Here is a 55,837-nt window from a genome sequence, read left to right as displayed (position 1 = left end):
CAATAGACTTGATAATTCCAGCAGCCGTAAAATTGGGGGTACTGGATTAGGTCTTGCAATTTGCAAAGAAATCGTTGAAGCTCATGATGGAAAAATCATGGTCAGATCAGCGGAAGGTGAGGGCAGTGTCTTTTCAATTGTTTTGCCATTGGTTGAGGCAGATAAGCATTTCCAGTCAGAAGTCGAATGCGGCCGCCAAATAATTCTGCTTGAGGATGATCGCAGTTTAGCGCTTCTTCTGGAGGATGAGTTGAAGGATGCTGGCTTTGATGTGAGTCGATTTATAACTGGAGAGGCACTGATCAAACAGCTGCCGTATTTAAAACCAGCAGCATTCGTAATTGATTTGATGCTTGGTGAAGGTTTGGATGGCTGGGATGTCATTCATGAAATCAAACAGCATCGAGAGCTAAAGCAAATTCCGATTTTTATTTCTAGTGCTATTCAGGAAATGGACAAGGCGAAGCACTATCAAATCAATCATTATTTGATCAAACCATACCCGCCGAATAAGCTGTCGACTGTTATTTTGCAATCAATCCTGCAGCATGGAAACAAAGGATTCATTGCATTTAAAAAGGAATAATATTAAAAAAGGCAGATCCGAAAAACGGATCTGCCTTTTTTGTTACTGGTCGAACTTCTGCTCGAATTCCTGCAATTGCTGCTTTTCTTCTGCAGATGCATCGTTGTATGCAGATTGGATAGCCTCTTGCGCTGTTGCAGAGTCATCCTGGCTTGGTTTATTAGTCAAGCCCTGCACTTTTTTCTTGGCTCTCTCGAAGAAGTTTTCCATCCTAAAACCCTCCATTATGGCTTTCTGATTGATGCTTCTTCACACTATCGCTGAAACGTTCGCGGTAGACGAAAACATCGTCATGCTGCCTCACCGATTGCGCTCCTTGACTTGTGAACCGTTTAGATTTACTTCTCTTACTCATTCGTTACCCCTCCGAACGTCTAAAGAAGTAAAAGCATAACCGGCTTTACCCGATTACGCTTTTATTTTGCTCCTTGCACGCAGGAATTATGATTTGTAAAAATTGTTAATTTGCCGGAACTTCGAGCTTTAGATAAGAATGAAGGAAGGATGCAATGCCATCCTCCATATTCGATCCTGTTGTATAGTTTGCAATCTCCTTCAATGGTCCGATTGCATTGCCCATTGCAACTCCTGCACCAGCATACTCAATCATTTCTAAATCATTGTCTTCGTCACCGAAGGCGATGATGTTTTTCTGCGGTATATCATAGTAATGGGAAATTTTCTGCAGTCCGACTGCTTTACTCAGGCCTTTGCGAATGATTTCGATGATGTGGTATGGTGCACCCCATCGTCGATGCTCAATTACTTCAGCATGCTCTTTTTCAAGCGACTCCCGGATGGAAGCAACTTGGTTTTCGTGCGGATAAATGAGCAAGGAAGTTGGATCATCTTGCAATGCCTGCTTCAAGCTGCCGACTTTAATCGGATCATCTTCTTCCTCCAAGTGGAACAAATCCAGTAAGTATTGGTCGAAGCGATCGATATATACATCATCCATCACTTCTGCAATTATATTTTTCACATCAAGTTTATTGCATGTGTCCACGATTTTACGTGCAGTACGGACCGGCATAGGGGAGTGGACAGCGTCCCATTTTTTATCATCCGGATGATGGATGAGCGCTCCGTTGAAATTCACCATCGGGGTAGTGAGCCCGAGTTCACGATAATATGCCAAGGAAGCACGGTGTGGTCTTCCTGTTGCGATAACGACAACATGACCAGCATGTATTGCTGCCGCTATGGCTTTCTTATTCTTTTCTGAGATGTGTTTATCATCAGTTAAAAGTGTTCCATCTAAATCAAGTGCTATCAAATGTTTTTCCATTTATTATCACCTCTATATTGTACATTATAGTGTATCCTTCTCTTACGTATCTGTAAAGAAATCGTCAAGACGAAGGAGTTTCGATTTACAAAAGCTGCCTGGACATACTAAGATGAAGCAGTAGGTATTGGAAAACGTTGAAGAGGATGAAGTAAATGATCGTCATTAAAGAAGAAGTTTGGAACGAGGTGCCATTGCTTCGCATAGAGCAAGCAGGTGCTGAAGATCAAGAACTTCCTGTGTTTACATATTTCCATGGTTTCACTAGTGCCAGGGAACATAATCTTCCAATTGCGTACATGCTCGCTGAAAAAGGCTACCGTGTACTTTTGCCGGATGCTCTTCACCATGGTATACGAGAAGACGGTGTTAGCAGCAACAAACGCCAGATGGAATTTTTCGCAATCGTAAAGGAAAATTTATATGATTTACAGCAGATTCATCAGTATGCATCTGAAAAAAGCTTAATACAGAATAATCGCTTTGCAATTGGCGGTACAAGTATGGGTGGTATCACGGCTTGTGCTGCGCTGACACAATTTGAGTGGATCCAGGCTGGTATGGTAATGATGGGATCTCCAAAGATTGCAGCATTTGCCCGCGGTATGGTGGATGCGGTAAAGAAATCCGGTGTTGAAATGAATATACCGGAGGAAGAATTGGACCAGTTGTTTACCTCTCTTGAGAGTATCGATCTATCCCTGCATCCGGAGGCAATTGGAGATCGGCCAATGTTCTTCTGGCATGGTGATCAAGATCCTGTTGTTCCGTATATACATTCCCGCAGTTTCTATGAGATGCTGGAATACGAAGCCGCAGATCAGGAGCAGTTCACGTATGTTACGGAAGCGGGATCCGGACACAAGGTTTCCAGAAAAGCGATGCTTGCTGGAACGGCATGGCTGGAGAAGGTACTGTAGCAGTTTATTTCTATTTTGACGAAAATATGTTTAAATAGATGCAGACAAACAGTTTCTTGAACTGGGATAAAGGAGGAGCAGGAATGGATCAAGCGTTGGAAGAGAATATGCTCGGTGCACTGGAAAACGTAATCGACCCTGAATTAGGAATAGATATCGTTAACCTTGGCCTAGTGTACGGAGTAGATATAGATGAAGATGGTACTGGTATTGTTACGATGACTTTGACTGCGATGGGCTGTCCGCTGGCTGGCCATATCGAACAAGATGTCAAACGGGTCCTTATGGATATTCCAGAAGTGAAGGAAACGAAAGTGAATATTGTATGGAGTCCGCCGTGGTCTAAGGACCGCATGTCTCGTTATGCGAAGATAGCGCTAGGGATTCCGGATTAATAAGTAGCCCTCTTGCTCTGCAAGAGGGCTTTTTTTTTGCACACAGGACACTTTCCCGGCATAGGCTGAGGGTGTAAAGGGGGAAGGTTCATCGTGACGAATTCTTATGAACAATCACATCCGCAGTCCCATCATATGATGGATATGTGTAAGCAGCATAAAAATCAATATGTTATTGTGCAGCTTATGGATGGCTATCAGATGGATGGCATCGTTTTGGATGTGGATGATGAGTATGTCCATCTCGCAATACCAGCAGATGAGCAGTATGATTATGTGGAAGAGGACGACGACGAATATCGCAATCCATACGGATACCCAGGCTACGGATACGGATATGGATATCCCGGCGGACGTTTTCGCAGGCTGGTATTACCGCTTGTAGGATTGGCAGCACTCAGTCTTATTCCATGGTAAAAGAAAAAACCTTGCCAAGTGGCAAGGTTTTATTCGTGTTCTTCTCCTTTTGGAAGAACAGCAGATACAGTCCATACACCTAGACTGAAGATGATTGTCATGACGATAACTAGTGACATATCGTATGGATCACCTGACATGCTCGTCAGCACAAACGCTGCGACAGCACTTAGGACGAAAGCCCAAATAATTGTTGCGACAAACCGCATTAGTATCACCTCTATTATTCACACATATACTTCTATCATAGCAGGTTCCGGTCAAAAAGAAAATGATTCTTGTGCAAATCCTCACATGGATAGGAGAAGTGAAATTCATGCATTTCCTCGTTAGTCAGTGTTATTCCTGGGAAGGGTATCATTTAGTCCAGGCATTATTGGAAGATGGTCATGAAGTGTCAGGTCTGCATGGGCAATCCTTATCAGATAGAGAGACGCATTTAAGTATGTATATAGGGCGTCATGCTATGTTCCGCGAAGGAGTGCAGGACACAGAGTATAAAGCGCATGTCAGTTTCTTCGGTACGGCGGAGAGAAGTGTTGAAAGCAAACACCATATAGATATTAGTTATGCTGCAGACGATACTCCTGAACTAGAAAAACAAATTCTGTTACCAATCTTATACGGTGAATGGATGGCAAGAGATGAGGAAGCAGTTCAATGGCATGGCAAACGGATTTTGTTTGATGACGAATATTTCCATAGAAATGCACTGCCAATCAAATCTGTGATGCAAACAATTAGCAAGCTGTTATCAGGAGATGGAAGCATGAACAATTATCGTTTTTATACAAAAGAGGTATGTCCGGAGCAGGAAGATCGAGCAGTTATTGCTCTCACACGTAATATAAAGGATGATTTATCTAGTTTACACAAACACTATGCACAATTCAGATTCTTTTATGAATAAGCCTGCTCCGTCCAGTCAATTCTTCATTTTTTCTTAATGAATTTTGTCGCGTGGTTTTTTAGGTGTTTTACATATGGAGAGAGCTGCTCATAAGTCTCCATGATTGTGCCTGCTGTCTCCATTAAATTGAATTCTTTTTTCGGTTCCTCTTTTTTTAATTCCTCTCGTTCCGGCTCTGGCTCTGAATTCCTTCTCTTTCCAAAAAGGAATTCATCCATACGTTCGTCTCTTCTCATCACCGCACCTCCATACGTTACAGTATGTTCGCAGACAACGTCTTGTCTATGTCTTTACCTAATTTATTGAAAGGGAAGATAGATTGTTTTTACTTAACAGCTTACAGAACACGAAAAATACGTTACAATATATCTCAGATTATGCACTTTATCATGGTCATTATTTTAATTAGACCAGTCAGAACAGCTTCAGCATGATTCTTTGCTGAAGAAGGAGGAAACAACGTATGGAAAAGAAAAGAGTAGTTGTCACGGGACTAGGTGCGGTGACACCAGTTGGAAATGACGCCGCTACAACGTGGCAGAATCTCTTGGAAGGTAAATCGGGTGTGGATGTCTTAACCCGAGTAAATAAAGATGATTACCCTGCGAAGGTTGCAGCGGAAGTAAAAGATTTCAATCCTGAAGATTATATGGAAAAGAAAGATGCAAAACGCATGGATCTTTTCACACAATATGCTGTGGCAGCGAGTAAGATGGCTGTCGAAGATGCGAATCTTGAGATTACAGACGAAAATGCAAATCGCATAGGAGTATGGATCGGTTCTGGTATTGGCGGAATGGGAACATATGAAGAACAGTTCGAGAAGCTAATGACTAAAGGGCCTCGTCGTGTTAGTCCATTTTTTGTACCAATGATGATACCGGATATGGCTTCTGGCCAAGTATCCATCCAGCTTGGTGCAAAAGGAATCAACTCTTGCTCGGTTACAGCTTGTGCATCCGGAGCGAACTCGATCGGAGATGCTTTCAAGGTAATTGAACGCGGTGATGCAGATGCAATGATCACAGGCGGATCGGAAGCACCTTTAACAAAAATGGCTTTCGCTGGCTTTTCAGCTGCCAAAGCACTTTCCTTTAATGATGATCCGAAGACGGCTAGCCGTCCATTTGATGCAAACCGAGATGGTTTCGTAATGGGAGAAGGAGCGGGTATTTTAATCTTAGAATCACTTGATTCCGCTTTGGAACGTGGTGCAACGATTTATGCAGAAATCGTCGGCTACGGAGCATCTGGTGATGCCTATCATATCACTGCGCCAGCTCCAGAAGGTGAAGGTGCTGTACGTGCGATGCGTCAGGCAATGGAAGACGCTGGGTTGCAAGCAGATGATATCGACTATGTTAATGCACATGGGACAAGCACAGAGCTAAACGATAAATTTGAAACAGCCGCTTTAAAACAGCTTCTAGGAGATCATGCTTATCAGACAGCTATTTCTTCGACGAAATCAATGACAGGACATATGCTTGGTGCTGCTGGAGCAGTAGAAGCGATTATTTGTGTCAAAGCAATCCAAGACGGTATGATTCCACCAACAATCAATCAGATGGAGAAAGATCCGCTTTGTGATTTGGATTATGTACCAAACGTGAAACGTGAGAAGAAAGTTCGCGCCGCTTTGAGTAATTCCCTTGGTTTCGGCGGCCACAATGCTGCACTTGTATTCAAGCAATATCAGTGATTTAGAGAACCTCCTAATTCTTAGGGGGGTTTTTTATTTTTTCAATCATATAATACAAGAATAAATCTTTGCTGGTTGGTCATAATGTATCCTACTACAAGCCACACGGCACGCGCTCCCTACACCCAATGGTTTTAGCTGCATGCAAGCGCGTACCGGAGTCGGATTAGCAGAATCGAAAAGCAAAGTGAGGGTTATCTATGTTATTTATGCATGATATTTGGGTGAACTGGTTTGAAGGAGAAGAGAATGGCTATAATGTATGCTCCTTTCATGAATGGCGAAAGGAAGACGGCATCGAACTGCTCGATCAGGTACCGCTGCTCTACATAGAAGATGCGCTGTTCGCATACATCGAAAATGATTTGAGGGAGCTTCCAAAGCCAATGTTAGACATGATTCACCGGAAAGCGTTCCTTCGCAAGAATCAAGAGCGAATCGCCATCGACTATGCTTGCATTGTAACGAACGGAAAAGCAATCCTTGCAATCGATACGATGGGGTATATCACGCCTGTCAGAAAAAGCAGGCTAATTCCCCGGCAGGAGCGGCTAGTTTACCAGATGATTGAAGATGCTCATCCCGAAATCTTTAACTGGCAGGAAGAAGAGGAAAAGAAAGAGTACCACATCCTATCCCTGAAACCCGATTTAATGGTTGGACTCACAAGAAAAGAGAGACAGCTGAAGCAGCTTCTAATGATGACGATGGATCAGCTAGAGACGAGTGAGAATTTGGAACAGGTCAGATACTGGCTCACAGAATGGAAACCTGAGGAGTATCATATGAATCGTTCACTAGCATTTCAGGAAGCATGGCAGAAGCTATACGATGGAGTTTCCGTAGGATGGAGCAAGAAGCAAGAAGAGCTATGCGAAAAGATGGTAAAAGGCCAGCCTTTCTACGAAAAACTATGGGAGCTTGAACAAAATGATCAGGCAAAAACTTCATAAAAAATAACCGGCAGTTAGCTGCCGGTTATTTTTTATTTTCCGCGACCTAATCCCATCGCTTTTTTTGCTTTGCGTAATGTTTTGTTTGCAACTGCTTGTGCGCGTTCTGCGCCCTTATCAAGCACTTCATCCAAGGCATCGCTTTCCATCCATTCGTAATAACGCTGCTGGATAGGAGATAGCATGTTAACGACTGCATCCGCAACCGCTTGTTTGAATTCACCATACCCGCTGTCTGCAAATTCCTGTTCGCTTTTCTCGATTGTCTTATTTGTTGCAACCGAATAGATTGTAAGCAAGTTGCTGACACCCGGTTTGTTTTCTTTATCATAGCGAACGATGCCCTCGGAATCGGTAACCGCACTCTTGATTTTCTTCTCGATTTGCTTCGGTTCATCCAGGATGAAAATAGAAGCTTTTAAATTCGCATCGGATTTACTCATCTTCTTCGTCGGTTCTTGCAGGGACATGATCCGTGCACCGACTTTCGTGATTTGGATATCCGGTACAGTAAAGATATTATTGAAACGGTTGTTGAAACGTTCTGCTACATTGCGAGTCAGCTCCAAATGCTGCTTCTGATCATCGCCGACCGGAACGATATCCGTATTGTATAGAAGAATATCGGCAGCCATAAGCGGTGGATACGTTAGTAAAGCAGCTGAAACACCATCCTTACCATCGGATTTATCTTTGTACTGTGTCATGCGTTCCAATTCACCGATATAGCTGATCGATTGGATCATCCATCCTAGCTGCGTATGCGCAGGTACTTCGGATTGAATGAAGAGAACGGATTTCTCTGGATCGATTCCAGCAGCTAAATAGAGTGCTGCAAGAGAACGGATCTGCTGTTTCAGCTTTAATCTGTCCTGCGGTACAGTGATCGCATGTTCATCAACAATACAGAAGTAGCATTGGTTCTCTTCCTGCAGAGCAGGAAATTGGCTAAGTGCGCCGATGTAGTTGCCCAGTGTCAAGCTGCCGCTTGGCTGGATACCTGAAAAAATTGTTTTCATCTTAAATCATCCTCCTAAAAAAAGACACAAAAAAATCCATTCGCTGCCTGCATTTGCTGCAGGGACGAATAGACCGCGGTGCCACCCTAATTATCCTTCTAAATGAAGGATCACTTGATGCAGTTAACGCCTGCTTAAACGGCGGGAGACAATCCCGCAGCTCCAAAAACCCAATTTCCGCTACCCATGGTGCTTGTTCCCACCAGCCACAAGCTCTCTTAAACCAGAGGAGTACCGTACTATATTTCCTTCGTCGCTTTTATAATCCTGTTAGTTATTCATTATATGCATCTTGCGACCGGTTTGCAAGCTGGTCTCTCAGATGAGGTAGTAGATCGCAAGAAGGATGAGTAAAATTCCGATAAGTACAAATGTCTGGAATCGAATATAGGAAAGAAAAGTGCGATTCACCCATTCAGACGGAGCTCCATTCTCATCAAAATCATAAAGACCGCGACTTGTAAATTTACCAAACTTACGGAAACTGTAAACAATCCCGTCCAGGACCCGGCCTTTAATGACTACCAAGATCAACGTGACTACAAAATAGAAGAAAGCCACATAAAATACTGCATTTATAAGATGAAATAAATCTTTTGCATCTCCTGTCAGGAAGACAGTGAGAGTAATGAGCAAATTGATGACTAGTAAAATCCAATTCCATTTCCCCAAAATATTACCCGCCTTACAATATAGTTTTAAAAGCAAGTATATCATACCTAGGTAAATGATAATTTGTAAATAGATTCCCTTCCGCACCTGTGGCGTATTTAGTACTAGTTGAATTGATTCAATTGTGTAAAAAGCATAAAATTTAAGCAAATTTAATGAAAATAAACTAGTTAATAAGTCCTATTTTTTGTTATGAAAATGCAATGTTTTCGCACTTTTGTAAAATTGCTATAAATTTAGGGGTGCACAAATTGTGAGAAAACTTGTATAATTCTAATTGCGAACAAGTTGTTCGTAGAAAAGTGATAAAATTTAGAATTTTTGGGGAGGTCATGTTTTACATGAGAAAGACGAACTGGTTATTACTTGCACTTGTTTTAGTTCTTAGTTCTTTCCTTGCAGCATGTTCGGGCGGTTCTAGCAGTTCCGGCGGCAGCGGAGGAGACAGTGGCAGCGGAGACAGCGCTTCAGGCTCTGCAAACGGCGATCAAATTTTCAATATGCCTATCACTGATGAGATCCCATCCATGGATCCATCTAAAGTTGAGGATGCCCTGGGTATCCAATGGGTTTCCGAGGTTATGGAGGGTCTATACCGTTTAGATGAAAACGGAAAACCTGTTCCAGGTATGGCTGATGGCGAACCTGAAATCAGTGAAGATGGTTTGACTTATACATTCAAGATTAAAGACAATGCTGAATGGAGCAATGGTGAACCAGTAACAGCGCAAGACTTCGTATACGCTTGGCAGCGTGCTGTTGATCCAGCTACAGCTTCTGAATATGGTCCATATATGATGGGCGGCGTTGTAAAGAACGCTACACAGATCTCTTCAGGAGAAATGGATCTTGAAGAACTGGGAGTACAAGCGGAAGACGATAAGACATTGGTAGTAGAACTTGAAAAAGAAGTTCCATACTTCCAGTCCATGACTACTTTTGCTACATTCTTCCCACTTAATCAGAAATTCGTTGAAGAGCAAGGAGATCAGTTCGGTCTAGAACCAGAAAACATCCTTTCCAACGGACCTTTTGAAATGACAGAGTGGAATCACTCTCAAAGCATGAAATTCGTGAAAAACGAAACATATTGGGATGCTGAAACAGTTCAGCTTGAAGAGTTGAACCTGACAGTTGTTAAAGATACATCAACTGGTGTAAACCTTTACGAAACTGGCGAACTTGACAGAGCAGGATTGAGTGCTGACTTTGTTGATCAGTACATCAACGATGCTAACTTCATCACTGAACCAGAACCGACTGTATTCTACTTGAAAATGAACCAAAAACGCGGTGGCGAAGATGATACACCATTCGCTAACGAAAATGTACGTAAAGCAGTTGCGCAAGCAATTAATAAAGAAGACTATGTTAACGTAATCCTAAACAACGGATCTACTGTAATTGACGGCCTAATGCCTGCAGATTTCGTATCTGGCCCAGACAATAAAGATTTCCGTGAAACAAACGGGTCCCTTCTTCCTTATGACCTAGAAGCTGCACAAGCTGCTTGGGAAAAAGCGAAAGAAGAGCTTGGCACAGATGAAATTACAATTGAAATGCTAGGTGATGACGGCGACACAGCTGCCCAAACATCTGCATACTTTAAAGACCAGTTGGAGAAAAACCTTCCTGGCCTAACAGTTGAAAACAAACAAGTACCATTCAAACAGCGTCTAGAGCTTGATAATGCACAAGATTACGATCTTCAAGTAGCTGGTTGGGGTCCTGACTATGTGGATGCAAACACGTTCATGAACCTTTGGGTGACTGACGGTGCTAACAATGGTATGAGCTACTCCAGTGAAGAGTATGACGCATTGATTGAATCTGCTAACGGCGAACATGCTGGCGATCCAGAAGCTCGTTGGAACGACTTCCTTGAAGCTGAAAAATTATTGATGGAAGACGCAGCGATTGCACCACTTTATCAGCGTTCCCGCTCTGCTTTGCAAAGTCCGAAAGTCCAAAACGTATTCAAAAACGCTTCTGGTCCTGACTACGAGTACAAGTGGGCATACGCAGATAATGCGGCTGCTGAACAATAATAATTTCATAGTCTTTTAACTGAATAAGGTATAAAAGGCAAGAGAGAGTATATCCAACTTGATTGGCTTATACTCTCTTTTACCTGTTAACGCGCATTTTGTCGGATAATAACAAATTTTCAAAATTTAAGGAGGACAAGAGCTATGGGTAAATATATCGCACAGCGCATAGGCTATATGCTTATCACCCTATTCCTGATTGCTACCATTTCATTCTTCCTGATGCACTTCCTGCCAGGGACGCCAATTACGAATGAAAATAAATTATCACCAGAACAAAGAGAAATTATCTTGGAAACGTATGGATTAAATGATCCACTGCCAGTTCAATATGTAAAATATATGGGTGGACTAGTTACAGGTGATTTGGGAGTTTCTTTCCAATATGACAACCGTGGTGTAACGCAAATATTGATGGATAGAATAGGACCTTCTATGCAGTTAGGAGCACAGGCACTATTGATTGGTACAATCCTTGGAGTCCTTCTCGGACTGGTAGCAGCAATCTACCATAATGGTTTCATGGATTACACATCAACAATCGTTGCCGTTTTGGGAACATCTATCCCTTCATTCGTATTTGCGGCATTGTTGCAGTATGTACTTGCTGTACAGTTGGGCTGGTTCCCTGTAGCAACGTGGGAAGGATTCAGTTATACAATACTTCCTACGATAGCACTGGCGATATTCCCAATGGCCACCTGCGCAAGGTTTGTCAGGACAGAGATGATTGAGGTACTTGGCGAAGAGTATATTACAACTGCAAGAGCTAAAGGTTTGAAAGGCTCAGCTATCATTTTCAAGCATGGTATCCGTAATGCGCTCATTCCTTTGATTACGGTATTAGGCCCATTAGCAGTTGGCTTGCTTACCGGAACGTTGGTTATCGAAAAAGTATTTGCTGTACCAGGTATCGGTCAGCAGTTCGTAAGCTCGGTTACAACAAACGATTTCCCTATTATCATGGGAACTACACTTCTATTTGCTGTATTCTTTATTGTAATGCTTCTGATTATCGATATCCTTTACGGATTGATTGATCCTCGAATCAGACTGGCTGGAGGTAAATAACATCATGGAGAATCCTAAAAAGAACGTTGATAAGAATTTATTTCAGCTAGCCAACCGTCCCGAGGAACAAGGGGATAAGATAGCAAGACCAAGTACTACGCTATTACAGGATGCTTTCAGAAGTCTTAGAAGAAATGTGTTCGTGATGATATCTATCATCTTGCTTGTATTTATCCTTGCAATGAGTATCATCGTACCTATGGTGTCTGATCATAGCTATACTGAGCAAGATCTGAATGCTTCCCTTATGAAACCGCGTGTACCTGGCTTGGAGAAAATGGGTATCTTTGACGGTAAAGAAACAAAGAACTTCGTTGGTAATAATGTACAAGCTGCAACGCAAAAAGCAAATGTAGCTTATGACAATGCTTCCGATTATATGGATGTTGAAGTTGTAAGTGAAGGGAACGGTTCTCCTAACTCTGCGGAAGTTAAGGTAACTTACGACAAATACGGAGCAAAAGACATGGCAGACGACTATTATTACTTTGGTACAGACCGACTTGGCCGTGACCTATGGGTACGTGCTTGGCAAGGTACCCGTATTTCCTTGCTAATCGCTTTTGTTGCTGCTGCAATTGATTTGGCTATCGGTGTTGCGTATGGCGGTATCGCTGGTTACTTTGGCGGAAGAGTAGATAATTACTTGATGCGATTCTTGGAAGTAATTGTTGGTTTACCGAACTTGGTAGTCGTAATTCTAATGATTCTAATACTAGACCCTGGATTATGGGCCATTATCATTGCGCTGTCGATAACAGGATGGACGAGTATGGCCCGAATTGTACGGGGTGAGGTACTGAAACTAAGAGGGCAGGAATATGTATTGGCTGCTCGCACACTTGGTGCTTCTAACTCGAAAATAATCGGCAAACACTTAATACCGAACGTTTCTGGGTTAATCATTGTTAATACAATGTTTACAATCCCATCTGCTATATTCTTTGAGGCTTTCCTAAGCTTCATTGGTTTAGGCTTGCCAGCTCCAGATGCTTCCCTAGGTACGCTTATCAATGATGGTTTCACATCCATCCTGATTACGCCGCACGTTATTATCTGGCCGGCTATCTTGATTTCTTTGATTATGATTTCCTTCAATATCCTAGCAGACGGACTACGCGATGCGTTTGATCCGAAGATGCGTAACTAATTAAAGGCGGTGAACCGAGATGGAAAAAATTCTTGAAGTGAAAGATTTGAAAGTCTCCTTCAAAACACATGGGGGAGAGGTACAAGCGGTTCGCGGAGTTACCTTCGATCTTCACAAAGGAGAGACACTCGCAATCGTAGGTGAGTCTGGTTCAGGAAAATCTGTAACAACAAAAACACTCATGGGTCTGCTCCCAAAGCCCCATGGCTTTGTAAAAGAAGGCAGCATTACCTTCGACAATAAAGATATTACGAAACTAAAAGAATCAGAACTTCAAAAGATCCGCGGGAAAGACATCTCAATGATCTTCCAGGATCCAATGACTTCCTTGAACCCGACTATGAAAGTCGGAACGCAAATCATGGAAGGCTTGATCAAGCACCAAAATATGGGCAAAGCAGAAGCACGTGAGAAAGCAATAGAGCTGATGAATTTGGTGCAAATTCCGAATCCTGAAGCTCGGATGAAACAATATCCGCATCAATTCTCAGGTGGTATGCGTCAGCGTGTCGTAATTGCTATTGCGCTGGCATGTAATCCAAGAGTTTTGATTGCCGATGAACCGACAACTGCATTGGATGTAACTATTCAAGCTCAGATTCTAGAATTGATGAAAGACATTCAAAAGAAAGTAGATACATCTATCATCTTCATTACTCATGATCTGGGTGTCGTTGCCAACGTAGCAGACCGAGTAGCAGTAATGTATGCTGGGAAGATCGTTGAGATCGGAACAGTTGATGAAGTGTTCTACAATCCGAAACACCCGTACACATGGGGTCTGCTCGGTTCCATGCCGACACTTGAGAGTGACGAAGAGGAACTGTTTGCAATTCCGGGTACACCTCCTGATTTGATTGCACCTCCAAAAGGGGATGCCTTTGCAGCGCGTAACAAATTCGCGCTTGAAATTGACTTTGTCGAACAGCCGCCTATGTTCAAGGTGTCCGATACGCATTATGCAGCGACATGGCTTTTGCATGAAGATGCACCGAAGGTCGAGCCGCCTGAGTCAGTGAAGAAGCGGATCGAGTCAATGGACCATTCTGAGGAGGCGACGCGATAATGAGTCAGGAAAAATTACTTGAGATCAAGAATCTGAAGCAGCATTTCAAACTTGGAAGAAATAACGTCGTCAAAGCAGTCGATGGATTGACGTTTGATATTTATAAAGGGGAGACATTCGGACTTGTAGGCGAGTCAGGCTGTGGTAAATCTACAACTGGTCGCTCTATCATCCGTCTGTACAACTCCACAGATGGTGAAGTGCTTTTCAAAGGAGAAAACGTCCAAGGAAAGAAGAACAAATCTGAGTTGAAGAAATTCAACCGTCAGATGCAAATGATTTTCCAGGATCCGTATTCTTCCTTGAACCCGCGTATGACTGTTATGGATATCATTGCAGAAGGTATCGATATTCATGGCCTAGCGAAAAACGCTGAAGAACGAAAAGCAAAAGTTTACGAATTGCTGGAAACAGTTGGTTTGAATAAAGAGCATGCCAACCGCTATCCGCATGAATTCAGCGGTGGTCAGCGTCAGCGTCTTGGTATCGCCCGCGCCTTGGCAGTAGACCCAGAATTTATCATTGCTGATGAGCCGATTTCAGCGCTTGATGTATCAATTCAGGCACAGGTTGTCAACTTGATGAAGCAGCTTCAAAAGGAAAAAGGACTCACTTACCTGTTCATCGCCCATGACCTTTCAATGGTAAAATACATCAGTGATCGAATTGGTGTTATGTACTTCGGTAAACTAGTTGAGCTTGCAGATGCAGAGGAGCTTTATAAGAATCCAGTGCATCCGTATACACGCTCCCTTCTTTCCGCGATTCCGCTTCCGGATCCAATCTACGAGCGCAATCGTAAACGTATCGTATATGATCCAAGTCAGCATGATACGAGCGAAGAGCCTGAATTCCGTGAGATTAGTCCAAGACATTGGGTATTGTGCACTTCGAAGGAATTTGAGGAATACAAAAAAGAAAAACAGAACACTGTTACAAACTAATGTGCAAAACCGCAGCCATGAGCTGCGGTTTTTTTGTGTTATTTTAGGTTTGCTCCATGAAAAAATAGGTTAAGTAGGAAGAGGAGGTATAATCCGACATAAACTTGGTGATTTCGTCAAAGACTTGGGAAAACAGGTTTCATCTGCCAAATATCTCCCTTATAATGAAACTAACTACCAAATAGGAGATTGATAGAATGGGAAAATTCAAGAAGTCGATGATGAGTGCAGCACTTGTTGTTACAGCGTTAATGCCAACAGCTGCGTTTGCAGCTAATGAAGGAGAGCAATTGGAAGGAAAGCAGCTTACTGCCCGTTCCTCGACTGTCGAAACATATGAAGTGCCGCAAGTAATGAAACGATTTACATATTCATCAGATTTATCCTTTGAGTATCCCGATGCTGTCAGAGGTATATATGTGACAGGACCTAGTGCAGGGGGAGCGAAATTCGACAGCTTGGTGAAGATGGTGGACGAAACAGATCTCAATGCAATGGTCATCGATATTAAGGACGATCATGGTAACATTACATACACGCCTGATAAAAAATCTCCATACTACGACATAGCACAAAACTACATAGACGACCCGCAAAAGATGCTGAAGGAATTAGAGAAGCATAAGATATATCCGATTGCCCGTATTGTCGTGTTCAAAGATACGTTATTAGCCGAGAAGAAGCCAGAGCTATCCTTCCGCAATCCGGACGGCAGCGTGTGGAAGAATGGACGCGGGGAAGCATTCGTCAGTCCGTTTCAGCATGAAGTATGGGAATACAATGTGGAGCTGGCAAAGGAGGCTGCTATGATGGGCTTCCAGGAGATTCAGTTTGATTACGTCCGATTCCCGGAAGGATTTGAGACGAAGGACGATGAACTACAGTATGACCTTGGGGATTATACTAATGAAGATACAGACAATGTACAGAAACGCGTGAATGCCGTAACTGATTTTGTAGCATATGCAAAAGAGGAATTATCCAACTATGATGTCCAGACATCGGTTGATATATTTGGCTACGCAGCGACTCTGGAGGAAGCACCGGGGATCGGGCAGAACTTCTCTAAAATTTCATCTAATGTCGATGTCATTTCTTCGATGATTTATCCGAGCCACTGGACGTCTTACTTCGGATTGGATGTTCCGAATGATCACCCATATGAACTGACGGCTGAATATGCCAAAGTGGAGAATGACGTGTTAGGTAAGCTTGAGAACAAACCAGTATCAAGACCGTGGATTCAGGATTTCGAAGCACCATGGGTGTCCTCTAAACAGTATGGCAAGCAGGAAGTAGAAGATCAGATTCGTGCGCTAAATGAGAATGGAATCGATGAATTTCTCATTTGGAATGCAGCGAACAACTATACAGAAGGTGTCGATTTTACACCATAATTCGAAACAGCCTCTCTTTTGGGAGGCTGTTTTGTTTATGTAGAGTGTTCGCGGGTATAACTATGATATACATTCGCTGAAGGAGCTGCCTTATGAATTGGTATGAGAAACTGAGCAAGTATTTTCCGATAGAAGAAATGAAATCGAAGGAGCATATGGAATTACTGTTGAAAGAGAAGGCTGATGTATATTTCAAGGATGAGAGCGAAGAGCATGTCCTGATGTATGCAGAATTCGACCATTTTCTATTTATCGATTATGTATATGTCGCTGCTAAAACACGCGGACAAGGCATCGGAGGCAAGCTTATTGATAAGCTGAAGAAACGCGCAAAGCCAATTCTGCTAGAAGTGGAACCGCTGCAGTATGAGGATTCTGATTCCCAAAAACGTCTTCGTTTCTACGAAAAACAAGGATTCCAGCACGCCAAGATGATTGGCTATAACCGCCGTTCCCTTGCCACAGCAGAGGAGAATCCGATGGAAATCCTGTACTGGGCGCCAAATGGGGAGACAGAGGAGGAGATATTCGCTGCAATGAGGGATATGTACGAACAGATTCATACTTACAAGGATAAACAGCTGTATGGAGAGTCCTATCAGGAATCTGATGAAGTGTTGACATTTTCTAAAGATACGGAGAAGGATAGTATTTTTGATACATTGAAAGAAAATCAAAAATAACTTATTAAAATGGGTTTTAAACCTTTTAGGCAGGGTAAATAGGAACCATAACACCGTTGCATACGTATATTTGTGTAAAAACTGTGGTATCTTTCAGGAAGTCTTTTAATAACTTGACCACTGTAGTATACTTGTACATAGAGAGATTAAATTAAAATTATTTTAAATAAAATCTTTCCATGGGCAAAGAAATAGAAACATATTCTGTATTGAGGAGTGAAGTTTAATGGTAACACTTTATACCTCACCAAGTTGTACATCTTGCCGCAAAGCTAAAGCTTGGTTAGAAGAGCACGATATTCCGTTCACAGAGAGGAACATCTTCTCCGAGACATTATCACTTGATGAAATCAAGGAAATCCTGCGTATGACAGAAGATGGTACAGATGAGATCATCTCTACACGCTCAAAGGTTTTCCAAAGCCTAAATATGAACTTAGATCAATTACCATTGAAGAAGTTATATAGCTTGATTCAAGAAAACCCAGGTCTATTGCGACGTCCGATCATCCTTGATGAGAAGCGTTTGCAGGTAGGCTACAATGAGGATGAAATTCGCCGCTTCTTGCCAAGAACTGTGCGTACATTCCAGTTGCGTGAAGCACAGCGTATGGTCAACTGACCTTATACAGACAAAGGACGTGGATCCATTGGGATCTGCGTCTTTTTTCTTTCCAGCTTCCCTTGGATGACAAATTATCTGAAATGCGCTACAATGGACAGAATCCTTCTAAGGGCATTCGCCTTTTTTCGGCAATCTTAAGCCTTTCTGTTTTCCTTACGGGAGGATTTATCATAAAATAGAAATACACACAGAAAAAGTTAGATTGAGGGTAAGGGAATACGGGAAGTGTAAAGGCAAGAGGGCGTTTTTCACCTGCCACTTTACTGGAGGGAGAGAAAACCATGGAAATAGAAAGAATAAATGAAAATACAATTAAATTTTTTATATCTTATATAGATATTGAAGATCGCGGCTTTGATAAAGAAGATATTTGGTATAACCGTGAACGAAGTGAGCAATTGTTCTGGCAGATGATGGATGAAGTCAATTATAAAGAGGACTTCAATGTCGAGGGGCCGCTATGGATTCAAGTGCAGGCCATGGATAAAGGATTGGAAATTGTCGTAACAAAGGCTCAGCTATCTAAAGATGGAGAAAGTTTAGAGCTGAACGTCGATGATAAAACAATTCAATCTTCTGTAGAGGAGAAAGTCGATTCTGTCCTCGAGGAAAAATTCGGCTCACATCAGCAAGATGGGGAAGAAGAGGATGAAGAGGAATTATCCTTCGTTATTCAATTCCGTGACTTTGAGGATGTGATTCAGCTTAGCCACTACTTTGAAGAGACGTATGGCATCGAAAACAGATTATTCCATTACAAAGACAGATATATGCTGTATGTAGAATTCGATGACACTATTCTTGGAGATGATGAGCAGGAAGATGTTCTAAGTCAGATCCTTGAATTCGGCTATGATTCCCAGACAACGATTTATCGATTGGAAGAATACGGCAAGGTGATATTCGCTGAAAACGCACTTACTAACGTGAAGCAATACTTCCCTCGTAAATAGACATTCATTACAGAATGTCTATTTTTTTGTGCTTAAATTTGCTTTTTTGGTCAGTTTTTCAGCGCTGGCAATTTCTTGATATATACTAAACTCAAGGAGGTGATAGATATGTTGCAGGCACAGTTAGAGGATGGCAGACTCATCCTGCTTGCTGCACATCAAAGAGAGCAAATCCATAATTTTAGAAAGCGGCGTTTTCTCTGTCCAGCCTGCAGAAAGTCAGTCATCATACGTGCTGGCAAGAAGGTTATTCCTCATTTCGCACATGAACAAATCCACGACTGCGAGCTGGACGGAACCGGGGAGAGTTTATACCATATGCGAGGTAAGCTGCAGCTGTTTTATTGGCTGAAAAAGCAAGGCTATGCTGTCAAATTGGAGGAATGCGTAAAAGAATCGGCTAGACGTCCAGACTTGCTGCTGCATGCCCCTAGTGGAAGAGAGCTAGCTATTGAATATCAATGTGCATCCATATCGGATGAAGAGCTGCTGCGACGTAATGAAGCATATGAGCGAAATGGAATTATTCCCATATGGATTCTAGGAGGAAATCGTTTAAAACGTACATCTACTTATATGCTCGACCTGCCGAAACGAGAACAGCGCTTCCTAATGCAACACAAGCAGAGCATGCCTTTACAGCTATTATATTATTGTTCAAACACTGAGACTTTGTGTAACGTCCAGCATATTCTCCTTACAGGTAAAAAACAGACTATCGGTCAGTTCTTTTTCCGTCCACTCCAGAGATTACGTTTCCCCCAATTATTCCATACCCTCCCGAAAAAACTTCTAGAAATCAATCAGGCATGGCATAGTATCCAAGCAAGAGCGATAGCGAAACCGCTAACATTTGCTTCTGCTCCTATAAAGCGCTGGGTAACACGATTGTATGATAACGGATTGCTGCTACAAGATATTCCACTATATATTTTGCAGCCTGTTGAATCCCAGTATCAAATGTCTGTGCCACCATATATTTGGCAGACTGATTTGTGGCTTGAGCAATTGGATCACATACCTGTCATGGAAAGCGTATCTCTCAATCGGCTAGTGTATGTCTGCAGAAAATGGGAAGTCAATACAAATCCGTTTGCCATATCTTCCAATAAACATCCCGTGGAATCATACATGCAGCGTCTATGCCAGCACGGCTGGTTCGATCAAATTGATTCCGAGACCTTTGTAAAGAAAAAGGGATTATCTCTATTCTGAGGGATATTCTTCGCATGATTCTCATGCTTTTATATATAATATAAGAGAGAAAATGCTTATAGTTGAAGGATTTTCCCTAATAAAATTCGAAATAGTTATTGGAACAGAAAAGGTAAGCAGCATTGGAGGAGGATGTTCGTGTCAAAATCAGCTAAATCTTTACCAAAACGAAGCGAGGTACCAGTAGAAAACACTTGGAACCTAGAGAATATATTCGCAACAGATGACCTGTGGGAGGAAGAGCGCAAAGCATTGTCTGAGGATGGAGATAAGATTTCTGCATTCCAAGGCAAGCTTGAAGAATCCGCAGACACGCTGTATAAGATGTTCAAACTACAGGATGAATTATCTGAGCGTATCGGCAAGCTTTATACATACGCGCATATGCGTTATGACCAGGATACGACGAACGGGCATTATCAAGCACTGCAATCAAAAGCGGAGTTATTGATTACGCAGATCTCAAGTAAGATGAGCTATATTGTTCCAGAGTTACTTGCAATCGATGAGAGCCGCATCCAATCGTTCCTGAAAGAAAATGATGATCTTAAAGTGTACGAGCATACCTTGAACGAAATCAGCCGTCAGCGTGCGCATGTGCTGTCTGAGAAGGAAGAGACATTACTTGCTCAAGCTTCCGAAGTGACCGATAATGGCTCTGCTACCTTTGGTATGCTTAACAACGCAGATTTAACTTTCCCGAGCATCAAGAATGAAGAAGGGGAAGAAGTTGACGTTACGCATGGCCGTTATGTCACATTCCTTGAATCGAAGGATCAGCGTGTCCGCCGTGACGCATTCAAGTCCATGTATGATACATTCGGTCAATTCCGCAATACTTTTGCTTCAACACTTTCAGGTACAGTGAAGAAGAATAACTTCTACGCGAAAGTAAGGAATTATGAGTCAGCCCGTCAGTCTGCGCTGGATAATAATAAAATTCCTGAACAGGTTTATGATAACCTCGTAGAAGCTGTCAATGAGCGTCTGCCGTTGCTTCATCGTTATGTGGCACTCCGCAAGAAGGTGCTTGGTATTGATGACTTGCATATGTATGATCTTTACACACCGCTAGTGAAAGATGTCGACATGAAAGTGTCATATGACGAAGCGAAGGATTTCGTTCTTAAAGGACTGGAGCCATTAGGTGAAGAATATCAGTCTATCCTGAAGGAAGGCTTTGAGAACCGCTGGGTTGATGTGGAAGAGAACAAGGGGAAACGCAGTGGTGCGTACTCATCAGGAGCGTATGGAACAAACCCTTATATCCTGATGAACTGGCAGGATAACGTCAATAATCTGTTCACGTTGGCACATGAGTTCGGACATTCGGTGCATAGTTATTATACACGCAAAAATCAGCCATACAGATATGGTAACTATTCCATTTTTGTTGCCGAGGTTGCATCTACGTGTAATGAAGCTTTGCTGAATGAATATATGATCAATAACGTGGATGATGAGCAAGAGAAGCTGTATTTGCTGAATCACTTCCTTGAAGGATTCCGCGGCACTGTTTTCCGTCAGACGATGTTTGCTGAGTTTGAGCATATGATTCATAAGCATCAGCAGGACGGTGAAGTGCTTACAGCAGAGAATCTGACGTCCATGTATTATGATTTGAACAAGAAATACTTCGGCGAGGGTTTAACAATCGATGAAGAAATCGGTTTGGAATGGGCACGAATTCCTCATTTCTACTACAATTACTATGTATATCAATATGCTACAGGCTACGCAGCTGCTACTGCACTATCTGCTAAGATCCTTGAAGAAGGACAGCCTGCTGTTGATAAATATGTAGGATTCCTCAAGGCTGGAAGCAGCGACTATCCAATTGAAGTACTGAAGTCCGCTGGAGTAGATATGACGAATAAACAGACTATCCTGTCTGCACTCGATGTATTCGAGGAGAAACTGGACGAAATGGAAAAACTATTGCAGAAATAAAAAGAAAACCGGCGCTAACGCGTCGGTTTTTTCATGCCTTTGAATGTTCTTTTTCTGGTAAAGAAAAAGCATGCGGCTAGTAATGATAAAAATAGCAAAGGCAATGTAATCGCCAAGGAAACGAAATGAAGCATACCGAGAATGTTGAAACATAAAGCCAAAATAACCAAGGCGATCAACAGGATACCGATTCCTTTCATCATGCCACCTCCGACTATCATCACTTTATGCAGGTATGGAAAAGACTAGACTAAGAGAGCTTGTGACTTTTTTGTGAAATTGTGCACATAACAGTTGCCATCTAATATTACATTATGGTACATTATATTTGTGAGAAACATCACAAACAAGTCCCCTTTGTTTGGATTATTGTTCTCCCATCCCCTCAGTAGAAGTTATACATGCAAAAAGGTCTGCCGAAAGGCAGGCCTTTTTGTTATGTTTTCCACTTTTTTAAGAACTGGTGAACGGAACGGCTGAAGCTGTCCAAATCCTCAAAATGGATGCTATGACCGCATTTATCAAACTGTTCGGCTTCAACTTCCGGCCGCAGCTGCTTCATCTCTTCCCATACTTCTTCCGACAAGATAGGGGAGTGGGCACCGCGCATAAGCAATGTTGGACATGTAACTTTTTGATAGGTATCCGTATAATCACCATTCAGATAATCCTGCGATTGCTTAATACCTTTTGAATCGAAGCATAACCTCCAGCCGTCTTTTGCCTCATACGCACTCTCTGCGTAATATAGGAAGTGGTTTTCATTCTGTACTTGTTCGATACTGTGAGACAGAGCAGCAAGCGTATCTGCAGGCTGCTGGAACTTTAAGGCATATGTTAGTTCACCAGAAACCTTATGCCCCATATCCTCTATAATCAGTCCAGTTATACGGTCTGGATACTTGGCTGCAAATTGATAAGCAGTCACACCGGATAAAGAATGACCGAGCAAGACGATATATTTCGTTTCGCCAATCTCTTCAAGTAAAGCCTCCAAATCCTGAAGGTAAGAGTCTCGGTCATACCCGGTCAGTTCCGCTGAATGACCGCTCCTGCCATGTCCCCTCAGATCAGGGGCGATAATTCGCCAACCTTTTGTTCTTTCCATAAATGGTTTGTAAAGAGTCGCTCGTGCAAATAAGCCATGCATGAGTACAAGTACATAATCTGACTCTGCACCGTTGTCCAAATACGCTAGCTGCAAGCCATTTGAATTGAAAAAATGCTGTTCCATATGTTTAGACCTCCTCTGTACATTTTCTTCGATTCCCGATTCCAGACAATGAAAAACAGCCGCACATAAGTGCGGCTGTCTGGTATAAGTGCAGCAAAAAGTTATTCAGCTTTCGAAGTAATATTATATTTCCAGAAAGTATCGTGTTTGATCGGAATGCGTTCTACCATCTGTTTCAATTGTAGCTTTTTCATTTCCTTTTCTGTCTGCGCATTCGTCCAATCATAAATCAATGAGATTTCCCTGCTTCCAACGAATTTATAGCTGGAAAGAAACTCTTCAACGGGCGGTTTTGCCGCTGGCTGTGGATCTCTTTGCAGCATCTGGTGCAGGACATTGACATAGACATCGTAGCTATATAAACCGGAAATTTTAATACCAGAGTCTTCTTCGGATTCATTAAAGAAGACAATGGAAGGTGACTCGTCAATTTCCAGTTCCTTCGAAAGCTTCACATCGCATTGAAATGCTTTTTTAGCTGAAGCAGAATACATATCGTCATGAAACTCTTCCAGATCGAGTTTAGCAATTTTAGCACATTCAATCAGAATTTCATCTGCGGTAATATCCTGTTTGTTTAAAAACAGTGCCTCCTGAATAGTACGGAGGAAGCGGGTACCAGCCTTTCTTCCTTGCAATTCCGCTGCTTTTATCGCAAGCGAGGTGCGCCATGGGAAGGAAACGGCATTGCTCAACAAGATATTATCCGGCTGTAGAACCGTTTTCGGGTAACTGCACTCGCTTCGATCACGAACGAGTGGCTGATAATCTCCTGTCAGTATAGGGCGTAAAGTGAAATATTGACCATATTCCATTGTAAGTTTCTTGAGAAAAGGCTCGAGTGACCAGCAATCCTCGCAAAGCGGATCGATAAAAACGTAAATCTCCACGGGCTTCTTCGAGGAAGGAAACAACCCGCAAAATCCGCCACAGTCATCCTCAGGCCTTTGCTGTATTGAATTAGAAGATTCCCAGCTCATATCGATTCTCCTTTCTCTTTGTCTGGTGTATTCATCATATGATGTGCGGTTAACGCAAGTCGTTCATATATTATGCTTTTATAAGGTTCCTCTATGTCAGTTTCCGTTAGGGCAGCTGCCATGCAGGAAAGCCATGCATCCTTGCGCGTTGGTGTAATTTCGAAAGGGAGGTGCCGGTATCTTAGCTTCGGGTGACCGTGCTCTTCTGTATAGAGTGGCGGACCGCCGAAGAATTGAGTCAGGAACTGCTGTTGTTTGCGGCGGGTCTCCGTCAAATCTTCCGGAAAAATCGGCTTTAAATCTGGATGCTCTGCCACGCGTCGGTAGAAAACATCTACCAGCTGCTCTAATATGGCTTGTCCGCCAATTCCATCGTACAATGTTTCAGCTTGATTCATTGTTTCTTCCTTTCTTATGCAAAGAGCAATCAACATAACATCTGCCCCGAGTAGGGGTTGACTGTAAATTTATTTTATCAGCCACCTACTAAGTTGGGCAACTTATCTGTTTCAGAGGCTGTCATAGAAACGCTGAATTTTGTTCGGAGTCTTTCGTTTCGCTATGCCGTTTTCCGTAAGAATGGTGTTGAAAACATGCTCTCCATGTGCATAGCTCTGGGCTTCAAGTTCCAATTCATAATCAGTTACATCACTGTATTTACTTCTATCGAGAACGATGATTGTATCATTATATGACTGTTCCCGGCGGACAGTTTCCAATGATCCTCCATAAATCAATTCAGCGGTTGAAATACCTAATTCCTGCAGTTGCTTACTGATTTCAGGACCAAGCGTAATATAACCTTGCAACCAGGAATTTGCTTCTTGCTCTGTTAAAAAGTCATGCGTTTCCAGGAGCCCTTCACCTTGCGGCTGTTTTAGCGTGGATTGATATTTTCCGTTCTTTTCTCTGATTCGCAGTGCAGCACCATGCTGTTTCAGCTGAAAATCTTTTGTTTCGAAATAGTGGTTAACCTGCTGTATTTCAGGCACGTTTTTCATATTAAACACTTCATATAATTTATTAAATTCCGCTTCTGTAAGCAGATTCTTAAATTCGATTTCAATCTCTTGCGGCATGCTTATACCCCCTATGCTTCTATCTGTTGTATTCCATTGTTATGCCAAGCTGCTTTTATGATACACTGAAAGCAGATATAATGCATCTGGAACAACTAGACGCTGCTGGGAAGAAAAGGGGCTACGAAGAGTATGAATTGGGATGTATTTTTAGCACCATATGTACAGGTAGTAGAAGAACTGAAAGTGAAACTGAAGGGGATGCGTTCTCAATTTGAAAATGAATCACGCCATTCCCCGATTGAATTCATCACTGGTCGCGTTAAGCCAGTACGCAGTATCCTACAAAAAGCAGCCACTAAGCAGGTCACCGTCGACCTACTGCATCAAGAAATCCAGGATATTGCCGGGCTTAGAATCGTGACGCAGTTCGTCGATGATATCTATACAGTTGTGGGAATGCTAAAAGCACGAAATGACTTTACTATCGTAAATGAAATTGACTATATCGTTGAAACGAAGGAAAGCGGCTATCGGTCGTATCATATGATCATTGAATATCCGGTCGAGACGATTCACGGCGAGAAGAAAGTACTAGCCGAGATCCAGATCCGAACACTTGCCATGAATTTTTGGGCTACAAATGAGCATTCGCTAAATTATAAATACGATAGCCAAATACCGGCAGAATTGAAAACAAGATTGAAAACGGCCGCAGAAGCTGCATTCCGGCTGGACGAGGAAATGTCCAAAATTCGGGATGAAGTGCAAGAAGCGCAGCGGATTTATCATGATCAGCAGCAAATCAAAAAGCATAAATAGGGGTGTAAGCTGGGATGAAATATACGGTTCTTTCACGGGGAGATGAGAAGTCGAATGCGATCAAGGAAACAATTGTCGAACATCTGGCGCATTTCAATTTCGAGTATGATGATAAGGAGCCGGCTCTCGCGATATCTGTCGGGGGAGACGGGACTTTCCTAGAGAATTTCCATACATATGTCCATCGTTTGGACAGTACAGCATTTATTGGTATCCATACTGGACATTTAGGATTCTACGCAGATTGGGTTCCTGAGGAATTGGAGAAACTGCTGCTGCAGATCGCCAATAAACCGTACCATATCGTGGAGTATCCTTTGCTCGATATATCCATTACCCACAAAGATGGAAGGGTGGACGAGCATCTAGCACTGAATGAATGCTCCGTCAAAACACCGGATGGATCAGTTGTACTTGATGTTTCGATAAAGGGAGAGCATTTCGAAACATTCCGAGGAGATGGCCTTGTCATCTCAACGCCTTCGGGCAGTACAGCCTATAACAAGGCGTTGAATGGGGCTATTATTCATCCTTCTTTGGCATCCATACAAGTGACGGAGCTTGCTTCGATTAATAATCGTGTTTTTCGGACGATAGGTTCTCCGCTCATTTTGCCGAGCCATCATCCATGTACACTGAGACCGACCTTGGACAAAAGTTTCCTGATAGCCATTGATCATATGACAGAAAATCATTCAGATATCGAGTCAATCACTTGTTCAGTCGCCAAGCAGCGTGTTCGGTTTGCGCGCTTCCGTCCGTTCCCATTCTGGAAACGTGTGCACGACTCATTCATTGCAGATAAGAGGTAAAAGCTATGAAATTAAGCTGGACCTTGCAGGAGGAAATTGTCATTAAGGATTTCCTTAAACAGCAAGGAGTATCAAGAAGACTATTTAAGACATTCAAGGAGGAGCCGCAGCTGGTAACACTCAATCAGCAGCCGGCGCCTCTTTGGCATATCGGTAAAATAAGTGATTGCTTGGAAGTCGAGCTTCCACAGGAGGAAGCCGGTGCTTACATGGAGGCAGAGCCGCTCGAGCTGCCAATTGTTTTTGAGGACGAGCATGTACTTGTTTTGGATAAGAACCCTGGGGTAGCAGTAATTCCATCAATGAACCAGCCGTCTGGCACAATTGCTAATGGTTTGCTTTGGCATTACCAAAAACAAGGACTCCCCTATACAGTCCATATCTTGACAAGGCTGGATCGCGATACTTCGGGACTGATGCTTGTCGCCAAACATCGCTATGCCCATACGCTTTTGGCTGCTGACCAAAAGCAAGGGAAAATCCAGCGTTCTTATGTTGCACTTGTAGAAGGTCGTATGGCAGAACAGTCAGGTACAATCAGCAAACCAATCGGCAGGAAGGAAGGCTCAATCATCGAACGGGAAGTGCGACCTGATGGCCAGACAGCCATCACTCACTTTCGCTGGCAGACAAGCTACGCTAATCATACGTTGGTTGAAATTAAGCTGGCTACTGGAAGGACACATCAAATCCGTGTACATATGGCATCGCTTGGCCTTCCGCTGGCTGGTGATACACTATATGGTGGTAATAAGGATGTCATCAGCCGTCAGGCACTGCATTCACAGCAGCTGCGCTTTATTCATCCGTTTACGAAGCGCGTTCTGAACTTCCATTCACCGATTCCTGCTGACTTTTTAATCGAATGAACGGAATTTCTCTTCAACGAACGGCTGCTGGGAAGAGACGCTGTGCAAGGACTGTTCTGGAAAGCGGTAGGCGGTTAGCTTATTGCCGAACACACAGCCAGTATCAATATTGATTGTATGATGAATGATGCGGGCTTCGAGAACCGGTGTATGACCATAGATGATCCAGTCTTCTCCATGATAATGCTTAGCCCAGTCCAGTCTGACTGGGCGGCCCAGTTCGTCCATTTCACCAGTCGTATCTCCATATAGAACAAAGCTTTTTACTTTTTTTCCTTCTTTGCCGATAAGTGATTCTTTGATACCGGCGTGTGCTGCAACGACGCCTAGTTCGGGAACTTGTTCGTAGAGAGGAGCTTTTTTGTAAAGCTGCATGAACATATTGGATAACTTCCTGCGCTTATTCGGGTCACAGTTTTGTAATTCTGCTACTGTCGTTTCCAATCCATGCTTCACTTGGACATTGTTGCCGAGCAAATAACGGTAAAGCTTATCGCAATGATTGCCTGGTACGTAAAATCCAAGCTCTTCTTCTACAAGACGATAGACAAGCTCAATCACTCCTAGTGAATCGGGACCACGGTCCGTTAAATCACCAATGAAAAAGGGCCGGCGGTTTTCTGGATGAATAGGCATGCCATCACGCATGCCATATCCCAACTTGCTGAAAAGCTCGAGAAGCTCAGGCAAGCAGCCATGCACATCTCCGATAAAATCTAATTTCATATGAATCACTCCTATATACAAAAAGGGAAAGCTTTTAATAGCTTTCCCTTTTTTCATAAGGCTTATTTCTGTGTTTCGAACATGAATGTACGTGTTCGCGAATGAATATTGAGCACGATACCGATTGCAATCATATAGGCGAGTGTCGAACTTCCTCCATAGCTGAGGAATGGCAGCGGAAGTCCGGTAATCGGCACGAGTCCTACCGACATCCCGATGTTCTGGAATATCTGATAAGTAAACATTCCGATGAACCCGGCGGCCAAATAACTGCCGAATGGTTCATTGCTCTCTAATCCTACTTGAATCATTCGATAGATGAGAATGAAGAATAGGAAGAGCACAATTGCTGATCCAATGAATCCAAATTGTTCAGCGATGGCAGAGAAAATGTAATCCGTATGTCGTTCCGGAATGGAGACTTGGAAGTTGGAAGCCCCTTTTCCGAATAGAATTCCTGATCCAATCGCCATTAATCCCAGTCGGTACTGATAACTGGAATCCGGGTATTTTTCAGGATATAGCCAACCAAGGAAGCGGCTTTCGACGTGCTGGAAAATTGTTTCCTGCAAGAAACCGCCAACTTGGTTCGGAAAGATAAACGACAGGATAGCTACAAATATACCGATGCCTAAGCCAATCCCAAGAATAGTCAATAAGAGACGCCAGCTTATTCCAGAGACTAAAATGGTAGCACTAAGGATTGCACCCAATACTAAGAAACCGCCAAGGTCTGGCTGTGACGCAACCAAAAGCATAGGTGGAAGTGCAACTGCAAACAATTTTCCAAGCAGGAACAAATCTGTTTTATTCGTGCGGACTGTGTTCTTCTCATTATGTGACATAATCACATGCGCCAAAGCAATGACGACAAATACTTTAACAAATTCAGATGGCTGCATCGTTCCGAAACCAGGCACGATGAACCAGCTGGTCGCACCATTTGCTTCATTGATGATAGCTGCTGGGAATTTGAAAAATAGCATCAAAAGCATGATGATGCCAATTCCATAGAAGATCCACACAAGCTGGCGAAGCCGGTCATAGTCGAGCAGCATCATAACAGCAATGACAACTGCACCAAGACCGTACACCATAATCTGACGCGGCATATATTGGGTCTGAGCTGCAATACCTGATAGTGTCGGCTGCAACTCATATAAAGTGAATGAAGAGACAATACCAAGCAGGATCAAAACTAATATAATTGTTAGATCTAACCGAAATTTGTTAGAATTCATACACAAAACCTTTCTTTCGTTCCTTCCGCATCTCTAGCTGCTATAAAAGCGATTAGATTTTGCAAATGAGTGGAATATAATCTTGTTACAGTTTACAACAAAATGACGGATAAATTAAGTGAACTCTATTAAAGTTTCTTAAACCTTTCACAGAACGGCCGTTTTTACGTTGACAAAAAGCAAGATGTTACTTACTATTGAGTGTTCTTGCAGGCGAGGAGGCAGACGTATGGATCATTTGGAAAACCAAGAAATTTTACTATACCAAAATAAAATCAGGGAAGCACTAGCTAACCAGCAAATTGACCAATTTCGTGCAGAATACCTAGAACTCCACCCGTATGATCAGGCGGCAGTTTTTGAGGAACAGCCCGAAGAGATCCGAAAGCAAATTTATTCTTATCTCTCACCTGATGAAACCGCAGAAATCATGGAAAACGTTAACTGGGAGAATGCCGACGTTTATTTCACGGAGATGTATTCTCGTTATGCAGCGCAGGTGCTCGCTGAGATGTCTGCAGATGATGCAGTGGATATATTAAAGGAAATGGATAAAAACAAAGTTGCTAGTTTTATCACGATTATGGAAAAGGAATCAGCAGATGAAATCAAGCATCTTCTGCATTATGAGGATAAAACGGCCGGAAGTATCATGACAACCGAATTCGTCAGTGTCAGCGCTACAGATACGGTACGGGAAGCGATGCTGCATCTTAGAGCAGAAGCACCTGATGCTGAAACTATCTATTATACCTATGTCGTTGATCAAGACAAGAAGCTGGTCGGAGTCATTTCTTTGCGTAATCTCATCATAGCGGAGAAAGACTGGCTCATTTCCGAAGTGATGAGCGACAGGATTGTCAGTGTCGATGTCGGTGGCGATCAGGAGCATGCTGCGCAAATGATGCGTGATTATGACTTCTTGGCACTGCCAGTAGTCGATTTTCAAAATCATATTCTCGGTATCATCACAGTCGATGATATTCTGGATGTTATGGAAGAAGAAGCAGATGAAGATTACAGCCGTTTAGCAGGTGTCAGCGATACAGAAAAAGGAGAAGACAGTGCTTTCGTGTCTGCTCGCAAACGGCTGCCTTGGCTCGTTGTTCTCCTTTTCCTCGGTATGATTACGGCCAGCATGATCAGTCGTTTCGAAAATACGCTGAGCCAAGTTGCCATACTCGCGAGCTTTATTCCGCTTATCGGCGGGATGGGGGGGAATACCGGCACCCAGGCACTGGCAGTTGCGGTGCGAGGTATGGCTACAGGGGATGTTGCTAAACGCGGGAAAATGCGAATGGTGATGCGGGAAGGGTTGACAGGAATTATCACTGGACTAAGCTGTGGTATCGTCATTACAATAGTCGTGACCATCTGGCAGAAAGACTTCTTCCTAGGCTTACTTGTCGGTTTATCCATTTTTGCGACGTTGATCATTGCGACTCTGGCAGGAGCGATCATTCCGCTGCTCATGCACAAGCTGAACATTGACCCAGCGATTGCTTCGGGTCCATTTATCACTACCATTAATGACATTATATCTATATTGATTTACTTTGGGCTGGCAACAGCCTTCATGGGACTGTTAACACAATAGAAAAAAAGGAGGGTCCAGCATGGAGCATGAATCCATCATATCCTTAGTTGTTGTCATTCTGGCAGCATTTCTTACACCTATACTAATGAATCGTCTTAAGCTCCGTGCGCTCCCTGTTGTTGTAGCGGAAATTATTGTCGGTCTCATTATTGGCCAAAGCGGTTTTGATTTGGTCAATCAAAGTACTTGGCTGGAAACACTGTCTACGCTCGGTTTTATCTTTTTGATGTTCTTGAGCGGACTTGAAATTGATTTCTCGATTTTTGCGGGGAAAAATAAACGAAAGAATGAAAAACAGCCATCTCAATCACCATTCATTATTTCATTAGTTATTTTCCTTGGTATACTCATCTTATCAGTCGGCTTGTCTTACGCTTTCGTTTTGGCGGGCTTCATAGATAATGTCTTTCTCATGACGCTGATCATTTCCACCATTTCACTAGGTGTTGTTGTGCCGACGCTGAAGGAAGCGCAGATGATGAAGTCAACATTCGGCCAAACTATTCTTATGATTGCAGTCATCGCTGATTTGGTGACGATGATTCTGCTTGCAGTATTTGCTACCATTTATGGAGATGAAGGCGGCAATATGTGGCTGCTGCTAATCCTGTTTGCAGTCGGAGTTATTTTGTATTTCGTCGGCAAGATCTTTCAAAAGAGATCCTTTATCGAAACGATGTCGAAGGGTACAGTCCAAATAGGGACGCGAGCAGTCTTTACGCTTATAATAGTACTTGTGGCTGTCTCTGAATCAGTCGGTGCTGAAAACATATTAGGAGCATTTTTAGCTGGTACACTCGTTTCCTTGCTGTCACCGAACCAGGAGCTTGTACATCAGCTGGACAGCTTCGGGTATGGATTCCTGATCCCAATTTTCTTCGTGATGGTAGGGGTAGAAATGAATCTGCGCACACTGCTGACAGATCCGCAAATTCTAATACTCATTCCATTGCTGCTGATTGCGTTGCTCATTTCGAAGATTGTACCGGTTCTCTACTTACGTCGATGGTATGACTGGCGTTCCGTAATCAGTGCTGGAACTATCCTGACGTCTACGCTTTCCTTAGTCATTGCGGCGGCTGCTATTGGAGAACGCATTGGAGTTATAGATGCTCAGATGGAAGGGGCACTGATCCTTGTAGCTGTTATAAGCTGTATCATTACACCTTGGTTCTTCAAGCGATTTTACGTTCGCTATGCAGAGACCGACAAGAAGAATGATGTTGCCTTTATCGGTGCAAATCAACTTACCATGCCATCTGTACGAAATCTGGATGAACGTTATTATCGAACACATCTGTATCACACAAAATTGGACAAGCTCGATGAAAGCCTTGTGCAATCAGAATTTGATATACAGGAGCTGGATAATTACGAACCTGCCCAGCTGGAGGCTCTTGGTGTATTCAATGTTGATATCCTGGTCGTATCTACCGGAGATGAAGAACAGAACAGCCAAATCTCCCTTTATGCAAAGGAACTAGGGGTTGACCGTGTTATTGCACGAATTGAGCAGCCAGCATTAAGTAACGAATTGAAGGAGAACGATATAGAGGTGTTTTCCGTTCTGCTCTCAACCAATGCATTGCTGAAAGCACTCATAGAAGCGCCTAGTGTTATGAATATTTTGACCAACCAAGATAACGCCCTTTACCAAGTATCGATGCAGAATCCTGCATTTGATGGCGTATCCTTACGTCAATTTCCGTTTCATGGTGACTTGATCATTGTCCGTATTTTTCGTGGTAAAGATTCTATCGTTCCGCATGGCGATACTGTCCTGCGAATGGATGATCGACTCATCGTCACCGGTTCAGGGGAGTATGTAGATGATTTACACGAGTTATTAGAATGAAGACTGTCTATGGACAGTCTTTTTTCTTTTGCTTAAATTGGGCACCCTCATTTTTTAACTGCATATAATGAGTAGGAATCTTAATGCAAAGGAGGACGTTGCGTGTCCAAAGAAAAGGTAAGGCGCCAGCAGCCAGTGCTGTTTATTGCCCAGCCGAAGCTTGATCTTCCGATAGCAGAAATGCAGCAGGCATATCGTACGGCAAAAGGAAAAAAGACAGAAGTAATAGCAGAAGAAGTAACGGAAGAAGTAAAACCAGAAGCAAAATCAGAAGCTGTTGTATCCAAAGAAGAAGTATCACCAGCAAAGAAGAAGATAGCTCCGTCCAATAGAAAAGTGAATTTCAAAGATTTACTGACGGCAGAAAAGGTTGATTATCTCCTGAATCTCCCTTCTCAGATTCCGCGTATGAAATGTGAACTTGTTACGACAGAGGGCAGCTTGATCGGAATCATTGCAAGTATAGAAGGAGACCTTATCCAATTTAAATCAATTCGTCGTCCGTTTAAACGTGAAGTGAAACTAGAGGACATCCTGGATATCAAAATACTCGGCTTCTAAGAAAAAAGTTCAATCTTGTAATCAAGATTGAACTTTTCTTGTTAAGACTTAGTTTGTAGGCGGTGTGCCTGTAACGAATGCAGAGATAGCTGGCAAAGTAGTAATATGGGCGAATGCATTTAAATCAACTGTGAAGCAAATTCCTGTAGCTGTTAGGTTAGTAACCTGTTGTTCAGCAATACCATCAGGAATCAGTATTAGATCTGCTGGGCTGCGAAGCAATTCCAGCACAGCGCTGTTATCGTCGTAGACTGCTTTCACACGGAAGTAGTAGCTTCCAGCTACCGGCCCAAGTGTACCTGGAGTTGCTCCTGGTGCGACTCCATATCCACGGAAAATAGCTCCGAGATCGTTATATAGGCAGATTGGTACTGTATCGAAACCAGTAGATCCTCCGAAGTTGCCTAGAAGATCATTGATGGATTGTTCCGCACTTGTTGCGCAGCACTCGGAATGGATATCTTTTTGTGCATTGGCAATTTCTCTTACGATATCCACGACGACTGATGAACGGTTTTCTCCGTTGCTCATGATTTTACCCCTCTCGAAATGATAAAGTAATGACGTTTCGTCTTTAATAAGATATGAGGGGCCCTTTGTTATGTGTGGGCACTTAACCGGATTATGCAAGAAGTTGGTAGGTATTTGCAGGTGAGGAAAAAACACATGAATAGGCGTACATAGCACACCTTTCATAGTAGGTCACATAAACTATCAAGACTTAAGTCTAAGGAAAAGGGAGTGAAAGACATGTCTGAGGAAAAAAAGGTCATCCATGTGAAGAACCTCATCATTAAAGCTGATAAAGTTGTGCTGGATGCGGACGATATAGACAAAGGAAAACACGATCATGACGATAAAAAGCATGATCATGATGAAAAGAAACACGATTATGACGATAAAAAACATGATCATGATGAAAAGAAACATGAACAAGACCATGATTACGATCTGTTCTTCGGTTCCCGCCGAAAGAAAGATGAAGATAAGCATGATGATAAGTCCGATCATGATGATAAACATGAACAAGATAAAAAAGATGATCGGAAGTTTGATTTTGATCCAATCTTTGGATTCCGCCGGAAGAACGATGAGGATCATGAAGATAAACAGAAAGACGAAGATGACAAAGACAAAAGACCCCGTAATTTTTGGTTCTGATACAAAGCAGCTTCGGCTGCTTTTTTATATGGTTAGACAAGGAGAGAAGCAGGGTAAAGAAGAATAAGATAATAAAGGAGGGGATTGCATGAGTTGGACCGTACCAGTTTCATCCTATCAGTATATGAATTATCAAAACAGGATCAACAGCCCAAAAAGTGACCGATATGTGATTGAAAGGACCAATCCGATTATGTCTAACAAGACAAAGGATCCGTTCGAACAGCGTGTTCAGAATCGGCTTGACTACCAAGCTGCCGCCATGCCCCGCCAGAAGCGACATCAAGTAACCAAAGAGACACAGTTTGACGGGAAGACATATAGCTTATTAACCGGAAAGGGGCGTTATATTAACACAGTTTGTTAATTTAATATGATCTGGTAAATAGCCCGTCGATGGGCGTCCACTCCGCATATACTACCTCGGAAACACTGCTGAAACCTTGTTTCCTTATTTCATTTTCCAGCCATTCCAAGGTCTGGCCGCTATTAATAATGTTATCCTTTATGATTTCACCGTCTAGTATGAACGAAACAGGGAGAGGGTTGGGCTGTTCCTTTAGATCAAGATCATTTCGTGTAGGATTTTGATAAGCGCTTTTTTTCAAAACGCTCAGACTGCCATCAGCTTCGATGATTGCATAATCTACTTCGGAGAGTGAAAAAATGCTGTTGGATCGTAACTGGTGCATCAGCTGATTGAAATCCATCTTGTTGGCTTTCATATCCTCATACCGGAGTTCGCCTTTGGAGATGATCACAGTAGGTTTCCCTTCCAGAAAACCGCGTGCTCCTTTGAATCGCTGGGTGGTTTTTTCGATGACGACCATCAGTAAGCCCCATGTGATGATTGCCACTGCAATATGCGGAATACCAACTTCAGGATCAAAAATAGCATTACCGAATAACTCTCCGACAGCAATTGCAGCGATAAAGTCAAAGGCTGTAATCTGATTCATTTGGGTTTTTCCGAGCACCTTCGTTAATACAAACAGCCCAAAAAAACCGAATATTACTTCCACAATGATATGTCCATATTCTCCCACGTGCAACACACCCCTTCTAAGAGAAAGCATGCCCAAAGGAAACTTGACTATACAAAAAAAGAGACTTCCAAAAGGAAGTCTCACAGCTGTTTTGTCATTGTTTTATGCGGAATGCCAGCATCCATAAATTCCTCTGAAACGACTGTGTATCCCAGTCGTTCGTAGAAAGGGATTGCCTGAGTCTGCGCGTTCAGTTTCGCTTTTTGCATACCGCGTTTTTTCGCTTCCTCTTCCATGGCCCGCATTAGGTCATTTCCATAATGCTTGCCTCGGAAATCTTTCAGTATGCAAATGCGTTCCATCTTTGCATACTCATCGACCAAACGCATTCTCGCAGCCGCTCCCGGAGTTCCATCCTCGTATCCGACGAAGTGGATACTTTCATTCTCCAGTTCATCAATTTCAAGATCTGCTGGTACTTTTTGTTCCTCAACGAATACTAGTGTTCTTACTTGGAAAGCATCTTGCTGCTGAATACTGTTTTCTGCTACGGTTATTTCCATGTTTATTCCTCACCTAACGTAAAAGTTTCTTTCACAGTCCATTTCCCGTCTTCTTGCTCCTGGAGCAAATGGAACTGTATGGCTTGTTCTTCATATTGGAATTGTTTCAGTTTCAATGTGCCGTGCAAATCAGCATATTCCCCATTCGAAAGGTTTTGCGCAATCGTAATATGCGGAATGAATGCATATGCTTCTTCACCTTCAAAGAAACCATGATATAACTTTTCGTGCAGTGTTTTTAATTCTTCAGAAGGCGTCACCTTGAAATAGAGTGTATTATGAGCAGGTGCAAATGTACTTACTTTCTCAATTTGATAAGAGAATGGAGCTGTCTCGCGTGCAATTCGTTTTAGCTCACTTACAGCATCGATAAGGTCATCTTCTTCATTCAATGGGAATGGCTGTCTTACCTTCATATGCGGTTTGATGAGGGCGTAAGCAGAGTCGTATCGTTTACGATACGAATTGGCTTCTTGCTGCACTTGCTCAGATGGAAAAATTGCTATAGTGTAGTTCATCTCAATACCTCCAATTAAGAATGAATAGCATGCGTACCGTTTGCTTATGCGTCTTATTATACCAAAGATAGGGCGTGCTGTATGCGGACGAAGGTTTATCCGAATACATCAGTCAGTACCTGTTTCATATCACGCTGCCAATACTTCCATGTATGATCCGCATCTTTTAGTTCCCGATACGTATAATCAACAGACTTCGTGCGGAAATATTCTTGTAAGCTGCGATTCGGTTCCACAAAGTCCATCTCTTTCTCGAAGCTAGTAGGAACTTTAGTCTCATTTGTACCAATTGTATGATAAATGGACAAACTATCTAGCTGCTTTGCATCTCTTACTTCCCGCATGACAGCTTCGTCAACTAATGGAGACTGCATCACAACGCCACCAAATGTATGCGGGAAGCGAAGGGCAGCCACAAGGGAGAGGGTACCAGCCAGAGAATCGCCCATCAATGTCCTGGTGGCTCCCATATGTAATGTCGGCAAATCATCCTCCAGAACCGGCAGCACTTCATGCAGGAGGAATTGTAGAAAGGCTTCATGTTTCTTTCCATCAGGATAGTATTTATCGATTCGGTCGTGACGGTCACGGTAATGAATGCCGGCGAAGACCGTATTCTGGATCTCGCCGTCACTATGCAGCTGATCACTTAACGTCGCGATGCGCCCCATTTGGAAATAATCGTTACCATCTTGCATAATGCATAGCTGGTACTTATACAAAGGAGAAAATGACTCCGGTTTATACCAGCGTACTTCCAAGCTCTCATCCAAATAGATGCTGTCTATGATGGCACTTTCCATCTTACCATTTCGTTTCATCTGTTAAACCTCGCTTTGTGAAAGGGTTGTGATGTCATTTTACCATGAATGGAAGGAAGAGTATGAATAATACAGGTCGTCAAGGTAAACCTTACAGCCTAATAACTGCTCTTACAGTGAAATAAGTTGGTTTATTCTTTGACTCCATAAAAAAGGATCCATCTCAATTATTCGAAATGGATCTATTAGTGCTGTATTTAATCTATGATAAAGAATCAATCGTTTTTCTCCATAATTGCAAAGTAATTTCCTTCATAATCTGCAAAGTTGAATACTCTTCCAGTTGGCATTGCGACTATTTCTCCGACCGTGACATGATCAGTTAATAAATCATTATGCAGTTTATCGAGATTATCTGAGAAAAACATCAAAGAAGGGGTGCCAAGATTTAGTTCAGGCTCCATTTTGGAAATGAATGCTTTGTTGTGTAGAATAATACTTGTTTTTGCACCTTTTGAAGGTGCGATTTCAATCCATCTCATACCCTGACCATCGTCTTCTTTAGCAAGCACTTGAAACCCCAGTTTTTCTGTCCAAAAGTGGACTGCTTGATCCTGATCGCTTACATATAACATAATTTGACCAACGTGATTAATCAATTTTATTCTCCTTTATTATGGACGTGCCTATACATTCTACAGTCTCGCGGATTTTACCTTCTAGAAGCGCTCAATTAATGAAACAGGCCACGCACTATAAAATATAGAGCGCGGCCGGTCTAAAGGAGGATACGAAGTCTAAGTTCAAGACGTTTTCATCGTCCGATAACGTCGCAACAGTCCATACCTTGGTGAGAAAAACCAAGTCAGCAGAAATAAAATACCTCCCGCGGCACTCATCGATCCAGAGATCGAAGCATCCAGTAACAGCGCGCCATAATAACCGAAGATGGCACTTGCGGCACCAAACAAACAGCTGTAAAGCAGCATTACGGATAACCTATCGGTCATAAGGTAAGCGCAGGAGCCTGGCACGACTAGCATGCTGACAACAAGGACGGCACCAACAGCATCAAAGGAGCCGACAGCTGTAATGGATACAAGACCCATTAATAAGTAATGGATCAAAGCAACCGGAACGCCTAGCGTTACTGCTAGTGCAGCATCGAAACTAGTGAGCTTTAATTCCTTGTAGAACAATAAAATGACGAGCGTTGCGAATAGGCTGATACATAGGAGCATTCCTGTTGCTTTCGGTATTTCAATTCCAAAGACAGTGTACGTATTCCATGGAATAAAGGCGATTTCTCCCATTAAGGCGTGTTCCACATCGAGGTGGACATCTCTGGCGAAAAGCGATATAAGTATGACCCCGATGGCAAAGAAAGTCGTGAAAACAATACCGATACTGGCATCTTCTTGAACACCCGAATTATGAAGTGATTGGATAGCAAATGTCGTCACCAATCCGATAACTGTTGCGCCAATTAGCATATAGATGCCGTTCAGACTGTTTGCAACAAGAAATGCGAGTACGATTCCAAGCAATACACTATGACTAATAGCATCAGCGAGCATTGTCATTCGCCGAACAATCAGGAAACAACCTACCATACCACAGCTGATTCCGACGAGACAAGCAGTCAGCAGAATCCAGCCCTCATATGTCATAAACTTTCCTCCTTCAAGCGTTCAGCACTAACGTGATGTGCCATCAGCTTTTGGATAAGACCACGCTTTGGTCCGATAATGAAGGAGAAGATAAAACAGCCAGCAGCAGTTACAACGATGAGCGGACCGGTTGCCAAACCGGTGCTGATTGTACTGATTAAAGCACCAACTATCCCAGAACAAGCCCCAATAGCTCCAGCGATGATCACCATCCAGCCAAGCCGATCCGTCCAGTACCTGGCGCTAATAGCTGGGATGATAAGCAATGCAGCCATCAGAATAACGCCAACCGCTTGGATGCCAATTACGACCGTAATTACAAGCAGGGTAGAGAAGAGTGTTTCAAGTAAACCAACTGGCAGCCCGCTGTTTTTGGCAAAGTCAGGATCGAATATAAGCAGCTTCCATTCCTTAAATAGAAGAAAGGCGATGAGAATCAGTCCGCCGGCAGCACCAGCCATTGTATAGACATCGTCCCGAGTCATAGCTGCAGCCTGCCCGAAGATGAAGTGGTCGAGTCCGCTTTTATTTCCTCCAGCCTGCTGCGTAATTCGGCTCAGCAAAACAATTCCTGTACCGAAAAAGACGCTTAATATAAGACAGATGGCAGCATCTTTTTTGATCCTCGTCGTTGTAGTAATAAGCTGGATGAGATAGGTTGCCAGTAGTCCCGTTGCAGTCGCACCGAGCAGTAGGACAAGCAACTGCTTCTCACCAATAAGGAGGTAAGAAATACATATGCCTGGCAGCGCTGCGTGAGCAACGGCGTCACCGATAAGACTCTGTTTTTTTAAGAGAGCAAAGCTTCCAAGAACTCCGCTGGCAATCCCAAGCAGCATTGTGCTCAGCACAACCCATTGCGTGTTCGGCTGATGCAGCAATGCATTCCACATATCCTGTATCATGACATAACTCGCTTATCGCCGGTTGGTGAGAAGAAAGCCAACGTACCGCCATAGGTTTTTTGAAGCAGGTCTTTTGTAAATACTTGCTCGGTGGGCCCGTTAGCTATCACAGTGCGATTTAATAGAAGTGTGTGATCGAAGTATTCCAGCACTGTCTGTAAATCGTGATGCACAACGATGACCGTTTTGCCTTTATGCTTTAATTCCCGTAACAGATCGATAATCGCTTTTTCTGTTTTAGCATCCACTCCGACGAAGGGCTCATCCATGAAATATACTTCCGCATCTTGCACCAATGCGCGTGCCAAAAAGATTCGCTGCTGCTGTCCGCCGGAAAGTTGGCGGATCTGCCTATCTGCGTAATCTGCCATTCCGAGCTTGTGTAATGCCTCTTTCGCAAGCATAATATCCTGCTTTGAAGGCCGTTTAAACCAGCCTATATGTCCATACCGACCCATCAATATGACATCAAGTGCATTAGTTGGAAAGTCCCAATCAACTGATCCGCGCTGTGGTACATACCCTACATTACGGTTTTTTGGACTGTAAGGCTTGCCTAGAATGGAAATTTGTCCTGATGAACGCTTCAGCATTCCAAGAATGGCTTTGATTAACGTGGATTTTCCTGCGCCATTTGGTCCGACGATGGCTGTAAGACTTCCTTTCGGTATAGAGAGTTCCACTTGTTCTAGTACAGCTTTTCTATCATATGCAACTTGCAAATCCTTTACATTCAAGGCTTCCATTCGTCATCCTCCTATTTCAAAGCGTCAACGATCGTGTCTACATTGTGACGATACATGCCGATATACGTGCCTTCTTCCGTACCTTCCTCACCCATAGCATCAGAATAAAGTTCGCCACCAATTTCAACTTCGTGTCCAGCTTCCTTGGCTCCATCAATCACAGCATTGATCGACTTTTCGGACACACTCGACTCCACGAATACAGCACCAATTTTACGTTCAGTCAGCGTATCCACCAGTCTCTGGATATCAGCCAGACCGAATTCGGAGTCAGTAGACAACCCCTGCAGTCCCATCACTTCCATATCATATGCCTCACCGAAATATTGAAAGGCATCATGCGCTGTAATGAGAACCCGCTGTTCTTCTGGAATGGAGGCTAGCTGTTCTTCGGCATAAGCTTTCAGCTCATCCAGTTCCTTTAAATAAGCAGTTTCGTTTTTTTCATAGTCTGCTTTGTTATCGGGATCTTCTTCGATGAATGTGTCTGTAATACTGCCAATTGCATCTTTCCAGATTGCAACGTCAAACCAGATATGAGGATCGGACAATGTGTTATCCTCCGCATCAGTAAGCAGACCGGAACCGTCGATGTTCTCCCCGATTGCTACTGCAGGTGTCTTATCCTGCATATTTTCGAACACTTCCAGCATCTGGCCTTCCAGATGAAGCCCGTTATAAAGAATGACATCTGCATCCTGAAGCTTTTGCATATCGCTTTGCGTTGCTTTGTACAAATGCGGGTCAATTCCTGGACCCATTAGACTTTCAACTTCCACATGTTCGCCGCCAATCTGTTCAGCAGCATCGGCAATTTGAGCAATAGTCGTCGTCACCTGCAATTTGTTTTCCTCAGAACCCGAAGCAGAATCGGAAGCACCACAGCCAGCAAGTAAGAAAACAGCAAACAAAGGGGAAACAAAGTAAAACAGCTTCTTCACACAAAACACTCCTTTTCAGTAAATTCAATTCTTTAGGCGCACGCACTTATTTTGCCTTAGTGCAAAATTATATTATGTACATGGGAAAGTCAAGTGCATGTTTGCAAAAAATAATCAATCAAGAAAATAAATTTACCTAAGGCAAAAAACGACATGTATTGCATGAAAATTATGGTAATATGATGGGAAGGGGGATGATATCAATGGAACATATGAGAGGAATTATGCAAGTATTGAGACTTGCTGAAAAGCTCAAATTTGAGATGCGACACAGTTGGCTGTCAAACGGCAGACAGGAAAGTGTAGCAGAACATACATGGCGCGTAGGCCTGATGGCAGTGCTTATAGAACCATACATAGAAGAAAAACTAGACATGGCAAAATTGTTGAAGATGATCACGATTCATGATTTAGTCGAAGCAGAGGCAAAGGATGTGCCTGCTTTTGATACGCTGTTTGATAGGGGGAGAAAAAAACAAAAGCAGCTGGCAGAGTCAACAGCAATGGATAATATCAGAGCAATGCTGGAAGAAGAGCCAGGGAAGGAGCTGCAGGCACTTTGGCTTGAATTTGAAGCAAAACAAACATTCGAGGCAAAAGTAGCCAACGCTTTAGATAAGCTGGAAGCACAGTTGCAGCATAATGAAGCTTCGATGGATACATGGCTGGAGATAGAAAAGGAAATGGTTTACTTGCTAAAGCCACATTCGGAATTCCATCCAGTACTGGATGAGCTGCGGCAAGCCATTGTTGCCGAGGCGGAAGAAAAAATGGAAGCGCATGGTTCTGTTCAAAGCGTGGGACTTTCGGAATGATCAAGGGGATCAGCCATATAACGTTTGTTGTCAGAAATCTCGATCAAACAGCTGCTCTTTTCAAGGAGATTTTAGATGCGGAAGAAGTATACGACAGCGGGAATGAAAGGCATTCATTATATCCGGAGAAGTTTTTTTTGATAGGCGGTCAATGGATTGCTGTCATGCAAGCAGAAGAAGTTGTGAACCGGACATATCATCACGTCGCTTTTCAAGTAACAGCAACTGAACTCGACACGTACAGAGATAGGATAGAGAAGGCTGGCTTAGAAATAAGACACTCCCGCTCCCGGATTGCCGGTGAGGGGGAGTCCATCTATTTCTATGATTTTGATAATAACCTGTTCGAATTGCACACGGGCACGCTGGAGGAACGAGTAAAAGCATACAAAAAAGGATGAAGCTTAAGCCAAGCTTCATCCTTTTTCCTGCTCCTCTAAATAAGGCAATATGATTGATTCAAATGTTTCTGGATTAGTAACAATTCGGTTTAAATAATAGGGGGCATCTTTTACTGTAATCGATTGCGGCGCAAGGATAGCCGCTTGTTCGAAGCCAGCATCTTGCACAAACTTGAGCAACCTTATCATTCGTATTTCCATAAGGATAGGCGAAGGTAACAGGATCAATATTCAAATGCTTCTCAATCACGGCTTTACTTTTCTCTAAGTCTTTTGCGAAGGCTTCCAGATTATTGTCATCCAGAAACAGTGGCTTGTCTGCTTCAAGCCTGTGCATATCATATGTATGCGAACCGATTGTAGCGAGTCCGCTGTCGGCCATTTCCTGTATCTGCGTCCAGGTAGCCATCTGCAGATTTTGGAAGTCCTTATCACCGACATGCCCAGCAATAACATAAAGAGTGAAAGGTACGTTCTCTTTTTCCAGGATTGGAAAGGAATTTTCATATACAGTCCGATCAATATCATCAAAGTTGATCCACACGCAGCGATCCGGAAAAGCGCCTTCTTTCTGGTAGCGATTAATGTCTTCTGGTGTAACAAAGGTAACTTCTATATCTTTTAGTTTCTTGAGCTGTCCCTCGAAATCATCGGTGTAGACACTATAGCGTGTCAGTTCATCCGACCGAGTGAAGAAAGAGACTGTCTTATTAAACACAGTTGGGCGCCTTACCCTATGGTAATTCAATCCGAGGCAGCCATCTTGATTCAAGGCATGATCAACCTTTGTCTCTTCGGCTACGTCTGCCTCAAACAAGTGAATAGCACGAAAAGTGATCAACCCTACTATTACTAAACCAACAAGGATTAAAAGAATTCTTCTCATTTTTCCAAATCACGTACCGGATTTTTTTCGAACTCAATATAATTGCTCGTTTGCAGTTTCTTGATTGTTTCTGCTGGAATGAGCTCCAGCTTTTCCAAGTCATCTACTGTAACTGGCTTTGGCGGCTTGCGTCGCGTCTTGCTTCCAAAACGTTTCTTGTTATACGTTCTCCAGAACAAGAAGTAAAGGAGGAAGAACAGAAATATACATACACCGATCAGCATGAAAGTCCGAACCTCGGTATTTGAAGTCTTGAAAGCTATTTTCAATATACCGCTGTACCGATCATTTGTATCAAATAAAGCAGAGGCAAAAAACCAAACGACAAACAGACTATAAATCCAGATAAGCAGTGTGAATAGCAGGCTCACGATGAAACGCGGCAAAGACTGCTTTTCCAAAATGATCACTTGTTCCTGTTGATCCCGCGGTCTGGGCTTTTCCATGTCGCATAGCCTCCTTTATAACGTGATGCAATGGCACGAGGAAACGCACTCATTACTACACCTGTATTAACGATCCAGTAAATAGCAGGATACCAGGATGCCCACAGATAAAATCGTTTCACTTTGTCATACTTCGAATCAATATGCAAAGAGATAAAGAGCTGAATCAGACTCATAAATACAAGAGCGAAGGAAGTGAATGTAATCCAGATGAGCATTTCCTGGAAAGTTTCTGCTGTAAGCAATAGTGATACTGTTACAAACAACCAAGCAAAAGCCCAGATTGTACTAATCCATTGCTCTAAATAAACAACCCAAATGCGGCGCTGATTCCAGCGGAACAGCACACGCCAGTGGCGCAGCATAACTTCCTGCCCTCCTTGTGCCCAGCGAACACGCTGTTTCCAAATTCCTTTCAAACTCTCCGGGACAAGCATCCAGCACAGTGCCCGCGGTTCATATCGTATATCCCAGAAGCGCTGCTGCAGCTTCCAGCTGACAGCGATATCTTCCGTAATCATATCCCGATCCCACAAACGAACATCCAAAAGCGCCCGCTTCCGGAACGCCACGACAACACCGGAAACCGTCATAACTTTTCCGAGAATTCGCTGGGTGCGCTTGATTGCTCCAATGATAGAGGAGTACTCTACGAGCTGCATCCGGCTGAGCAGTGTATTTCGGTTCCGAATTCGCGGGTTCCCGGTAACTGCACCAAGACGCTCACCCTTATGCAGAAAGTGATGAATCAAATAATATGGTGCATCATTATCAAGAATCGCATCTGAATCCAAGCAAAGCAGAAATTCACCTCTGGCAGCATGCGCCCCAAGATGCAAAGCATTCGCTTTACCTCGGTTCTCGTACGACTGGATAACTCGGATACTCGGATGTTTCTGACTGAGTTTTTTCAGGATAGAGGCAGTATTATCCTTGCTGCCATCATTAATCAAAATGATCTCTTTCTTCGGATAATCCAAACCTAGTAAGTTATCTAATGTCTCTTCAATCGTATCTTCCTCATTATAACAAGGGACCAAAAAACTGATCAGCGGCCAATCGACCTTCTCAAAATCAATTTTTTGGTCTTTGTCACGAAACCATATATAGACAAGCGTACCAGCAATCCAAAACAGCGACATCACAAATGGGTACCAAAAGACGAAACTAGCAATGCCATTCAGCCCTGGTACGAAAATATTATCGAACATATCTTGCCCACCTTTATGTATTACGCAACTGCGCTATCAAAGTATAATAGATTGCCACATGAAAAGCACTAGTAATTTGTATATATATGTAAAAGAAAGTAAAAAAATAAAGGAGTTTTTGGGCTGGCTATAAGCTAAAATTTTTGATTGTTATTTGGATGATTTCTACAATTTAATGAAGTTGCTTGATCGGACGATAAATAAATAAAGGTAGACTTAAACTGAGTAAATCCAGGTTTTTACACTTTTAAAATTTTCTGCTTTTCTGTGTTTGCTATATATACTTCTATATGTTATGATGAATTTAGTTATTTTTGTTCGGTGTAAAATTTGCAAGAATGATTTTTATCTTGAGATAGTATGTTTGAACAAGGGTAGTAATACATTTGTGGACAACCCACAACAGGAGGCAATTATTATGGAACAAGGTACAGTAAAATGGTTTAACGCAGACAAAGGTTTCGGTTTCATCGAAGTTGAAGGCGGAGAAGATGTATTCGTACACTTCAGCGCTATCCAAGGCGAAGGCTTCAAATCTTTAGACGAAGGTCAAAAAGTTTCTTTCGATATCGAACAAGGTCAACGTGGAGCACAAGCTGCTAACGTTAACAAAATCTAATTACAAATAAAAAAGACTCCTTCTGGAGTCTTTTTTATTTTGAATAATTTAGCTAGTAAAAACAAAACATATTATAACTACTCTGAAATCACGGTATAAAAATACCAGAGTTGATAGAAGTTCTTTAGGGAATCATACAAGCATAAATAAATTTTGAATTGATACCCGAGAGGATGAGACCTATGAGCGCAGGAACTTTTCGTAATGGAGAAATAGTAAAAATAAGAGAGTCAAATGAATTAGTAACAGTCTTAAAAAGTCATTATGTGAAAAATATGAAAAAATACTCTTATGTAGTCAATAAGTATCCCAGTACTTTTTTCTTTGAAGAAGAATTAATGAAGAATGAAGAATAGTATTACATGGACCGACCGGCAGCTGCCAGTCGGTTTTTATTATTTTGCACAAGCAATAGCTAGTTAAGGATGTGTAATTTCAATCACATCATGCTCTGGTGTTACGTATTCTTCTTTTTGTAACAAATACCCGTATCGAAGTTCGACGCTCGCATATTCAAATGTATTATCTTCCTTGACTACAACGAAGAGTTCAATATCATCTCTGATTGACAGATTTACTGGATCATAAAATCTAAAACCCAACTGCTCTTTCATATAGCTTTCAGATGTATAAGGGGTAAAGTAATAAGCTCTCTTCCAATCGTAATTAATATAATCTCCAAGATTTAATGAATTTGTATTTTCCTCTTTTAACTTGTTATTCAGACTTTCTTCCAATGTCCTATCGTGATTAACGGATAGAAAAGGCAGGACTATATAGACTGAAACTCCAATAATTGCAACTAAGCAAACAATGACTAAAAGTAATTTGATTTTTTTCGAAATAGGATTCTTCTCCATTCTATTTCCAGGATATTACTTATTATAATGCATTTGGATAGATGAGGTAATAAAATTTTCTTGGCGGCCTTCTTCCCCTCATTACTACAACAAATCAGCGGACAATTGACTATCTCGATAATTCTACCAGCTTTCCAAATAGTGACATTACAAGCATATTCCAAAAGATGGGGCTGTTGATGCCATTAGCCTGGTACGAAAAGTTCATAAGTGTAATTGCTCACTTCCATATATTCTTAAATATCGCTATTAAGTAAATTAACTGCCAGTCGGAAGCAAGAGGATTCTGTATAATCTGTGCAAATTATTAAACAGCGGTTCTCTGATAACTTATGCTAGTCACACAACCCACGCAATACCGGGTGAGAAAGCTATACTGTGACACAGTAAGAAGAAAATTCAGAATATAACGTTAAATTATCAGCGACACACTAATTGGCATGAAACTTGCTTATAAGTTAAGTGAGGAGGTGAATGTAGATGAAAAAGTTCATCATCGCATCACATGGCAATTTAGCAAAGGAACTTAAGAACTCTGTTCAAATGATCATGGGAAACACTTATGAAATGGATGCTGTATGTATGGATCCCGAGAGAACAATGGACTCGATCAAAGAAGAAATCAACAAAAAGCTGAACAATGAGGATACCAATGCTGAATACATCATTTTAACGGATGTACTCGGTGGAAGTATCGCTAATTTAAGTGCTGAGTTTACCCGTTTTTCTAATGTTCATGTTGTAACTGGGTTCAATTTATCGCTCGTATTGGAAATGCTTAGTTTGAAAGATGCGATGTCAACGAAAGATTTGATAGAGCATTGTGTACATCAAGCAAAAAACGGAATTGTGTATGTCAATGAAGTGTTATCTAAAAGTATATCCAAATAGATAGGAGGAACATAAATGATTAAACTTGTAAGAATTGATGATCGACTATTACACGGCCAAGTAGCTTTTGCCTGGTCCCGTCATCTTGATGTAAATACAGTTATTATTGCAAATGATCTAGCGGCAAATGATCCATTAAAGAAGATGACGTTAAATCTAGCCAAAGCACCGGGCAGCACACTATACATCAAAACAGTAACAGAAACCATCGAAATACTTCCAAAATTAGAGGATCCCAAATTTAAAGCATTGATTCTTGTTGATAATTCCAAGGATGCCTTAGCTCTAGTTGAAAGCTATAACGGTATAAAAAGTATTAATCTTGGCGGGATGCGGATGGCTGAGGGTAAGAAACTAATTTCCAGAGCTATCGCTGTAGATGAAAACGATAAAGAAAATCTGAACGAAATAATCAGCCGCGGGATAGAAGTGGAAATCCGGCAGGTCCCAACTGATAGTAAAAAATTATTTGAATCTGTCGTGTAAAAGGGAGGGGGAAGTCCTATGGTTTTAGAAGCCATACTAATCGGGTTGTTAGGAGCGATTGGGATTTTAGATGGAAGGATATTTGGACAGATGATGTTTGAACGACCGCTTGTCATGGGGCCGTTGGTAGGATTAGTACTGGGAGATTTCACTACCGGAATCATTGTCGGAGCTACATTAGAGCTGGTATGGATGGGGATCGTTGGTGTTGGATCAGCAACACCACCTGACGTAACAACTGGAGGTATCTTAGGAACGGCTTTTGCCATTATGACGGACAGCGGAGCTGAAGTAGCCTTAGCATTGGCAGTTCCGATTGCCATACTTGCACAATCTCTAGGCATCCTCGTTCGTACAATCAACACTTCTTTTATACATCGTGCAGATAAGTATGCTGAAGAAGGAGATACAAAGAAAATTGTACTGATGCACTGGCTTGCAGTAGGACTATTTTTCCTAAACGGTTTTGTTCCGAACTTTTTGGGGATTCTTTTAGGTTCTGAAGTAGTCGAGGGCATTGTAAATGCTATTCCTCAAACCATCACAGAAGGGCTACAAGTTGCAGCAAATATGTTCCCAGCACTCGGTTTTGCACTATTGCTGCAAATGACATTTACTAAAAAATTATCACCTTTCTATTTTCTCGGCTTTGGTTTAGCTGTCTTTTTCGGACTCGATATCACACCTGTAGCTGTAATTGGAGCAATTATTGCAGTCGTTATCTATCAGCTTATGCCAACAGATAAGGACAAGGAGGTGCTTCTCTAGTGGAAGAAAAGCAAATGCATCACCAAGTGAGCGCTGACCAAGATCAAATAGTAGATAAAAGAACATTAAGAAGGGTCTTTTGGAGATCTTTTCACCTACAAGGATCATTCAACTATGAGCGGATGCAGGCTTTAGGCTATCTGTATGCGATGATTCCTATACTTTTAAAGCTTTATCCGAAGAAGAGTGATTTGGCCGCAGCCTTAAAAAGGCATTTGGAGTTTTTCAATACTACTCCTGCTGTTTCCAGTTTCGTCATGGGAATCTCAACGGCAATGGAAGAAAAGAATGCAAGGGAAAAAGGAGTTTTCGATTCTTCTTCCATTAATGCGATAAAGGTAGCCTTGATGGGACCGTTAGCCGGTATTGGTGACTCTTTCTTCTGGGGAACTTTTCGTGTAATTGCAGCCGGTATTGGAATATCGCTTGCCAGTCAAGGCAACATTCTTGGAGCGATTCTCTTCCTGGTACTCTACAATATCCCTCACTTTTTCTTACGTTACAAAGGTACGTTTTGGGGTTATAACCAGGGAACTACACTTTTGAGCTCTTTATATGAAAAGGGAAACATGGAAAAAGTCTCATATTGTGCAGGCATACTTGGATTAATTGTCATAGGTGCTATGACCGGTACACTGGTACAATTTACAACTCCATTAGAAATAAGTATTCAGGGAGCAACTGTTAACTTACAGGAAACACTAGATCAAATCATGCCAAATATCTTGCCGCTTGGACTTACCCTGCTGCTATTTTTGATGCTGAAAAAGGGTGTCAAAGTGAACTATATAATGATTGGTATCATTGCTGTTGGTATTTTAGGCAAATGGGCTGGAATTCTATAAAATCTATTAGGTGAAAGGGGAAGCATTATGCAAAAAAATCTAATGAATCAATTTATCCATGAGGAAAAGGAAGTTCTCACATCTATCTTACAAAGGAAGGAAGATATTATAGGGGTCAGCGTGCAAGCTTATACAAAAAACGAAATCGAAAACGTTTATGTGATAGGTTCCGGAACTTCCTATCATGCTGCATTAGTGGCGAAAGACACGATATCAAGATTACTAAATAAACAGGTATTTGTTATGTATCCAACACATTTCGAACGAGAGCAGCTGCATTTAGGCGGAAAACAGCTTGTTATTGGAATTTCTCAAGGTGGCAGGAGCCTATCGACAATTCATGGAATTGAGAAAGCAAAGCAATGGGGTTTTCCTACTATCGGAATTTCCGAGTATGCAGAAAGTGATTTAGCAGACACAGTAGACTATTTTATTCCTTTATCCATCGGTTCGGTTGAGAAAGCAGGAGCGAAGACGAAAGGGTATGTTGGAACCATCCTTACTTTGATTCTCTTCGCCATGCAGGCTTCTGGACAGCAGGATGAAGAAATATTGGAGAGCCTGCAAACTACTTTCGGCAGCATTGATACGCTGGCTTATGTTTCTGAAGAATGGTATCAAAAAATTAAGGGTGATTTCTATCATGCAAAAGATATTGCTGTAATAGGATATGGCACAAATTACGCTACAGCTTTGGAAGGAGCATTGAAACTCCTGGAAACGGCAAGGGTTCCTGTGGTCGGTTATGAAATGGAAGAATACATGCACGGCGTTTATAACTGTATTAGCCCAGACAGCTTCATTATATTTTTGGCCTCAGAGCACAAAGATAAAGAAAGGCTGCTCCATATGAAAGAATTCTTGGGAGAAATAACGGATCATTGTTACGTGATAGGTAAAGAGGGTACCTTTGAAGCTTCTGATAAGGATTTAGCTTTTGCTTTCCAAGAGCAGGAAGACTTTTCTGCTTTTGAATATATTGTTCCACTTCAAATCTTGTCATCGTTATTATCTGCTGATAAGGGCATAGATGCAGCAATTCCGAAATTCCCCAATTTCCATACAATGATGGGAAGCAAGGTAGCTAATGTCTAATTATTTTCTAACTATTAAGAAAACTAAAGATATAATATAAAGGTAGAGTTTAAGTAGATCGGATAGGAGATGAATTAGATATGATAAAAGACAACATAATCCAACAAATCTTACATCTGTCTGCTAATCTGCCAGATCAACATGAGGACCAGATTGGAATTGATGCCAGTCAAATTGCAGCACTGATGCAGATAAGCAGAAGTGCTGCAAGCAGGTATTTAAACGAACTTAATCGTTCTGGAGATATGGTTAAGGTTAACACTAGACCGGTTTATTTTCACTTGAAGAGGCATTTAGAAGAGCATTATAAGAAGCCTGTCGTCCAAACTAGCTTTTCTAGTTACGAAGAGTTATTTCACTACTTGCGTAATGAAGAAAGCAAGAAAAGGAATCCATTCTCTGTATTCATTGGGGCAGAAGGAAGTATGTCCACTCAAATAGAGCAATTAAAAGCAGCCATTAGTTATCCTCCAAGAGGTCTTCCAATCATGATCGCCGGTGAAACAGGTGTCGGAAAAAGCAATTTGGCGCGATTAACGTATGAATACGCATTGGAAAGCAAACTGATCGCTCATGAGAGCCCTTTTCTTACAATGAACTGTGCGGAATTCGCAGATAATCCAGAGCTAGTCACAGCAAATCTCTTTGGATATGTTAGCGGAGCGTTTACCGGAGCTGTGAAAGATACAAAGGGCATTATCGAGGCTGCTGATGGCGGTATTCTCTTCTTGGATGAGGTACATCGTTTATCAGCGGAAGGTCAGGAGAAATTGTTCTTGTTCATGGATCAAGGTGTTTTTCATCCATTAGGAGATAACCAAAAATGGAAGAGATCAGATGTTAGACTCCTATTTGCAACTACAGAAGGAATAGAAGAGACCTTTCTGCCGACTTTCATTAGGAGAATTCCGATCATCACATCGATTCCTCCATTAAGGGAACGATCTGATGATGAGAAGTTCCGCTTAATTTACCTTTTCTATGAAAAAGAAAGCAGGAATATCGGTGTTAAACTAGGTATCCAGCATGATGTCATCCGAGCGTTGATGGCCTATCCTCCAAAAGGAAATGTAGGAGAGTTAAAGAATATAATTACAACTTCTTGTGCGAAAGCTTATCAAGAAACTATTTCTATAAAAGATGATGGAATCCATATTCAACAACGTCATTTGCCGAAGGAAATTGTCGAATATTATTTACTCAATAAACAAAAACAGGTACTGGAACTGCCGGATGAATCTATATCTATACATCCGGCAGTACAAATTGTAAGTGATCTTCCCTTCTTGAACCAAGCGACTGGTAAATTAAATGGTATTTACCAGTCACTTATAGAACGATTAGCGAGTAACACGGATACTAAGGATGATATCTCAGAGCTCACTATCCTTGTCAATCAGGAAATTGATCGAATCATGTACAGCAATCAAAAGGTAGTCGGTGAGGTAGAATTTCTTAGTCTAAAACAACTTATCACTACTTACATGGAGTATAGACCGGTTGAAAAATCGATTATCTTTCCGGGAAGTTTTATTATCGGGCTAACACATTATCTGTTCGAAGCCTGTAGCTCAGCTCTTCCAGCTACAGAAGAGGGCACTACTAAGCAGGTGCTGGATGCAGTCCGATTACTGCTGCCGGATGAAGTCACCTACGCGAATAGAGTCGTCAACAAAATTAGGGATACTTTTGATGTATATGTGAACAAGCTTGATATTGCTGTTATTGCTCTTTATCTGTCTGGGTTAAAGAAAAATAAGAGGTCTGACAGAATCAGATCGGTCATCGTTTCACATGGTTTTGCCACAGCCAGCAGTATTGCTCATGTAGCAAACAGTGTGCTTGGGGATAATATATTCGAGGCTTTCGACATGCCATTAGATGTATCACCTTTTGATATCATCCATAAAATAGAGGATTACATGGAAGTTATTGATACGACAAATGGTGTCATTTTTCTTGTGGATATGGGCTCACTGACCGACTTACAAAACCATTTGAAACCTCAGGGTACAGGTCCTATTGGGTTATTAAATAATATTACAACATCCATGGCAATTGAAGTTGGAGAATCCATCCTGCGTGAAGATAAGATAGAGCAAATCCTTAAGCGTGTTACTGCATCCATCAAACCGACCTACAAACTGATTAAGGATGAGCATAACAAGAGCAATGCCATCATCACAACGTGCGGTACAGGCATGGGAACTGCAGTGAAAATCAAAGAACTCCTTGTGAAAGGCATTGGCAACACTCAAAAAATCACAGTCCTTCCCTATGATTTCTTGAGTCTAAAGAATAACGGGCTTAAGGAACATGTCTTTACTAGTTATAATGTTTTGGGGATTGTGGGTACCTTAGATCCAAAAGTGCCGCATATACCCTTTGTAGCTATGGAAGACATCATCTCGGAGAAGGATACTAATAAGCTGAATGTAATTCTTAATGGGATATTGCCTCCTGCAAAAATTGAAGAACTGAATGAAACAATGCTTAAGCTATTCTCTCTTGAAAGTGTAATTAACCATCTAACGATTCTTAATCCTGATAAGCTCATTGATAATCTTAGCGACATCCTCGGAAGAATTCAGCAAGAATTAAACATCACGTTCTCAAATCCTACTTTAATGAGTCTGTATATTCATATGAGTTGTCTTGTAGAACGTCTCGTCAAGAAAAGTCCTATTGAATATTACTCTGATATGGAACAATTCGGTGAAGAACACAAAACGTTCGTGCATCTTATGAAGCGTATTTTCTATAGGATCGAAGAGAGTTACGGCGTAGAAATTCCCTTGTCGGAGATTGGATATATTTATGACATTATAAAAATCAGAAACGAAACCTTTGTTTATTGATAGAAGAGAGGAAGGTAGTATGCTCTTAGAGAAATTTACAGTTACAGATAAAATGGGTATTCATGCCCGTCCAGCAACCAAACTAGTTCAAACAGCAAATAAGTTCAGATCTAATGTATATCTTGGTTTCGAGGAAACAAAAGTCAACATGAAATCCATAACAGGAATCATGAAACTTGGAATAACGGATGGAATGGTTATTGAGGTTATGACTGATGGGGAGGATGAGAGCGAAGCACTGCAGACTTTATGTGAATTGATTGAAAAAGAATGTATAGGAGTAACAGCGAAAGCTATTAGCTAAATCAGAAATGAAAGCATCAAGAGTTATCTCCCAGATGCTTTCATTTTTTAATTCGATTTCTAGAATCCTGAATACCTAATTCCGTCCGATATTTAGCAACTGTCCTCCTGGATATAGCAATGGAATGCTTCTGGAGTAAGGTTACAATCTTTTGATCTGATAAGGGTGAAGTCTTCCTCTCATTATCGATTAATTCTTTAATCTCTTTTTTAATCTTATAGACGGAATGATATGCATCTGTGCTTGTGCCAGAGACCCCTTTGGAGAAGAGTTGTTTGAATGCAAAGACTCCAAGTGGGGTCTGCAAGTACTTATTGCTAGTTGCTCTGCTAACAGTTGATTCATGGACATGAGCAGCACTTGCAATATCTTTTAGTGTCATGGACTTTAAGCTTGTTGTACCTTCTTTAAAGAAATCGGATTGGAAAGCAAGTATCTCCTTCGTTATGTTGTAGAGAGTTTGTTGTCTTTGCTCCAATCCTCTAATCAACTGGTTAGCTTTATACATACTGTCCTTGGCGTATCGTTTTACTTCATTTGAAGAGTCGGTATGAAGCATGGTTGAAAAAGAAGAATCAAGTTGTACCGCTGGCAAATGTGCTTGATTCACAATAATGCTGATTCCGCAGTCTGTTTGTCTTAGAATCACATCTGCTGAAATATAATGAGTAGGCTTTGTATTGAAGTTCATAGCGGGATAAGGGTGCAGTGTCTTAATTTGTAATTCTGCCTCATAGATGTCGGGTGATTTTACACCGAATATAGTTGATAGTAATTCATATTCTTTCTCTGCCAGCAGTCCAAGATGTTTATCCACAATCTTATAAGCAAGGGAATTAGACTTCCTGATTTGCAGGAGAAGGCATTCGCGTAAGTCTCTAGCACCAATTCCGGGGGGAGCTAGGGTGTGGAGTATAGCAATTGCTTCATTTAATTTATCAATATTGGTACGTAATGCAGTCGCAGCATGTAAACTATCCAAAGTGAGATAACCCTTATCATCTAAACTTCCTATTAGATAATATAATGCAGCTCTAACATCAGGTGAAATGGATAATAGAGATATTTGATGCTCTAGATGTTCTGTCAAAGATTCCTCTGATACTATTCTGTCGTATCTATCAGCTGCAGCAGAAACGGTTGACCAGCTAGATTCCCGATCAGGGGAAGGAGTTACCTCTAATTGAAGGGCGGGATTGCTTTGAATTTGGTCCAGTATGTATTCGTTAAGCTCAGCAGATGAAAACTGTAATATAGAGATGGATTGCCGAAGAGAAGGAGTTAGAGTTAGGGCTTGCTGCTGCTTTTGAATGAGTCCGACATGCAAAGGCATTAACTTCACCCCTAATTGATTGATAATTCTAATTTTACACAAATTAATTTGATTAGACTATATATAGCAGCAAAAAAAAGCGAAGCAC

At 42.0% G+C, this 55,837-nt stretch carries 66 protein-coding genes and 1 other annotated feature (1 of these 67 cut by a window edge); of the genes, 37 read left to right on the top strand and 29 right to left on the bottom strand.

The genetic code is table 11. The features are described from left to right. Positions 1–586 carry the end of an ATP-binding protein gene (locus tag CHH48_RS12520; protein ID WP_095219484.1) on the top strand. Its footprint begins 2,618 nt before the window's first position, so only the last 586 of its 3,204 coding nucleotides appear in the window; its start codon lies off the left edge, out of view; it ends in the stop codon at positions 584–586. Positions 587–628: 42 nt separating this feature from the next. Here CHH48_RS12520 and CHH48_RS19345 read toward each other — a convergent pair whose 3' ends face one another. The 3 genes from CHH48_RS19345 to CHH48_RS12515 form a co-directional block, all read right to left on the bottom strand. Further along, on the bottom strand, positions 629–796 hold the full coding sequence (locus tag CHH48_RS19345) for a DUF3813 family protein (RefSeq protein ID WP_141230070.1): 168 nt from the start codon (positions 794–796) through the stop codon (positions 629–631). Between the two features lies 1 nt (position 797). Beyond that, entirely contained in the window at positions 798–941 is a 144-nt protein-coding gene (locus CHH48_RS19585; protein WP_170937469.1) for a hypothetical protein, read from the bottom strand. Between the two features lie 105 nt (positions 942–1,046). Next, positions 1,047–1,874 carry a Cof-type HAD-IIB family hydrolase gene (locus CHH48_RS12515; RefSeq protein WP_095219483.1) on the bottom strand — a complete coding sequence of 276 codons (828 nt, stop codon included), beginning with the start codon at positions 1,872–1,874 and terminating at the stop codon, positions 1,047–1,049. Between the two features lie 155 nt (positions 1,875–2,029). Between CHH48_RS12515 and CHH48_RS12510 the strand changes: the two genes are divergently transcribed. From CHH48_RS12510 to CHH48_RS12500, 3 genes are all read left to right on the top strand, one after another. Then, a complete protein-coding gene (locus tag CHH48_RS12510) occupies positions 2,030–2,794 on the top strand; it encodes a prolyl oligopeptidase family serine peptidase (protein ID WP_095219482.1) in 765 nt (254 codons plus the stop codon). A gap of 83 nt (positions 2,795–2,877) precedes the next feature. Next, on the top strand, positions 2,878–3,189 hold the full coding sequence (locus CHH48_RS12505; RefSeq protein WP_038559343.1) for a metal-sulfur cluster assembly factor: 312 nt from the start codon (positions 2,878–2,880) through the stop codon (positions 3,187–3,189). A 93-nt stretch (positions 3,190–3,282) separates the two neighbouring features. Further along, on the top strand, positions 3,283–3,606 hold the full coding sequence (locus CHH48_RS12500; RefSeq protein ID WP_245840376.1) for a hypothetical protein: 324 nt from the start codon (positions 3,283–3,285) through the stop codon (positions 3,604–3,606). A gap of 29 nt (positions 3,607–3,635) precedes the next feature. On the opposite strand, the gene CHH48_RS12495 is transcribed toward CHH48_RS12500, so the two are convergent. Beyond that, positions 3,636–3,815, bottom strand: coding sequence for a DUF2929 family protein (locus CHH48_RS12495; RefSeq protein WP_095219481.1), 180 nt, complete (start codon positions 3,813–3,815; stop codon positions 3,636–3,638). 107 nt (positions 3,816–3,922) lie between these two features. Between CHH48_RS12495 and CHH48_RS12490 the strand changes: the two genes are divergently transcribed. Beyond that, complete coding sequence (locus tag CHH48_RS12490) at positions 3,923–4,516, top strand: hypothetical protein (RefSeq protein ID WP_095219480.1); 594 nt, start codon at positions 3,923–3,925, stop codon at positions 4,514–4,516. Positions 4,517–4,539: 23 nt separating this feature from the next. On the opposite strand, the gene CHH48_RS12485 is transcribed toward CHH48_RS12490, so the two are convergent. Beyond that, positions 4,540–4,752: a hypothetical protein gene (locus CHH48_RS12485; protein ID WP_095219479.1), complete on the bottom strand. Its 213-nt coding sequence runs from the start codon at positions 4,750–4,752 to the stop codon at positions 4,540–4,542. 227 nt (positions 4,753–4,979) lie between these two features. Between CHH48_RS12485 and fabF the strand changes: the two genes are divergently transcribed. Both fabF and CHH48_RS12475 read left to right on the top strand, forming a co-directional pair. Beyond that, positions 4,980–6,218, top strand: a complete 1,239-nt coding sequence (fabF, locus tag CHH48_RS12480; protein ID WP_095219478.1) for a beta-ketoacyl-ACP synthase II — start codon at positions 4,980–4,982, stop codon at positions 6,216–6,218. A gap of 200 nt (positions 6,219–6,418) precedes the next feature. Further along, positions 6,419–7,171 carry a YjbA family protein gene (locus CHH48_RS12475; protein WP_095219477.1) on the top strand — a complete coding sequence of 251 codons (753 nt, stop codon included), beginning with the start codon at positions 6,419–6,421 and terminating at the stop codon, positions 7,169–7,171. Between the two features lie 32 nt (positions 7,172–7,203). Here CHH48_RS12475 and trpS read toward each other — a convergent pair whose 3' ends face one another. Beyond that, the gene (gene trpS / locus CHH48_RS12470; protein ID WP_095219476.1) at positions 7,204–8,190 is read right to left on the bottom strand and encodes a tryptophan--tRNA ligase; all 987 of its coding nucleotides are present in this window, start codon (positions 8,188–8,190) and stop codon (positions 7,204–7,206) included. Positions 8,191–8,247: 57 nt separating this feature from the next. After that, positions 8,248–8,453: a binding site (T-box leader), on the bottom strand. Between the two features lie 55 nt (positions 8,454–8,508). Continuing rightward, complete coding sequence (locus CHH48_RS12465; RefSeq protein ID WP_176466437.1) at positions 8,509–8,862, bottom strand: DUF3899 domain-containing protein; 354 nt, start codon at positions 8,860–8,862, stop codon at positions 8,509–8,511. 341 nt (positions 8,863–9,203) lie between these two features. Here CHH48_RS12465 and CHH48_RS12460 point away from each other — a divergent pair, with 341 nt between their 5' ends. The 11 genes from CHH48_RS12460 to pepF all read left to right on the top strand — a co-directional run bounded on the left by CHH48_RS12460 (position 9,204) and on the right by pepF (position 21,964). Further along, entirely contained in the window at positions 9,204–10,910 is a 1,707-nt protein-coding gene (locus CHH48_RS12460; RefSeq protein ID WP_095219474.1) for a peptide ABC transporter substrate-binding protein, read from the top strand. A gap of 144 nt (positions 10,911–11,054) precedes the next feature. Beyond that, positions 11,055–11,981, top strand: coding sequence for an oligopeptide ABC transporter permease (gene opp3b, locus CHH48_RS12455; RefSeq protein WP_095219473.1), 927 nt, complete (start codon positions 11,055–11,057; stop codon positions 11,979–11,981). Between the two features lie 4 nt (positions 11,982–11,985). Further along, positions 11,986–13,131, top strand: coding sequence for an oligopeptide ABC transporter permease (gene opp3C, locus CHH48_RS12450; protein WP_095219472.1), 1,146 nt, complete (start codon positions 11,986–11,988; stop codon positions 13,129–13,131). Positions 13,132–13,150: 19 nt separating this feature from the next. Next, positions 13,151–14,197, top strand: a complete 1,047-nt coding sequence (locus CHH48_RS12445; RefSeq protein WP_095219471.1) for an ABC transporter ATP-binding protein — start codon at positions 13,151–13,153, stop codon at positions 14,195–14,197. Further along, entirely contained in the window at positions 14,197–15,141 is a 945-nt protein-coding gene (locus CHH48_RS12440) for an ABC transporter ATP-binding protein (RefSeq protein WP_095219470.1), read from the top strand. The genes CHH48_RS12445 and CHH48_RS12440 overlap by 1 nt, the downstream gene beginning before the upstream one ends. 197 nt (positions 15,142–15,338) lie before the next feature. After that, on the top strand, positions 15,339–16,538 hold the full coding sequence (locus CHH48_RS12435) for a putative glycoside hydrolase (protein ID WP_095219469.1): 1,200 nt from the start codon (positions 15,339–15,341) through the stop codon (positions 16,536–16,538). A 92-nt stretch (positions 16,539–16,630) separates the two neighbouring features. After that, the gene (locus CHH48_RS12430) at positions 16,631–17,221 is read left to right on the top strand and encodes a GNAT family N-acetyltransferase (protein WP_095219468.1); all 591 of its coding nucleotides are present in this window, start codon (positions 16,631–16,633) and stop codon (positions 17,219–17,221) included. A 226-nt stretch (positions 17,222–17,447) separates the two neighbouring features. Next, positions 17,448–17,843, top strand: coding sequence for a transcriptional regulator SpxA (gene spxA / locus CHH48_RS12425; RefSeq protein ID WP_038559379.1), 396 nt, complete (start codon positions 17,448–17,450; stop codon positions 17,841–17,843). Between the two features lie 284 nt (positions 17,844–18,127). Further along, entirely contained in the window at positions 18,128–18,799 is a 672-nt protein-coding gene (mecA, locus tag CHH48_RS12420; protein WP_095219467.1) for an adaptor protein MecA, read from the top strand. A 108-nt stretch (positions 18,800–18,907) separates the two neighbouring features. After that, positions 18,908–20,014, top strand: a complete 1,107-nt coding sequence (locus tag CHH48_RS12415) for a competence protein CoiA (protein ID WP_095219466.1) — start codon at positions 18,908–18,910, stop codon at positions 20,012–20,014. Between the two features lie 132 nt (positions 20,015–20,146). Beyond that, on the top strand, positions 20,147–21,964 hold the full coding sequence (pepF, locus tag CHH48_RS12410; RefSeq protein WP_095219465.1) for an oligoendopeptidase F: 1,818 nt from the start codon (positions 20,147–20,149) through the stop codon (positions 21,962–21,964). A gap of 14 nt (positions 21,965–21,978) precedes the next feature. On the opposite strand, the gene CHH48_RS12405 is transcribed toward pepF, so the two are convergent. From CHH48_RS12405 to CHH48_RS12385, 5 genes are all read right to left on the bottom strand, one after another. Beyond that, positions 21,979–22,164 (bottom strand): hypothetical protein, encoded by a 186-nt coding sequence (locus CHH48_RS12405; RefSeq protein ID WP_095219464.1) that lies wholly within the window; start codon positions 22,162–22,164, stop codon positions 21,979–21,981. Between the two features lie 236 nt (positions 22,165–22,400). Continuing rightward, positions 22,401–23,198 carry an alpha/beta fold hydrolase gene (locus tag CHH48_RS12400; RefSeq protein ID WP_095219463.1) on the bottom strand — a complete coding sequence of 266 codons (798 nt, stop codon included), beginning with the start codon at positions 23,196–23,198 and terminating at the stop codon, positions 22,401–22,403. Between the two features lie 101 nt (positions 23,199–23,299). Beyond that, positions 23,300–24,178, bottom strand: a complete 879-nt coding sequence (locus tag CHH48_RS12395) for a ClpXP adapter SpxH family protein (RefSeq protein WP_095219462.1) — start codon at positions 24,176–24,178, stop codon at positions 23,300–23,302. Continuing rightward, positions 24,175–24,576 carry a globin domain-containing protein gene (locus tag CHH48_RS12390; RefSeq protein WP_095219461.1) on the bottom strand — a complete coding sequence of 134 codons (402 nt, stop codon included), beginning with the start codon at positions 24,574–24,576 and terminating at the stop codon, positions 24,175–24,177. Before CHH48_RS12390 ends, CHH48_RS12395 begins: the two co-directional genes overlap by 4 nt. A 111-nt stretch (positions 24,577–24,687) precedes the next feature. Beyond that, on the bottom strand, positions 24,688–25,257 hold the full coding sequence (locus CHH48_RS12385; RefSeq protein ID WP_095219460.1) for a CYTH domain-containing protein: 570 nt from the start codon (positions 25,255–25,257) through the stop codon (positions 24,688–24,690). Positions 25,258–25,389: 132 nt separating this feature from the next. Here CHH48_RS12385 and CHH48_RS12380 point away from each other — a divergent pair, with 132 nt between their 5' ends. Genes CHH48_RS12380 through CHH48_RS12370 form a run of 3 tightly spaced genes read left to right on the top strand, consistent with a single transcriptional unit; the run spans position 25,390 to position 27,700 of the window. Beyond that, complete coding sequence (locus CHH48_RS12380) at positions 25,390–26,019, top strand: GTP pyrophosphokinase (RefSeq protein WP_095219459.1); 630 nt, start codon at positions 25,390–25,392, stop codon at positions 26,017–26,019. A 14-nt stretch (positions 26,020–26,033) separates the two neighbouring features. Then, positions 26,034–26,831, top strand: coding sequence for an NAD kinase (locus tag CHH48_RS12375; protein ID WP_038559402.1), 798 nt, complete (start codon positions 26,034–26,036; stop codon positions 26,829–26,831). A 5-nt stretch (positions 26,832–26,836) separates the two neighbouring features. Next, entirely contained in the window at positions 26,837–27,700 is an 864-nt protein-coding gene (locus CHH48_RS12370) for an RluA family pseudouridine synthase (RefSeq protein ID WP_095219458.1), read from the top strand. On the opposite strand, the gene prpE is transcribed toward CHH48_RS12370, so the two are convergent. Beyond that, complete coding sequence (gene prpE, locus CHH48_RS12365; RefSeq protein ID WP_095219457.1) at positions 27,689–28,426, bottom strand: bis(5'-nucleosyl)-tetraphosphatase PrpE; 738 nt, start codon at positions 28,424–28,426, stop codon at positions 27,689–27,691. The genes CHH48_RS12370 and prpE overlap by 12 nt on opposite strands. Before the next feature lie 62 nt (positions 28,427–28,488). Continuing rightward, on the bottom strand, positions 28,489–29,667 hold the full coding sequence (locus tag CHH48_RS12360; protein ID WP_095219456.1) for an FtsW/RodA/SpoVE family cell cycle protein: 1,179 nt from the start codon (positions 29,665–29,667) through the stop codon (positions 28,489–28,491). A gap of 229 nt (positions 29,668–29,896) precedes the next feature. Between CHH48_RS12360 and mgtE the strand changes: the two genes are divergently transcribed. From mgtE to CHH48_RS12345, 3 genes are all read left to right on the top strand, one after another. After that, entirely contained in the window at positions 29,897–31,264 is a 1,368-nt protein-coding gene (gene mgtE / locus CHH48_RS12355; protein WP_095219455.1) for a magnesium transporter, read from the top strand. A gap of 19 nt (positions 31,265–31,283) precedes the next feature. Continuing rightward, on the top strand, positions 31,284–33,119 hold the full coding sequence (locus tag CHH48_RS12350; protein ID WP_095219454.1) for a monovalent cation:proton antiporter family protein: 1,836 nt from the start codon (positions 31,284–31,286) through the stop codon (positions 33,117–33,119). A gap of 102 nt (positions 33,120–33,221) precedes the next feature. Beyond that, entirely contained in the window at positions 33,222–33,680 is a 459-nt protein-coding gene (locus CHH48_RS12345; RefSeq protein ID WP_095219453.1) for a CotO family spore coat protein, read from the top strand. A 48-nt stretch (positions 33,681–33,728) separates the two neighbouring features. Here CHH48_RS12345 and CHH48_RS12340 read toward each other — a convergent pair whose 3' ends face one another. Beyond that, the gene (locus CHH48_RS12340) at positions 33,729–34,211 is read right to left on the bottom strand and encodes a CotY/CotZ family spore coat protein (RefSeq protein WP_095219452.1); all 483 of its coding nucleotides are present in this window, start codon (positions 34,209–34,211) and stop codon (positions 33,729–33,731) included. A 219-nt stretch (positions 34,212–34,430) separates the two neighbouring features. Here CHH48_RS12340 and CHH48_RS12335 point away from each other — a divergent pair, with 219 nt between their 5' ends. Together CHH48_RS12335 and CHH48_RS12330 are read left to right on the top strand one after the other, a co-directional pair. Next, entirely contained in the window at positions 34,431–34,841 is a 411-nt protein-coding gene (locus CHH48_RS12335) for a hypothetical protein (RefSeq protein ID WP_095219451.1), read from the top strand. An 88-nt stretch (positions 34,842–34,929) separates the two neighbouring features. Next, the gene (locus tag CHH48_RS12330; RefSeq protein WP_095219450.1) at positions 34,930–35,208 is read left to right on the top strand and encodes a hypothetical protein; all 279 of its coding nucleotides are present in this window, start codon (positions 34,930–34,932) and stop codon (positions 35,206–35,208) included. Position 35,209: 1 nt separating this feature from the next. Here the strand turns inward: CHH48_RS12330 and CHH48_RS12325 are convergent, their stop codons facing one another. The 9 genes from CHH48_RS12325 to CHH48_RS12285 all read right to left on the bottom strand — a co-directional run bounded on the left by CHH48_RS12325 (position 35,210) and on the right by CHH48_RS12285 (position 41,931). Continuing rightward, the gene (locus tag CHH48_RS12325) at positions 35,210–35,887 is read right to left on the bottom strand and encodes a DUF421 domain-containing protein (RefSeq protein WP_342747549.1); all 678 of its coding nucleotides are present in this window, start codon (positions 35,885–35,887) and stop codon (positions 35,210–35,212) included. A gap of 80 nt (positions 35,888–35,967) precedes the next feature. Then, the gene (locus CHH48_RS12320; protein ID WP_095219449.1) at positions 35,968–36,390 is read right to left on the bottom strand and encodes a GNAT family N-acetyltransferase; all 423 of its coding nucleotides are present in this window, start codon (positions 36,388–36,390) and stop codon (positions 35,968–35,970) included. Between the two features lie 2 nt (positions 36,391–36,392). Beyond that, on the bottom strand, positions 36,393–36,908 hold the full coding sequence (locus CHH48_RS12315) for a 2'-5' RNA ligase family protein (RefSeq protein WP_095219448.1): 516 nt from the start codon (positions 36,906–36,908) through the stop codon (positions 36,393–36,395). Between the two features lie 95 nt (positions 36,909–37,003). After that, positions 37,004–37,729 (bottom strand): alpha/beta hydrolase, encoded by a 726-nt coding sequence (locus tag CHH48_RS12310; protein WP_095219447.1) that lies wholly within the window; start codon positions 37,727–37,729, stop codon positions 37,004–37,006. 215 nt (positions 37,730–37,944) lie between these two features. Beyond that, on the bottom strand, positions 37,945–38,328 hold the full coding sequence (locus tag CHH48_RS12305; protein WP_095219446.1) for a VOC family protein: 384 nt from the start codon (positions 38,326–38,328) through the stop codon (positions 37,945–37,947). 144 nt (positions 38,329–38,472) lie between these two features. Next, complete coding sequence (locus CHH48_RS12300; RefSeq protein WP_095219445.1) at positions 38,473–39,339, bottom strand: metal ABC transporter permease; 867 nt, start codon at positions 39,337–39,339, stop codon at positions 38,473–38,475. Next, positions 39,336–40,244 carry a metal ABC transporter permease gene (locus tag CHH48_RS12295; protein WP_095219444.1) on the bottom strand — a complete coding sequence of 303 codons (909 nt, stop codon included), beginning with the start codon at positions 40,242–40,244 and terminating at the stop codon, positions 39,336–39,338. Before CHH48_RS12295 ends, CHH48_RS12300 begins: the two co-directional genes overlap by 4 nt. After that, positions 40,241–40,990 carry a metal ABC transporter ATP-binding protein gene (locus CHH48_RS12290; RefSeq protein ID WP_095219443.1) on the bottom strand — a complete coding sequence of 250 codons (750 nt, stop codon included), beginning with the start codon at positions 40,988–40,990 and terminating at the stop codon, positions 40,241–40,243. The genes CHH48_RS12295 and CHH48_RS12290 overlap by 4 nt, the downstream gene beginning before the upstream one ends. 11 nt (positions 40,991–41,001) lie before the next feature. Next, positions 41,002–41,931, bottom strand: coding sequence for a metal ABC transporter solute-binding protein, Zn/Mn family (locus CHH48_RS12285; RefSeq protein WP_095219442.1), 930 nt, complete (start codon positions 41,929–41,931; stop codon positions 41,002–41,004). A 203-nt stretch (positions 41,932–42,134) separates the two neighbouring features. Here CHH48_RS12285 and CHH48_RS12280 point away from each other — a divergent pair, with 203 nt between their 5' ends. Then, positions 42,135–42,746, top strand: coding sequence for an HD domain-containing protein (locus tag CHH48_RS12280; RefSeq protein ID WP_095219441.1), 612 nt, complete (start codon positions 42,135–42,137; stop codon positions 42,744–42,746). Continuing rightward, positions 42,743–43,147, top strand: a complete 405-nt coding sequence (fosX, locus tag CHH48_RS12275) for a FosX/FosE/FosI family fosfomycin resistance hydrolase (RefSeq protein WP_095219440.1) — start codon at positions 42,743–42,745, stop codon at positions 43,145–43,147. The genes CHH48_RS12280 and fosX overlap by 4 nt, the downstream gene beginning before the upstream one ends. A 73-nt stretch (positions 43,148–43,220) precedes the next feature. Here fosX and CHH48_RS12270 read toward each other — a convergent pair whose 3' ends face one another. Genes CHH48_RS12270 through pgaC form a run of 3 tightly spaced genes read right to left on the bottom strand, consistent with a single transcriptional unit; the run spans position 43,221 to position 45,690 of the window. Continuing rightward, positions 43,221–44,033: a polysaccharide deacetylase family protein gene (locus CHH48_RS12270; protein WP_245840374.1), complete on the bottom strand. Its 813-nt coding sequence runs from the start codon at positions 44,031–44,033 to the stop codon at positions 43,221–43,223. Beyond that, positions 44,030–44,479 carry a poly-beta-1,6-N-acetyl-D-glucosamine biosynthesis protein PgaD gene (gene pgaD, locus CHH48_RS12265; protein WP_095219439.1) on the bottom strand — a complete coding sequence of 150 codons (450 nt, stop codon included), beginning with the start codon at positions 44,477–44,479 and terminating at the stop codon, positions 44,030–44,032. Before pgaD ends, CHH48_RS12270 begins: the two co-directional genes overlap by 4 nt. Continuing rightward, positions 44,440–45,690 (bottom strand): poly-beta-1,6-N-acetyl-D-glucosamine synthase, encoded by a 1,251-nt coding sequence (pgaC, locus tag CHH48_RS12260; protein ID WP_095219438.1) that lies wholly within the window; start codon positions 45,688–45,690, stop codon positions 44,440–44,442. The genes pgaD and pgaC overlap by 40 nt, the downstream gene beginning before the upstream one ends. 418 nt (positions 45,691–46,108) lie before the next feature. Between pgaC and CHH48_RS12255 the strand changes: the two genes are divergently transcribed. Continuing rightward, positions 46,109–46,309, top strand: coding sequence for a cold-shock protein (locus CHH48_RS12255; RefSeq protein WP_095219437.1), 201 nt, complete (start codon positions 46,109–46,111; stop codon positions 46,307–46,309). A gap of 182 nt (positions 46,310–46,491) precedes the next feature. After that, entirely contained in the window at positions 46,492–46,665 is a 174-nt protein-coding gene (locus CHH48_RS19580; protein WP_175074329.1) for a hypothetical protein, read from the top strand. Positions 46,666–46,728: 63 nt separating this feature from the next. Here CHH48_RS19580 and CHH48_RS12250 read toward each other — a convergent pair whose 3' ends face one another. Continuing rightward, complete coding sequence (locus CHH48_RS12250; RefSeq protein WP_095219436.1) at positions 46,729–47,169, bottom strand: hypothetical protein; 441 nt, start codon at positions 47,167–47,169, stop codon at positions 46,729–46,731. 480 nt (positions 47,170–47,649) lie between these two features. Between CHH48_RS12250 and CHH48_RS12245 the strand changes: the two genes are divergently transcribed. The 7 genes from CHH48_RS12245 (at position 47,650) to CHH48_RS12215 (ending at position 54,416) form a co-directional block, all read left to right on the top strand. Further along, positions 47,650–48,060 (top strand): PTS sugar transporter subunit IIA, encoded by a 411-nt coding sequence (locus CHH48_RS12245; protein WP_095219435.1) that lies wholly within the window; start codon positions 47,650–47,652, stop codon positions 48,058–48,060. A 15-nt stretch (positions 48,061–48,075) separates the two neighbouring features. Next, positions 48,076–48,546, top strand: coding sequence for a PTS sugar transporter subunit IIB (locus CHH48_RS12240; RefSeq protein WP_095219434.1), 471 nt, complete (start codon positions 48,076–48,078; stop codon positions 48,544–48,546). A gap of 18 nt (positions 48,547–48,564) precedes the next feature. After that, complete coding sequence (locus tag CHH48_RS12235) at positions 48,565–49,314, top strand: PTS mannose/fructose/sorbose/N-acetylgalactosamine transporter subunit IIC (protein ID WP_095219433.1); 750 nt, start codon at positions 48,565–48,567, stop codon at positions 49,312–49,314. Next, a complete protein-coding gene (locus CHH48_RS12230) occupies positions 49,314–50,159 on the top strand; it encodes a PTS system mannose/fructose/sorbose family transporter subunit IID (protein WP_342747548.1) in 846 nt (281 codons plus the stop codon). Before CHH48_RS12235 ends, CHH48_RS12230 begins: the two co-directional genes overlap by 1 nt. Before the next feature lie 27 nt (positions 50,160–50,186). Continuing rightward, positions 50,187–51,254 carry an SIS domain-containing protein gene (locus CHH48_RS12225; protein ID WP_095219432.1) on the top strand — a complete coding sequence of 356 codons (1,068 nt, stop codon included), beginning with the start codon at positions 50,187–50,189 and terminating at the stop codon, positions 51,252–51,254. 80 nt (positions 51,255–51,334) lie between these two features. Then, positions 51,335–54,112 (top strand): sigma 54-interacting transcriptional regulator, encoded by a 2,778-nt coding sequence (locus CHH48_RS12220; RefSeq protein WP_095219431.1) that lies wholly within the window; start codon positions 51,335–51,337, stop codon positions 54,110–54,112. Positions 54,113–54,131: 19 nt separating this feature from the next. Next, on the top strand, positions 54,132–54,416 hold the full coding sequence (locus CHH48_RS12215) for an HPr family phosphocarrier protein (protein ID WP_095219430.1): 285 nt from the start codon (positions 54,132–54,134) through the stop codon (positions 54,414–54,416). Positions 54,417–54,456: 40 nt separating this feature from the next. Here the strand turns inward: CHH48_RS12215 and rpoN are convergent, their stop codons facing one another. Next, positions 54,457–55,749, bottom strand: a complete 1,293-nt coding sequence (gene rpoN, locus CHH48_RS12210; RefSeq protein ID WP_095219429.1) for an RNA polymerase factor sigma-54 — start codon at positions 55,747–55,749, stop codon at positions 54,457–54,459. Positions 55,750–55,837 lie beyond the last annotated feature (88 nt).

This window comes from Terribacillus saccharophilus, from assembly GCF_002272075.1.
Lineage (GTDB): Bacteria > Bacillota > Bacilli > Bacillales > Amphibacillaceae > Terribacillus > Terribacillus saccharophilus_A.
The sequence above is the reverse complement of the archived record's forward strand: the minus strand, read 5'-3'. Positions and strand labels throughout refer to the sequence as shown.

What these genes read in the sequence shown, in the direction of transcription:
- CHH48_RS12320 (WP_095219449.1), bottom strand. Translation starts at nt 36,390, where the DNA reads ATGGAAATAACCGTAGCAGAAAACAGTATTCAGCAGCAAGATGCTTTC.
- fabF (WP_095219478.1), top strand. Translation starts at nt 4,980, where the DNA reads ATGGAAAAGAAAAGAGTAGTTGTCACGGGACTAGGTGCGGTGACACCA.
- CHH48_RS12330 (WP_095219450.1), top strand. Translation starts at nt 34,930, where the DNA reads ATGAGTTGGACCGTACCAGTTTCATCCTATCAGTATATGAATTATCAA.
- CHH48_RS12340 (WP_095219452.1), bottom strand. Translation starts at nt 34,211, where the DNA reads ATGAGCAACGGAGAAAACCGTTCATCAGTCGTCGTGGATATCGTAAGA.
- CHH48_RS12335 (WP_095219451.1), top strand. Translation starts at nt 34,431, where the DNA reads ATGTCTGAGGAAAAAAAGGTCATCCATGTGAAGAACCTCATCATTAAA.
- CHH48_RS12220 (WP_095219431.1), top strand. Translation starts at nt 51,335, where the DNA reads ATGATAAAAGACAACATAATCCAACAAATCTTACATCTGTCTGCTAAT.
- CHH48_RS12315 (WP_095219448.1), bottom strand. Translation starts at nt 36,908, where the DNA reads ATGAACTACACTATAGCAATTTTTCCATCTGAGCAAGTGCAGCAAGAA.
- CHH48_RS12215 (WP_095219430.1), top strand. Translation starts at nt 54,132, where the DNA reads ATGCTCTTAGAGAAATTTACAGTTACAGATAAAATGGGTATTCATGCC.
- CHH48_RS12295 (WP_095219444.1), bottom strand. Translation starts at nt 40,244, where the DNA reads ATGATACAGGATATGTGGAATGCATTGCTGCATCAGCCGAACACGCAA.
- CHH48_RS12490 (WP_095219480.1), top strand. Translation starts at nt 3,923, where the DNA reads ATGCATTTCCTCGTTAGTCAGTGTTATTCCTGGGAAGGGTATCATTTA.
- CHH48_RS12310 (WP_095219447.1), bottom strand. Translation starts at nt 37,729, where the DNA reads ATGAAACGAAATGGTAAGATGGAAAGTGCCATCATAGACAGCATCTAT.
- mecA (WP_095219467.1), top strand. Translation starts at nt 18,128, where the DNA reads ATGGAAATAGAAAGAATAAATGAAAATACAATTAAATTTTTTATATCT.
- CHH48_RS12435 (WP_095219469.1), top strand. Translation starts at nt 15,339, where the DNA reads ATGGGAAAATTCAAGAAGTCGATGATGAGTGCAGCACTTGTTGTTACA.
- CHH48_RS12405 (WP_095219464.1), bottom strand. Translation starts at nt 22,164, where the DNA reads ATGAAAGGAATCGGTATCCTGTTGATCGCCTTGGTTATTTTGGCTTTA.
- CHH48_RS12270 (WP_245840374.1), bottom strand. Translation starts at nt 44,033, where the DNA reads ATGAGAAGAATTCTTTTAATCCTTGTTGGTTTAGTAATAGTAGGGTTG.
- CHH48_RS12370 (WP_095219458.1), top strand. Translation starts at nt 26,837, where the DNA reads ATGAAATTAAGCTGGACCTTGCAGGAGGAAATTGTCATTAAGGATTTC.
- CHH48_RS12495 (WP_095219481.1), bottom strand. Translation starts at nt 3,815, where the DNA reads ATGCGGTTTGTCGCAACAATTATTTGGGCTTTCGTCCTAAGTGCTGTC.
- CHH48_RS12290 (WP_095219443.1), bottom strand. Translation starts at nt 40,990, where the DNA reads ATGGAAGCCTTGAATGTAAAGGATTTGCAAGTTGCATATGATAGAAAA.
- CHH48_RS12505 (WP_038559343.1), top strand. Translation starts at nt 2,878, where the DNA reads ATGGATCAAGCGTTGGAAGAGAATATGCTCGGTGCACTGGAAAACGTA.
- fosX (WP_095219440.1), top strand. Translation starts at nt 42,743, where the DNA reads ATGATCAAGGGGATCAGCCATATAACGTTTGTTGTCAGAAATCTCGAT.
- CHH48_RS12240 (WP_095219434.1), top strand. Translation starts at nt 48,076, where the DNA reads ATGATTAAACTTGTAAGAATTGATGATCGACTATTACACGGCCAAGTA.
- CHH48_RS12445 (WP_095219471.1), top strand. Translation starts at nt 13,151, where the DNA reads ATGGAAAAAATTCTTGAAGTGAAAGATTTGAAAGTCTCCTTCAAAACA.
- trpS (WP_095219476.1), bottom strand. Translation starts at nt 8,190, where the DNA reads ATGAAAACAATTTTTTCAGGTATCCAGCCAAGCGGCAGCTTGACACTG.
- rpoN (WP_095219429.1), bottom strand. Translation starts at nt 55,749, where the DNA reads ATGCCTTTGCATGTCGGACTCATTCAAAAGCAGCAGCAAGCCCTAACT.
- mgtE (WP_095219455.1), top strand. Translation starts at nt 29,897, where the DNA reads ATGGATCATTTGGAAAACCAAGAAATTTTACTATACCAAAATAAAATC.
- CHH48_RS12430 (WP_095219468.1), top strand. Translation starts at nt 16,631, where the DNA reads ATGAATTGGTATGAGAAACTGAGCAAGTATTTTCCGATAGAAGAAATG.
- CHH48_RS12485 (WP_095219479.1), bottom strand. Translation starts at nt 4,752, where the DNA reads ATGAGAAGAGACGAACGTATGGATGAATTCCTTTTTGGAAAGAGAAGG.
- CHH48_RS12510 (WP_095219482.1), top strand. Translation starts at nt 2,030, where the DNA reads ATGATCGTCATTAAAGAAGAAGTTTGGAACGAGGTGCCATTGCTTCGC.
- CHH48_RS12255 (WP_095219437.1), top strand. Translation starts at nt 46,109, where the DNA reads ATGGAACAAGGTACAGTAAAATGGTTTAACGCAGACAAAGGTTTCGGT.
- CHH48_RS12250 (WP_095219436.1), bottom strand. Translation starts at nt 47,169, where the DNA reads ATGGAGAAGAATCCTATTTCGAAAAAAATCAAATTACTTTTAGTCATT.
- CHH48_RS12415 (WP_095219466.1), top strand. Translation starts at nt 18,908, where the DNA reads ATGTTGCAGGCACAGTTAGAGGATGGCAGACTCATCCTGCTTGCTGCA.
- spxA (WP_038559379.1), top strand. Translation starts at nt 17,448, where the DNA reads ATGGTAACACTTTATACCTCACCAAGTTGTACATCTTGCCGCAAAGCT.
- CHH48_RS12400 (WP_095219463.1), bottom strand. Translation starts at nt 23,198, where the DNA reads ATGGAACAGCATTTTTTCAATTCAAATGGCTTGCAGCTAGCGTATTTG.
- opp3b (WP_095219473.1), top strand. Translation starts at nt 11,055, where the DNA reads ATGGGTAAATATATCGCACAGCGCATAGGCTATATGCTTATCACCCTA.
- pgaC (WP_095219438.1), bottom strand. Translation starts at nt 45,690, where the DNA reads ATGTTCGATAATATTTTCGTACCAGGGCTGAATGGCATTGCTAGTTTC.
- CHH48_RS12375 (WP_038559402.1), top strand. Translation starts at nt 26,034, where the DNA reads ATGAAATATACGGTTCTTTCACGGGGAGATGAGAAGTCGAATGCGATC.
- CHH48_RS12515 (WP_095219483.1), bottom strand. Translation starts at nt 1,874, where the DNA reads ATGGAAAAACATTTGATAGCACTTGATTTAGATGGAACACTTTTAACT.
- CHH48_RS12440 (WP_095219470.1), top strand. Translation starts at nt 14,197, where the DNA reads ATGAGTCAGGAAAAATTACTTGAGATCAAGAATCTGAAGCAGCATTTC.
- opp3C (WP_095219472.1), top strand. Translation starts at nt 11,986, where the DNA reads ATGGAGAATCCTAAAAAGAACGTTGATAAGAATTTATTTCAGCTAGCC.
- pepF (WP_095219465.1), top strand. Translation starts at nt 20,147, where the DNA reads ATGTTCGTGTCAAAATCAGCTAAATCTTTACCAAAACGAAGCGAGGTA.
- CHH48_RS12280 (WP_095219441.1), top strand. Translation starts at nt 42,135, where the DNA reads ATGGAACATATGAGAGGAATTATGCAAGTATTGAGACTTGCTGAAAAG.
- CHH48_RS19585 (WP_170937469.1), bottom strand. Translation starts at nt 941, where the DNA reads ATGAGTAAGAGAAGTAAATCTAAACGGTTCACAAGTCAAGGAGCGCAA.
- pgaD (WP_095219439.1), bottom strand. Translation starts at nt 44,479, where the DNA reads ATGGAAAAGCCCAGACCGCGGGATCAACAGGAACAAGTGATCATTTTG.
- CHH48_RS12475 (WP_095219477.1), top strand. Translation starts at nt 6,419, where the DNA reads ATGTTATTTATGCATGATATTTGGGTGAACTGGTTTGAAGGAGAAGAG.
- CHH48_RS12225 (WP_095219432.1), top strand. Translation starts at nt 50,187, where the DNA reads ATGCAAAAAAATCTAATGAATCAATTTATCCATGAGGAAAAGGAAGTT.
- CHH48_RS12385 (WP_095219460.1), bottom strand. Translation starts at nt 25,257, where the DNA reads ATGCCGCAAGAGATTGAAATCGAATTTAAGAATCTGCTTACAGAAGCG.
- CHH48_RS19580 (WP_175074329.1), top strand. Translation starts at nt 46,492, where the DNA reads ATGAGCGCAGGAACTTTTCGTAATGGAGAAATAGTAAAAATAAGAGAG.
- CHH48_RS12390 (WP_095219461.1), bottom strand. Translation starts at nt 24,576, where the DNA reads ATGAATCAAGCTGAAACATTGTACGATGGAATTGGCGGACAAGCCATA.
- CHH48_RS12300 (WP_095219445.1), bottom strand. Translation starts at nt 39,339, where the DNA reads ATGACATATGAGGGCTGGATTCTGCTGACTGCTTGTCTCGTCGGAATC.
- CHH48_RS12395 (WP_095219462.1), bottom strand. Translation starts at nt 24,178, where the DNA reads ATGAGCTGGGAATCTTCTAATTCAATACAGCAAAGGCCTGAGGATGAC.
- CHH48_RS12360 (WP_095219456.1), bottom strand. Translation starts at nt 29,667, where the DNA reads ATGAATTCTAACAAATTTCGGTTAGATCTAACAATTATATTAGTTTTG.
- CHH48_RS12380 (WP_095219459.1), top strand. Translation starts at nt 25,390, where the DNA reads ATGAATTGGGATGTATTTTTAGCACCATATGTACAGGTAGTAGAAGAA.
- CHH48_RS12235 (WP_095219433.1), top strand. Translation starts at nt 48,565, where the DNA reads ATGGTTTTAGAAGCCATACTAATCGGGTTGTTAGGAGCGATTGGGATT.
- CHH48_RS12245 (WP_095219435.1), top strand. Translation starts at nt 47,650, where the DNA reads ATGAAAAAGTTCATCATCGCATCACATGGCAATTTAGCAAAGGAACTT.
- prpE (WP_095219457.1), bottom strand. Translation starts at nt 28,426, where the DNA reads ATGAAATTAGATTTTATCGGAGATGTGCATGGCTGCTTGCCTGAGCTT.
- CHH48_RS12460 (WP_095219474.1), top strand. Translation starts at nt 9,204, where the DNA reads ATGAGAAAGACGAACTGGTTATTACTTGCACTTGTTTTAGTTCTTAGT.
- CHH48_RS19345 (WP_141230070.1), bottom strand. Translation starts at nt 796, where the DNA reads ATGGAAAACTTCTTCGAGAGAGCCAAGAAAAAAGTGCAGGGCTTGACT.
- CHH48_RS12350 (WP_095219454.1), top strand. Translation starts at nt 31,284, where the DNA reads ATGGAGCATGAATCCATCATATCCTTAGTTGTTGTCATTCTGGCAGCA.